50 protein-coding genes and 2 tRNA genes (1 of these 52 only partly in view) are annotated in these 56,025 nt (G+C 72.6%); 20 read left to right on the forward strand and 32 right to left on the reverse strand.

The features are described from left to right. Positions 1–138 precede the first annotated feature (138 nt). A complete protein-coding gene (locus tag ACIQZN_RS05615; protein WP_403988661.1) occupies positions 139–1,026 on the reverse strand; it encodes a hypothetical protein in 888 nt (295 codons plus the stop codon). A gap of 477 nt (positions 1,027–1,503) precedes the next feature. Between ACIQZN_RS05615 and ACIQZN_RS05620 the strand changes: the two genes are divergently transcribed. Beyond that, complete coding sequence (locus ACIQZN_RS05620; RefSeq protein WP_403988663.1) at positions 1,504–2,424, forward strand: phosphotransferase; 921 nt, start codon at positions 1,504–1,506, stop codon at positions 2,422–2,424. Between the two features lie 53 nt (positions 2,425–2,477). Here ACIQZN_RS05620 and ACIQZN_RS05625 read toward each other — a convergent pair whose 3' ends face one another. Then, on the reverse strand, positions 2,478–2,828 hold the full coding sequence (locus ACIQZN_RS05625; protein WP_403988665.1) for a hypothetical protein: 351 nt from the start codon (positions 2,826–2,828) through the stop codon (positions 2,478–2,480). A 27-nt stretch (positions 2,829–2,855) separates the two neighbouring features. On the opposite strand from ACIQZN_RS05625, the gene ACIQZN_RS05630 reads away from it, so the two are divergent. After that, on the forward strand, positions 2,856–3,050 hold the full coding sequence (locus ACIQZN_RS05630; RefSeq protein ID WP_403988667.1) for a hypothetical protein: 195 nt from the start codon (positions 2,856–2,858) through the stop codon (positions 3,048–3,050). On the opposite strand, the gene ACIQZN_RS05635 is transcribed toward ACIQZN_RS05630, so the two are convergent. Further along, complete coding sequence (locus ACIQZN_RS05635; protein WP_403988669.1) at positions 3,040–4,314, reverse strand: amidohydrolase; 1,275 nt, start codon at positions 4,312–4,314, stop codon at positions 3,040–3,042. The genes ACIQZN_RS05630 and ACIQZN_RS05635 overlap by 11 nt on opposite strands. Positions 4,315–4,489: 175 nt before the next feature. Here ACIQZN_RS05635 and ACIQZN_RS05640 point away from each other — a divergent pair, with 175 nt between their 5' ends. Beyond that, the gene (locus ACIQZN_RS05640) at positions 4,490–4,660 is read left to right on the forward strand and encodes a thiazolylpeptide-type bacteriocin (protein ID WP_018105658.1); all 171 of its coding nucleotides are present in this window, start codon (positions 4,490–4,492) and stop codon (positions 4,658–4,660) included. Positions 4,661–4,720: 60 nt separating this feature from the next. Here the strand turns inward: ACIQZN_RS05640 and ACIQZN_RS05645 are convergent, their stop codons facing one another. The 10 genes from ACIQZN_RS05645 to ACIQZN_RS05690 form a co-directional block, all read right to left on the reverse strand. After that, a complete protein-coding gene (locus tag ACIQZN_RS05645) occupies positions 4,721–6,691 on the reverse strand; it encodes a TOMM precursor leader peptide-binding protein (protein ID WP_403988672.1) in 1,971 nt (656 codons plus the stop codon). After that, the gene (locus tag ACIQZN_RS05650; protein WP_403988674.1) at positions 6,688–7,443 is read right to left on the reverse strand and encodes an ABC transporter permease; all 756 of its coding nucleotides are present in this window, start codon (positions 7,441–7,443) and stop codon (positions 6,688–6,690) included. The genes ACIQZN_RS05645 and ACIQZN_RS05650 overlap by 4 nt, the downstream gene beginning before the upstream one ends. Next, positions 7,440–8,435: an ABC transporter ATP-binding protein gene (locus ACIQZN_RS05655; protein WP_403988676.1), complete on the reverse strand. Its 996-nt coding sequence runs from the start codon at positions 8,433–8,435 to the stop codon at positions 7,440–7,442. Before ACIQZN_RS05655 ends, ACIQZN_RS05650 begins: the two co-directional genes overlap by 4 nt. An 83-nt stretch (positions 8,436–8,518) precedes the next feature. After that, complete coding sequence (locus ACIQZN_RS05660; protein WP_403988678.1) at positions 8,519–9,637, reverse strand: peptidase M50; 1,119 nt, start codon at positions 9,635–9,637, stop codon at positions 8,519–8,521. Then, positions 9,634–10,809, reverse strand: coding sequence for a lantibiotic dehydratase C-terminal domain-containing protein (locus ACIQZN_RS05665; RefSeq protein ID WP_403988680.1), 1,176 nt, complete (start codon positions 10,807–10,809; stop codon positions 9,634–9,636). Before ACIQZN_RS05665 ends, ACIQZN_RS05660 begins: the two co-directional genes overlap by 4 nt. Then, complete coding sequence (locus ACIQZN_RS05670) at positions 10,797–13,592, reverse strand: lantibiotic dehydratase (protein ID WP_403988682.1); 2,796 nt, start codon at positions 13,590–13,592, stop codon at positions 10,797–10,799. The genes ACIQZN_RS05665 and ACIQZN_RS05670 overlap by 13 nt, the downstream gene beginning before the upstream one ends. A gap of 13 nt (positions 13,593–13,605) precedes the next feature. After that, complete coding sequence (locus tag ACIQZN_RS05675; RefSeq protein WP_403988684.1) at positions 13,606–15,219, reverse strand: nitroreductase family protein; 1,614 nt, start codon at positions 15,217–15,219, stop codon at positions 13,606–13,608. Between the two features lie 53 nt (positions 15,220–15,272). Further along, a complete protein-coding gene (locus ACIQZN_RS05680; RefSeq protein WP_403988686.1) occupies positions 15,273–17,189 on the reverse strand; it encodes a TOMM precursor leader peptide-binding protein in 1,917 nt (638 codons plus the stop codon). After that, positions 17,179–19,422, reverse strand: coding sequence for a TOMM precursor leader peptide-binding protein (locus ACIQZN_RS05685; RefSeq protein ID WP_403988688.1), 2,244 nt, complete (start codon positions 19,420–19,422; stop codon positions 17,179–17,181). The genes ACIQZN_RS05680 and ACIQZN_RS05685 overlap by 11 nt, the downstream gene beginning before the upstream one ends. A 172-nt stretch (positions 19,423–19,594) precedes the next feature. Continuing rightward, positions 19,595–21,535 carry a BTAD domain-containing putative transcriptional regulator gene (locus tag ACIQZN_RS05690; protein WP_403988690.1) on the reverse strand — a complete coding sequence of 647 codons (1,941 nt, stop codon included), beginning with the start codon at positions 21,533–21,535 and terminating at the stop codon, positions 19,595–19,597. Positions 21,536–21,995: 460 nt separating this feature from the next. Between ACIQZN_RS05690 and ACIQZN_RS05695 the strand changes: the two genes are divergently transcribed. Continuing rightward, positions 21,996–23,003, forward strand: a complete 1,008-nt coding sequence (locus ACIQZN_RS05695; protein ID WP_403988692.1) for a LuxR C-terminal-related transcriptional regulator — start codon at positions 21,996–21,998, stop codon at positions 23,001–23,003. Between the two features lie 91 nt (positions 23,004–23,094). Here ACIQZN_RS05695 and ACIQZN_RS05700 read toward each other — a convergent pair whose 3' ends face one another. The 5 genes from ACIQZN_RS05700 to ACIQZN_RS05720 form a co-directional block, all read right to left on the reverse strand. After that, on the reverse strand, positions 23,095–23,283 hold the full coding sequence (locus ACIQZN_RS05700) for a hypothetical protein (protein WP_403988694.1): 189 nt from the start codon (positions 23,281–23,283) through the stop codon (positions 23,095–23,097). 76 nt (positions 23,284–23,359) lie between these two features. Further along, a complete protein-coding gene (locus tag ACIQZN_RS05705; protein WP_403988696.1) occupies positions 23,360–23,914 on the reverse strand; it encodes a hypothetical protein in 555 nt (184 codons plus the stop codon). Between the two features lie 107 nt (positions 23,915–24,021). Then, complete coding sequence (locus ACIQZN_RS05710) at positions 24,022–24,291, reverse strand: hypothetical protein (protein ID WP_403988698.1); 270 nt, start codon at positions 24,289–24,291, stop codon at positions 24,022–24,024. A gap of 262 nt (positions 24,292–24,553) precedes the next feature. Further along, on the reverse strand, positions 24,554–24,751 hold the full coding sequence (locus ACIQZN_RS05715) for a DUF397 domain-containing protein (RefSeq protein ID WP_403988700.1): 198 nt from the start codon (positions 24,749–24,751) through the stop codon (positions 24,554–24,556). Beyond that, a complete protein-coding gene (locus ACIQZN_RS05720) occupies positions 24,751–25,596 on the reverse strand; it encodes a helix-turn-helix domain-containing protein (RefSeq protein ID WP_403988702.1) in 846 nt (281 codons plus the stop codon). Before ACIQZN_RS05720 ends, ACIQZN_RS05715 begins: the two co-directional genes overlap by 1 nt. A gap of 153 nt (positions 25,597–25,749) precedes the next feature. Between ACIQZN_RS05720 and ACIQZN_RS05725 the strand changes: the two genes are divergently transcribed. Continuing rightward, entirely contained in the window at positions 25,750–26,457 is a 708-nt protein-coding gene (locus ACIQZN_RS05725; RefSeq protein WP_403988704.1) for an ATP-binding protein, read from the forward strand. Positions 26,458–26,497: 40 nt separating this feature from the next. Here the strand turns inward: ACIQZN_RS05725 and ACIQZN_RS05730 are convergent, their stop codons facing one another. From ACIQZN_RS05730 to ACIQZN_RS05740, 3 genes are all read right to left on the reverse strand, one after another. Further along, entirely contained in the window at positions 26,498–29,638 is a 3,141-nt protein-coding gene (locus ACIQZN_RS05730) for a DUF3427 domain-containing protein (RefSeq protein WP_403988706.1), read from the reverse strand. Between the two features lie 64 nt (positions 29,639–29,702). Next, positions 29,703–30,200, reverse strand: a complete 498-nt coding sequence (locus ACIQZN_RS05735) for a GNAT family N-acetyltransferase (protein ID WP_403988708.1) — start codon at positions 30,198–30,200, stop codon at positions 29,703–29,705. Positions 30,201–30,300: 100 nt separating this feature from the next. Then, positions 30,301–31,305: a hypothetical protein gene (locus ACIQZN_RS05740; protein WP_403988710.1), complete on the reverse strand. Its 1,005-nt coding sequence runs from the start codon at positions 31,303–31,305 to the stop codon at positions 30,301–30,303. A gap of 165 nt (positions 31,306–31,470) precedes the next feature. Here ACIQZN_RS05740 and ACIQZN_RS05745 point away from each other — a divergent pair, with 165 nt between their 5' ends. The 5 genes from ACIQZN_RS05745 (at position 31,471) to ACIQZN_RS05765 (ending at position 35,390) form a co-directional block, all read left to right on the forward strand. Further along, positions 31,471–31,629 (forward strand): DUF3311 domain-containing protein, encoded by a 159-nt coding sequence (locus ACIQZN_RS05745; protein WP_018105675.1) that lies wholly within the window; start codon positions 31,471–31,473, stop codon positions 31,627–31,629. Further along, positions 31,626–33,128, forward strand: coding sequence for a sodium:solute symporter (locus ACIQZN_RS05750; RefSeq protein WP_403988712.1), 1,503 nt, complete (start codon positions 31,626–31,628; stop codon positions 33,126–33,128). The genes ACIQZN_RS05745 and ACIQZN_RS05750 overlap by 4 nt, the downstream gene beginning before the upstream one ends. Before the next feature lie 66 nt (positions 33,129–33,194). Further along, positions 33,195–33,530: a DUF6412 domain-containing protein gene (locus ACIQZN_RS05755; protein WP_403988714.1), complete on the forward strand. Its 336-nt coding sequence runs from the start codon at positions 33,195–33,197 to the stop codon at positions 33,528–33,530. Between the two features lie 95 nt (positions 33,531–33,625). Then, positions 33,626–34,396, forward strand: coding sequence for a YidC/Oxa1 family membrane protein insertase (locus ACIQZN_RS05760; RefSeq protein ID WP_403988716.1), 771 nt, complete (start codon positions 33,626–33,628; stop codon positions 34,394–34,396). A 133-nt stretch (positions 34,397–34,529) separates the two neighbouring features. Further along, on the forward strand, positions 34,530–35,390 hold the full coding sequence (locus tag ACIQZN_RS05765; RefSeq protein WP_403988718.1) for a fumarylacetoacetate hydrolase family protein: 861 nt from the start codon (positions 34,530–34,532) through the stop codon (positions 35,388–35,390). A 63-nt stretch (positions 35,391–35,453) separates the two neighbouring features. On the opposite strand, the gene ACIQZN_RS05770 is transcribed toward ACIQZN_RS05765, so the two are convergent. Both ACIQZN_RS05770 and ACIQZN_RS05775 read right to left on the reverse strand, forming a co-directional pair. Further along, positions 35,454–35,933: a heme-degrading domain-containing protein gene (locus ACIQZN_RS05770; RefSeq protein ID WP_403988720.1), complete on the reverse strand. Its 480-nt coding sequence runs from the start codon at positions 35,931–35,933 to the stop codon at positions 35,454–35,456. After that, on the reverse strand, positions 35,930–37,042 hold the full coding sequence (locus ACIQZN_RS05775) for a Gfo/Idh/MocA family oxidoreductase (RefSeq protein WP_403988722.1): 1,113 nt from the start codon (positions 37,040–37,042) through the stop codon (positions 35,930–35,932). The genes ACIQZN_RS05770 and ACIQZN_RS05775 overlap by 4 nt, the downstream gene beginning before the upstream one ends. Before the next feature lie 56 nt (positions 37,043–37,098). On the opposite strand from ACIQZN_RS05775, the gene ACIQZN_RS05780 reads away from it, so the two are divergent. The 5 genes from ACIQZN_RS05780 to ACIQZN_RS05800 all read left to right on the forward strand — a co-directional run bounded on the left by ACIQZN_RS05780 (position 37,099) and on the right by ACIQZN_RS05800 (position 41,991). Then, entirely contained in the window at positions 37,099–38,211 is a 1,113-nt protein-coding gene (locus tag ACIQZN_RS05780) for an ROK family protein (RefSeq protein WP_403988724.1), read from the forward strand. A gap of 457 nt (positions 38,212–38,668) precedes the next feature. Continuing rightward, on the forward strand, positions 38,669–39,724 hold the full coding sequence (locus ACIQZN_RS05785; protein WP_403988726.1) for a hypothetical protein: 1,056 nt from the start codon (positions 38,669–38,671) through the stop codon (positions 39,722–39,724). Positions 39,725–39,847: 123 nt separating this feature from the next. After that, entirely contained in the window at positions 39,848–40,636 is a 789-nt protein-coding gene (locus tag ACIQZN_RS05790) for an HAD-IIA family hydrolase (RefSeq protein WP_018518008.1), read from the forward strand. A gap of 106 nt (positions 40,637–40,742) precedes the next feature. Further along, positions 40,743–41,297, forward strand: a complete 555-nt coding sequence (locus ACIQZN_RS05795) for a hypothetical protein (RefSeq protein ID WP_403988728.1) — start codon at positions 40,743–40,745, stop codon at positions 41,295–41,297. Position 41,298: 1 nt separating this feature from the next. Next, positions 41,299–41,991, forward strand: coding sequence for a class F sortase (locus tag ACIQZN_RS05800; protein WP_403988729.1), 693 nt, complete (start codon positions 41,299–41,301; stop codon positions 41,989–41,991). 296 nt (positions 41,992–42,287) lie between these two features. Here ACIQZN_RS05800 and ACIQZN_RS05805 read toward each other — a convergent pair. Next, a tRNA-Lys gene (locus ACIQZN_RS05805) sits at positions 42,288–42,361 on the reverse strand. A 196-nt stretch (positions 42,362–42,557) separates the two neighbouring features. Between ACIQZN_RS05805 and ACIQZN_RS05810 the strand changes: the two genes are divergently transcribed. From ACIQZN_RS05810 to ACIQZN_RS05820, 3 genes are all read left to right on the forward strand, one after another. Next, a complete protein-coding gene (locus ACIQZN_RS05810) occupies positions 42,558–43,868 on the forward strand; it encodes a peptidoglycan-binding protein (RefSeq protein ID WP_403988730.1) in 1,311 nt (436 codons plus the stop codon). A 25-nt stretch (positions 43,869–43,893) separates the two neighbouring features. Beyond that, entirely contained in the window at positions 43,894–45,654 is a 1,761-nt protein-coding gene (locus tag ACIQZN_RS05815) for an SPFH domain-containing protein (RefSeq protein WP_403988731.1), read from the forward strand. A gap of 165 nt (positions 45,655–45,819) precedes the next feature. Beyond that, positions 45,820–46,410: a lytic polysaccharide monooxygenase gene (locus ACIQZN_RS05820; protein ID WP_403988732.1), complete on the forward strand. Its 591-nt coding sequence runs from the start codon at positions 45,820–45,822 to the stop codon at positions 46,408–46,410. Positions 46,411–46,480: 70 nt separating this feature from the next. On the opposite strand, the gene ACIQZN_RS05825 is transcribed toward ACIQZN_RS05820, so the two are convergent. The 7 genes from ACIQZN_RS05825 to ehuB form a co-directional block, all read right to left on the reverse strand. Continuing rightward, positions 46,481–48,016, reverse strand: coding sequence for an MFS transporter (locus ACIQZN_RS05825; RefSeq protein WP_403988734.1), 1,536 nt, complete (start codon positions 48,014–48,016; stop codon positions 46,481–46,483). A 144-nt stretch (positions 48,017–48,160) separates the two neighbouring features. After that, positions 48,161–48,234 (reverse strand) — tRNA-Lys (locus tag ACIQZN_RS05830). 53 nt (positions 48,235–48,287) lie between these two features. After that, positions 48,288–49,046, reverse strand: a complete 759-nt coding sequence (locus ACIQZN_RS05835; RefSeq protein ID WP_403988736.1) for an IclR family transcriptional regulator — start codon at positions 49,044–49,046, stop codon at positions 48,288–48,290. Between the two features lie 183 nt (positions 49,047–49,229). Then, positions 49,230–50,081: an ectoine/hydroxyectoine ABC transporter ATP-binding protein EhuA gene (gene ehuA, locus ACIQZN_RS05840; protein ID WP_403988738.1), complete on the reverse strand. Its 852-nt coding sequence runs from the start codon at positions 50,079–50,081 to the stop codon at positions 49,230–49,232. Next, positions 50,071–50,715, reverse strand: a complete 645-nt coding sequence (gene ehuD, locus ACIQZN_RS05845) for an ectoine/hydroxyectoine ABC transporter permease subunit EhuD (protein WP_073863626.1) — start codon at positions 50,713–50,715, stop codon at positions 50,071–50,073. The genes ehuA and ehuD overlap by 11 nt, the downstream gene beginning before the upstream one ends. Then, positions 50,712–51,446 (reverse strand): ectoine/hydroxyectoine ABC transporter permease subunit EhuC, encoded by a 735-nt coding sequence (ehuC, locus tag ACIQZN_RS05850; protein ID WP_018105694.1) that lies wholly within the window; start codon positions 51,444–51,446, stop codon positions 50,712–50,714. The genes ehuD and ehuC overlap by 4 nt, the downstream gene beginning before the upstream one ends. A gap of 19 nt (positions 51,447–51,465) precedes the next feature. Beyond that, positions 51,466–52,368, reverse strand: coding sequence for an ectoine/hydroxyectoine ABC transporter substrate-binding protein EhuB (gene ehuB, locus ACIQZN_RS05855; RefSeq protein ID WP_018105695.1), 903 nt, complete (start codon positions 52,366–52,368; stop codon positions 51,466–51,468). 353 nt (positions 52,369–52,721) lie between these two features. On the opposite strand from ehuB, the gene ACIQZN_RS05860 reads away from it, so the two are divergent. Both ACIQZN_RS05860 and ACIQZN_RS05865 read left to right on the forward strand, forming a co-directional pair. Beyond that, complete coding sequence (locus ACIQZN_RS05860) at positions 52,722–53,501, forward strand: decarboxylase (RefSeq protein ID WP_403988741.1); 780 nt, start codon at positions 52,722–52,724, stop codon at positions 53,499–53,501. 93 nt (positions 53,502–53,594) lie between these two features. Further along, complete coding sequence (locus ACIQZN_RS05865) at positions 53,595–54,707, forward strand: LLM class flavin-dependent oxidoreductase (protein WP_403988743.1); 1,113 nt, start codon at positions 53,595–53,597, stop codon at positions 54,705–54,707. A gap of 3 nt (positions 54,708–54,710) precedes the next feature. Here ACIQZN_RS05865 and ACIQZN_RS05870 read toward each other — a convergent pair whose 3' ends face one another. After that, positions 54,711–56,025, reverse strand: partial view of a putative bifunctional diguanylate cyclase/phosphodiesterase gene (locus ACIQZN_RS05870; protein WP_403988745.1) — the 3' portion only. Its footprint extends 533 nt past the window's final position; 1,315 of the gene's 1,848 nt are visible here — the last part of the coding sequence; the start codon falls outside the window, past its right edge; its stop codon occupies positions 54,711–54,713.

The raw sequence follows: 56,025 nt of genomic DNA on the forward strand, positions 1-56,025 counted from the left end.
GTAGGCTCGCGCCCCGCCGGGCGGGGCCCGGCGCCCCCCCCGGCGCCCTTGCCGGTGGGCCCCCACGGCCGCTTTCCGGCGGGGGCCCCCCCCCCCCCCCCGGGGGGGGGGGCCCCCTTCCGTAGGGCGGCACGTCGCTCAGGACTGCTGGCCGCCCGCCTGCTTGACGACCTTGTCCGTCACATCGACCGTGTCTCCGGTGGGCGGCGCGTCGACGTCGACGTCAGTTCCGAAGTCGCTGAAGTCCATCACGACCTTCGCCTTGCCCCGGTTCGCCGAACCGGACTCCTTCGCGCCCCCGGTCGGCTGCGCGGAGATCTCGATCTGCTGGCGGCGCATCAGCCCCTTGCCATCGACCCACAGGTCCACCGGCACCGTCTCGCCGAGCTGTTCACGCAGCTTTCGGGCCTGCGCGGCGTCGCCCTTGGCGAGCTTGTCGATGTCCAGGTCGACCTTGTAGTGGGTCGTCTCGACACCGCCCACGCTCTCCGTACCGACCTTCTTGATGTCCTTCTCGGACAGCGACTTGGAGTAGGCAAAGGAGTCGGTCGGATCGCTCACCTGGCTGCTTCCGGTGGCCCCGGAGGTCCGCAGCTTCTCCATGTCGATCTTCATCCAGCTCTTGCCGCCGGGCAGGCCGCCCTCACCCTTCGGCGGCTTTTGGTAGATCATCTTGTCCACGACTCGCTGCTCCAGCCGCTGACCCGACTGCTCCATGGTCAGCTTGCTCTCCCCATCCTCGAAGTCCATGACGCCGGAGCCGGTGACCGTCTGACTCTGTCCCTTGGCGCTTACCGAGGTCGTGATCTTCACGCGCGCGGAACCGGCCTCGGTGGTCTTCTTGTTGGTCGCCTGTACTACCTGCGAGGGCGACGCGTCGGCCGTCTTGCCCGCCCCGGAGGGCTTCGTGTCCTTCGCCGCGTCGCCCTTGTCGTCCGACCCACACCCGGCCAGCGCGGCAACGGCCAGCAGACCCGCCACTCCGTACGCAGCCGCCCTGGTCCCCCTGGTCTTCACATTCGTCATCACAGCACCCTCCCCAAACCGAAACCGTTACGTCAGGTATGCGCCCGGTGCCCGGAAGGTGATCCCGCATGCGAAGCGGCTGCCGTTCTACGCCAGCCGCAGTAGTTCGCGTCCAGGCGGGCTCTCTGATGCGCGCTCGGCGAACGGGTCGGCTATCCAGAGGCGTTGGCGTACCCTTGCCGCGTATGCCTGACGTGTGATTGTTGAGATGGATATGCCGGACTGTGCGAAAGTGGTCAGAAACCGCGCCTTCACTCGATAGACCTGCAGGTCAGCGAGCTGCTCCCCGTACGCGCGGGGATGGTCCCAGGAGGAGGCTGGTGATGATCTGGTCTCCGCCCTGCTCTCCGCACGCGCGGGGATGGTCCCTCGATGGTCGCCCACGAGATCCGGCTGAGGCACTGCTCCCCGTACCCGCGGGGACACCATCAACCACGCATCGCCCGCCCCAGCCTCCGCCCGGCTACGCTCCCCCGCATGACCGACCCTCACGCCCGTGCCGACTTAACCCCCGGCCTCATCCGCGCCCTGCTCCGCGACCAGCACCCCGATCTGGCCGATCTGCCGCTCAGCCTTGCCGCGCGGGGGTGGGACAACCAGTTGTGGCGGTTGGGGGATGGGCTTGCTGTGCGGTTGCCGTGGGCGACTTCGTCTGCTGATGAGTTGTTGTTGAAGGAGCATGCCTGGGTGCCTGGTCTGGCTCCGGGGCTGCCGTTGCCCGTGCCCGTGCCGCAGCGGCTTGGTGTGCCGTCCGAGCGGTTCCCGCGGCCCTGGTTGGTTACCACGTGGGTGGCCGGGGAGCCCGCTGATCGGGTTCCGGCTACGCGGGGCGAGGAAGCGGCCGATGTGTTGGCCCGGTTTCTGAGTGCTCTGCACCGGCCCGCCCCGGACGGGGCGCCTGTCGGGAGGGGGAGGGGTGGGCCCCTGGGGCCCTACGGGCAGTACTTCGAGCGGTCGCTTCTTGATGCTGTCGGGCGGGGGTTGGTCGCCGATCCGGACGGCGTTCGCCGGGTCTGGGCCGATGCCGTCGCCGCCCCCGACTGGGACGGGCCCGCGTTGTGGCTTCACGGGGATCTGCATCCCGCCAACGTGCTGACCGGCAACGCCACGTTCTGCGGGGTCATCGACTTTGGTGACCTCTTCGCCGGTGACCCGGCCTGCGACCTCGCCGCCGCCTGGATTCTGCTTCCGGACAACGGCGTTGACCGGTTTTACGCCGCGTACGATCCCGCCCCGGACGCGGCAACTCTTCGCCGGGCCCGTGGCTGTGCGGTCCTGCGTGCGCTGAGTGGGCTGCTCATCGCGGACGACGGTGACCGGGGGCTCCCCAACGGGAAGTCGACGTGGGGGCCGCCCGCTCGGAGGTCACTGGAGCGGCTCGTCGCTTCGCTGGGATGAGTGGGGCGAGTGGCTTGTGCTGCGGAGCCCGTAAGAAGTGAGTGAGTGGGGCTCTACAGCCAGCGTTGGGCCGCCTCCACGCTGTCGCCGCCCGTGGTGTTGAACGCGAGCGCGGCCTGGGGCGCATGGCGGCGGATGAGGTTGACGATGTGTTCGAAGAGTGGGAGCAGTGGCGCGGCCTTGCGGATTCCGCCGCCGATGACCACGACGTCCCAGGGGCGTTCGGTCAGGGCTGCGACGAGGGCGGGTTCGGCCGCGTCGTTGAACTCGACCAGCGTCATGGCCGCGTCGATGCCGTGGTCGGCGAAGCGCGCGAGCTCCGCTTCGAGCGCCGCGCGCAGGGCGTCTCCGTCGACACCGGGGATGGCTTGGGGGTCGTAACCGACGACCAGTGCGGAAGGCATACGGTCAGACTACGGAGGGCGGGGAGCATGACTGAAGGTGCGTGGGACGACGACCGTGCGTATGACGACGCCGTCCGGCTGGCGCGGCGCGCGACGCGGGTTGGTTGGACGGCGGTCAGTGGCACGGTGGCGGCGCTCGGTTGCGTCGCCGTCGTGGCGGCTGGGGTGTGCTTGGTGGTGGTCTTCGTGTGGGCGTACCTCGTCGTGTCGGTCAACCGCTAGCCCCTGCCAGCCGGTCCAGCGCCGCCGCCGTGAGCGCCGTGATCGCGGCGGGCAGTGCCGTGCGGATCGCGGGGGCGAAGTGGGGGGAGTGGTTCGGGGGGATGTTCGTCCCGTTGGTGGCCGCCCACTGGCGGGGGCTCGTCGTGCCCAGCATCCAGTAGACCAGCGGGATTCCGGTCTCGCCGTGGAGTTCGCGGCCCGCGTCCCCGTAGAGGGCGAAGTCCTCGGCGGCCAGTGACGGGGGCCAGCCCGTGACGCGTGCCGGGCCGTACAGGGCGGTGTGGGCGGCGCGGACCGCGTCCGTCGCGGCCGGGTCGCCGTGCAGGGCCGGGGAGCGGGAGAGCACGGTGAGGTCCGGGTCTCGGGGGCAGGCGGACGCGGCGCACTCCGCCCGGACGATGCGGTCCACCGCCGCCAGGGCCCGGTCCAGGGTGTCGTCGGTGAGGGCGCGCAGGCCGATGCCCAGTTCGGCGGTGTCCGGGACCACATTGACGGCCGTCCCGGCGTGCACCGTGCCCACGGTGAGGGCGAGTTGTTCGGCGGGGGCCGCCTCGCGGGCGACGACCGTCTGGAGGCGGCCGATCACCGCCGCGGCCGTGACCACCGGGTCCACGGTGAGGTGCGGGGTCGCCGCGTGGCCGCCCCGGCCGTGGACGACGACGGTGAGGGCGGCGCTCGCGGCGGCGACCGGGGCGTAAGGGCCGCCGTGCGCGATCAGGCCGGCGGGGAGCGGGGCGGCGTGCTGGGCGAGGACCGCGTCGGGCCTGCCGAACCGCTCGTACAGGCCGTCCGCCAGCATCGCGCGCGCCCCGGTCAGGGTCTCCTCGGCGGGCTGGCCCACGACCACGAGGGTGCCGCGCCAGTGGTCGGTGGTGCGGGCCAGCAGGTCCGCCGCGCCGGTGGCCGCCGCCAGGTGGAGGTCGTGGCCGCAGGCGTGCATCGCGGGGCCGGTGCTCGCGTACGGGAGGCCGGTGAGCTCCCTGAGCGGCAGGGCGTCGAGCTCGGTGCGCAGGTATACGCGGGGGCCCTCGCCGTTGCGCAGGACGCCGACGACTCCGTGGCCGCCGATGCCCCGGGTGACGTCGAGTCCTGCGGCGGTGAGCCGCTCCGCGAACAGGGCTGCGGTGCGGGCCTCTTCGCCGGACGTCTCCGGGTGGCGGTGGACGTCCAGGTAGAGGGTGAGGGCGGGGCGGATCGCTTCCTGGGTGAGGGCCTGGGACAGGGCGGGGTGGGTGGCTGGCCGGGGGGCGGTCAGGTGGGTCAACGGAGGCTCCTGACGTGCTCGTCGGGGCCGCTGGCATCGCGTGCCAGCGATGTGTGTGCGGAAGGCATGCCGAGCGGTGAGCGGCGGGCGGTGGAATGGTCGGCGTACACCCCCACCGGGGCGTACGCCAGTGGGTGGCCCCCGGACACGGTGGCCCCGGACCGGAGGAGACACCATGGAGAAGAACCTCAGCACCCTCGCCGACGAGATCCTTGAGCTGGAGGCCGAGACCTTCGAGATCTCGGACTACTCGGACGCCAGCGAGGTCGTGCTCGCCGGTTCCACCAGCTGCAGCTCGACCTCGACGTGCAGCTCCACCACCAGCACCACCTCCTGCACCGCCTGATCGGGCGATGTGCGCGCCCGGTATCCGTCTCCTTCCGGACGGGTACCGGGCGCTTCGCCGTTACGGGAACGGGTGCGGGACCATGCGCATCCCGGCCTCGGTCAGGTCCGTCGTGCGGTGGCCGCCCCGGCGGAGCGCGGTGCGCAGGCGGGGCATGAACGGGGCGCGGCGGCGGTTCCAGCCGAAGTCGATCGGCAGGAGCCCGGGGGCGAGGGTGGCGACGGTGCGCAGGCCCATGCGTTCCTGCTCCGGGGTGGTCTGGTCGACGGCGATCACATCGTGCCCGGCGTCGGCGAGTTCACCGATCACGGCGCGGAGGTCGTCGCGCAGGTCGCCGGTGCGGGGGCGGCCGGTGGTCTCCCAGTCCCGGTAGACCTCCCCGAAGGGTCGTACGGCCAGGGGGTTGAGGTAGCTGTCGGCATGGGCGGTCATCCGGGGCAGGCCGTAGAGCTGGGCGTGGTCCTTGAGGTGGCGTACCCGGTCGAAGTCGTCGGCCATCGCCTCCAGTTCGTCGCGGCGCTCCCCGGTCTGGCGGGAGAGGTGCGGGATGTACGTGAGCACTTCGGACAGGGCGCCCTCGACGGCGGCCCGCGGGTCCAGCGAGGCGGCCGCCGCGAAGGAGAGGGCGCCGAGGCCGCCGTCGCGGCGTACGGCGAGCGCGGTCACGACGGGGACGGCCAGGTCCACGCGGTTGTCGAAGGCGTGGACGTCGTAGCCCTGGAGCGCGGCGCGTTCGGCCATGGCGGGCGCGGCCCGTCCGCCGACGGTGGCCAGGTCGATCTCGGTGAGCCGGGCGTTGCCGTACCAGGCGTTGAGGAAGGCGTCCCGTTCGATGAGTTCGAGCAGGCCGCCGAGGACGGCCTCCTCCAGGCCGCCGCCGATGGCGCAGCCGTTGGAGCACTCGAAGACGAAGTTGTCGGCGGCCAGTCCCGCGCTGTAGTAGACGAGCCGGGACGGGACGAGGACGGGCCTGTCGTCGCGCAGCGACCAGCCCCACTCCCACGGGATGGCGCGGTCCGGGTCGAAGGGGTCGACGAGCGGGTCGTCGCGGTAGGTGAGGGGATCGTAGAGGCCGCAGACGGCGGGGTCGACGGCGTCGGCCCGCAGCTCCGTCCAGGAGCCGGTGACGGGGGTGGTCCGGCCGCGCCGGTGGGTTCCGGCGTAGCGCTCCAGGCCCTCCAGGAAGGCGAGGACGCGGCTGGTGGAGAAGGTGTTCTCCTGGCCGCTCCAGGTGACGTCGTTGAGCCCCGCGTAGCCGCGTACGAAGACGCTGCCGGCGACGGGCGCGGTCGTCGGCGAGGTGACGTCGGACCAGGTGCCGCCGCCCAGCATCCCGCAGACGGGGTTGGCCAGGGCCTCTTCCGGCAGGGGGTACGAGGACGCGGGGCGCAGCCGGTAGCCGTCCGGGTCGGGCTTGGGGCGGGCGACGAGGGCCAGCGGGCGGGGCCCGGCGGGGGCGGGCGGCGGGGCGCAGTCGGGGCAGCGGGGATCGGCGAGCAGCGGGTACGTCCGCACCTGGAGGGTCGCCAGGTCGAGGCGGGTGACCTGGGGCAGGAGCCGGTCGGCCGGGCCGGTGGCGGGGGCTTCGGCGCCGGGGCCGTCCAGCAGCGCGCGGCACAGCGCGGCCACGGCGTCGTGGGTGTGGTCGGTGAGCAGCGGCCAGGCGCCCGTGGGGCGGGGGCCGTCGGGGCCGCCGGTCTCCAGGGCGTCGCGCTCGCTGCGGCTGCGCAGGCGCTGCCAGCGCATCGCGAGGCAGCGCCCGCAGGCGGGGGCGGTGCCGTCGCCGCCCCAGGGGCCGATGAGGACGGCGGAGGCGGTGAGATGGACGCGGGCGCCGGGGCGTTCGGCCGCCCAGGGGTCCGGGGCGCCCCGGTCGCCGAGCGCGTCGGTGGCGTCGGTGGCGCCGACCGGGACGACGGGGACGTCCCGCCCGGTCCGGTCGGCCAGAGCGGTGCGGAGCACGGCCCGGGCCGCCTCCATGGGGGCGACGGCGGGGGCGGGCGCGGGGGCGGTGCGCGTCGGGGCGCTCATGAGGACCTCGTCCAGCGGAAGGTCTTGACGGCGACGGCGCCGAAGATCAGGGCGAAGACGACGAGTCCGGCGCAGCCGACCCAGACGTCGGAGAGGCCCCCGCGTCCGGCGATCGCGTGGGACACGGCGTCGTTGAGGTAGCGCAGCGGCAGGACCACGGAGACGTGCTGGAGCCAGGACGGCATCGAGTCCAGCGGGAAGAAGGAGCCGGAGAGGAACGCCATCGGCAGCATCAGGAAGTTGGCGACGGCCGCGACGGACTCCGGGGTGTCGGCGAACGAGCCGATGATGACGCCGAGCAGCAGGAAGGTGGTGACACCGAGGAGGAGCACCGGGATCAGCAGGGGCCATCCGGAAGCGGGCCGCAGGCCGAACACCGGCAGCATGGCGACGCCGACGAACAGCAGCGACTGCACGGCCCCGACGACCAGGGCGAGGACGTAACGGGAGCCGATGACGGCGGAGAGCGGGGCCGGGGACATCCGGATCAGGCGCAGGATGTCGTCGTTCCGCCACTGCATCAGGGTGAACGCGATACCGAAGACGGCCGCGTTGGCGACGCCCCAGGACAGGACCCCGGCGGCGGTGTAGGAGAGGTAGGACAGGCCGCTCTCCTCGACGTCCTGGCCCCGGAAGATCAGGCCGAAGACGACGAGGAAGAGGAGCGGGAAGGCGAAGGTGAAGAAGAGGGTGCTCTTGTCGCGGATCTGGGCGCGGTAGCCCGCTGCGGCCAGTGCGGCGTAGGCGCTCATGGCTGGTGCTCCGTGGTGTCGGCGTTCCGGCGGGGGGTGTGCGCGGACCGGGTGAGCCGGGCCGTGAGATCGAGGTAGACGTCCTCCAGGCCGGCGGTGCGGGTCTGGACGCCGTCGAGACCGGTCAGCTTGTCGACGGCGCTGAGGACTCGGCCCGCCTCGCGGGTCTCCAGGACGAGGGAGCCGCCCTGGACGGTGACCCGGTCGACGCCGGGGATGGCCGCCGCCTCCTCCTCGCCGAGGCGGCCGAGCGGCAGCATCAGCCTGGTGGCCGCCTTGAACCCGCCGACGAGGTTGTGCGGGGTGTCGGTGACCGCGACCCTGCCGTCCACGAGGATCGCGATGCGGTCGCAGAGCGCTTCCGCCTCGTCCAAGTGGTGGGTGGTGTAGACGATGGTGCGGCCCTGGGCCTTGAGGCCGCGCAGCACCTCCCACAGGTCGCGGCGGGCCTGCGGGTCCAGGGCGGCGGTGGGCTCGTCGAGGAAGATCAGCTCGGGGCCGTGGACGAGGGCGGAGGCGATGGCGAGGCGCTGGCGCTGCCCGCCGGAGAGGCTCTCCACCTGGATGTCGCGCTGCTCGGTGAGCCCGACGGCCTCCAGCGTGGCGTCCACGGCGGCGCGCGGGGCGCCGTAGAGGGCGGCGACGGTGCGCAGGTGCTCGTGCGCCCGCTGCCGGACGAAGAAGGCGGAGGACTGGGTCTGGATGCCGACCCGGGGCAGCAGCGCGGTGTTGCGGGGCCAGGGGGACTCGCCGAACACGGCGGCCGTGCCGCTGTCGGCCCGGCGCAGCCCCTCCATGATCTCCACCAGGGTCGACTTGCCTGCGCCGTTGGGTCCGAGCAGGCCGAAGAACTCGCCGCGCCCGATCTCCAGCGACACGTCGTCGAGGGCCTGGCGTTCTCCGTACCGCTTGGAGATGTGCCGGACGTGGACGGCGGGGGCCGGGGTGGCGTCCTCGCCGGGGGTGGTTGGCATCGCCTGTACCTCATTCATGTGGTGCGTGGTTCCTTCCGGTCGAGGACGGTCGGGGAAGGCCGGGGAAGGTCGAGGACGGTCGCGCTCCGCGGTCACCTCGGTCACCCCGTCAGGAGCTGGTACGCCGCGGCGCAGGTGCCCGCGGCGGCGAGGAGGACGAGCGCGACGAATCCGGCGGCGTATGCCGTGTAGAGGCGTCGGGCCCGGCGGGGGTACGCGGCGGCGGCGTCCGGGTCGCTGCGGCGCAGGGCCAGGTAGGCACGGGTCTCCGGGGCGAGGCGGGCGGTGCCGAGGAGGTGGCCGAGCATGCGGTAGCCGTCGAGCGGGGGCAGCGGGACGAGGTTGCTGAGCCCCTGGACGGCGCCGAGCAGCAGGAGCCCGGCGAGCAGCGCCCTGGTGGGGTCGCCGGGGGGCAGCAGGGACCACCAGAGGGCGAAGGGCAGCAGCAGCACCATGTTGAGCTGGGCGCCCGCCCCGGCGATGACGAGCCGGGCGCGCAGGGCGGGGAGGAAGAGGTAGTTGTCGACGGTGCAGTAGAGCATCGCCACCGGGAACCGCCAGCGCAGTCCGATCTCGGTGACCGTGCCGCCGTAGTGCTGGGCGGCGATGCCGTGGGCCAGTTCGTGCAGGGTGATGCTGAACCACAGGAACAGGGCGGCACCCGTCAGGGCCGCCGGCTCCCGGATCAGCTCGCCGGTGCCGTCCAGGAGTTCGCCGGTGTGCAGGACGAGGGCCACGACGGTGACGAGGACGGCCGCCAGCAAAGGGAGTTGGACCGCCGGGTGGAGCAGCGGACGCAGGACGCGGTGGAGCCGGGCGGTGGTCCGGTCGGCGTCGGCGACCAAGCGCCGGGTGCCGTGCCACCGGCCGCCGGTCCGGGCCGGGGGAGGGGCGGCGGGCGGCGGGTCGGGGGCGCCCGCCAGCAGGCTCCGGGTGCCGAGGAGGCCGAGGAGCCTGTTCCAGTGCTCCTCGGCGAGCCGGCGGCCGAAGCGTTCGGCGTAGGCGGGGGCGAGGTCGTCCAGGGTGCGGGTCCCGTCTAGGCGGGAGATGAGGAAGTGCTCCTTGGGCCCGACCTCGAACGCGGCACCGCTCACGGGGTGCTTGAGCAGGTGCACCGTGCGGGGGCCGCGCAGCAGGGGCGGGCTGATGAGGACGCCGGGCCCGAGCGCGGGGCGGTACGCGCGCGCGGCGGCGCGGGCGCGGTCGGTGGCCGGGTTCATGAGCCCGCCGCCTTGTCCGTACGGGCGTCGTCAGGCACCGTACCGGCGTCGCCCGCCACCGCACCGGTGGTGCCCGCGCGCAGGACCTGGCCGAGGACGAAGGAGAGGTACGCCTCGTCGCGGATCGTCACATGCAGCCGGTTGTTGGTCATGTGCATGTACGGGGAGAGCAGCCGGGGCAGGACCGCCGGGACATGGGTGAGCCGTTCCAGGGGGGCCGCGTCGGCCGGCTCGGTGCGTTCCTGGCCGGTGTCCTCGCGGGCGGGTCCGTCCCAGACCGGGAAGAGGAGTTCGCCCCGGGTGGCGAGGTCGGTGATCCGGTCCCGCAGCTCCAGGCAGTGGGCCGCCCAGCCGCGCAGGAAGGACGGCAGCCGGCCGAGCTCCCCGGCCGCGATGGCGGCGCGGATCGCGGCGAAGCGGCTGCCCAGGGCCGGCGCCATCTGCGCGTAGTTGCGCTCGTACTCCTTGGATCCGATGAAGCCGGTGCCGGGGAAGGCGCGGTGCCAGAACGCGTAGTAGCCGTCCAGGTAGTCGGCGAGCCGGTCCTCCTCCGGCAGGAAGCAGCTCGCCATCACCATCATCAGCTGGGCGGAGGTGCCGAGCAGCACGGTCCGCAGGTGGAGGTTCATGGTGCGGAAGGCGTCGATGACCAGGTCGCTGGAGTGCCGGAAGTGCCACTCGGCCAGCTCGACCCCGGCCGGGCCGCCGTACTTGGCGTACTCGGGGGCGTACGGCTCCAGGCTGAAGGAGTTGTTCGGCCGCAGGTTCATCCGGCCGTCCTCGCCCATGTACCGGGCGCGGTCCTCGCCGGGGAACTCGATGTCGAACAGCTCGTTGTAGAAGTCCTTGAGGAACCCGGAGTCGACCTCGTAGAGGGCGGGCCGGGTACGGAGGAAGCCGGTGAGGGCCTCCTCGGCGCGGCGCAGCACCTCGGGGGCGGCCTCGGGGCTCGCGGGGCGCAGCCGGAGCCGGACGTGCGGTCCCTCCAGCCAGTACGTGATGAAGAAGTGGCCGGCCAGCAGCCCTTCGGCGGTCAGCTCGGCGACCAGCGGGCGGACGCAGTCGACCAGCATCGGCCGGGGGCTGGCCGCGTAGAAGACGTGCAGCGCGATCCAGTCCCCCCGTTCCGTGCCGGTGGGGCGGGCGGTGCTGGTCGAGATCAGTTCCGGCATGTGGGGCCGTCCTCGGTACGCGGGCGGGAGGTGAAGGTCTCCACGGCCAGTTCGGCGACGTGGTGGCCCTGTTCGGAGATCACGTGCGGGGCGTCCTCGGACGGGAGCATCTCCCGCAGGACGACGGCGTCGCCCGGCCCGCGCTCCAGCAGGGCGTCGAACGCGGTCAGGGACAGCGGGCTGTCGAAGTCCACGTACAGGGGTTTGGCGCCCAGGCCGCGGCGCCCCTCGCGCAGGACCGTCGCGAAGACCTGGGCGGGCAGCCCGTGGGCGCGCCGCCAGCGCCGCCAGCCGAGGAACCACCCCGCCTCGTCGGCGCCGGGTGTCCGGGCGGGCAGCGCCCGGGCGTCGGCCGTCCAGCTGCGGCGGCTGACGACGACCCCGTCGTGGACCACGCGCGGCCTGCGGGTGACCCCGTCGTGGGCGGGGGCCTCGGGGACGCCGCCCCAGACGTCGGTGGGGGTCATGGTGCTCGGGGCGAGCAGGAGCAGGGTGCGGGGGATCTCCGGCAGGGCGACGGGGACGAGGTAGCCGAGGTAGACGGGGACGACCTCGCAGCCCAGCCGCCGGGACCGCAGGACGAGCCGGTCGGTGGCCTCGTCGTGCTGGAGGTACAGGTCCTCCAGGTGGATCCGGGCGTCCTCGGGCACGGTGGAGGTCTCGCCCGGGCAGACGATCTGGTGGCTCGTCAGCCGCCCGTGCAGGTTGAGGTTGGTGGTGATCGGCCCCCCGGTCAGCTCGGCGAGGACGGCGCCTTCCGGGGCGCGGGTGAGGAGTTCGGCGCGCAGCCGCTCCGAGAGGCCGGGGCGCACGTCGGGGGCGGTCGCGCCGTCGGGGTCGTAGACGTGCGTGAACCGGCTGAAGGGGAAGGCGAGTCCGCCGTACGAGCGGTTGAGGACGATCAGCGGCCGCCCGTCCGGGCCGGGCCCGGCGACCTGGATGTGGTGGCTCTGCGGGCTGAAGTCCTGGGTGATCGACGCGAGTTCACCGGCCACATCGGTGAGGAGGGCGGCGGGGAGCCGGATCTCGTCCGCCGTGCCGTGCTTCTCCCACTGCTCGCGCATCCCGGCGACGAAGCGCCGGCGGGCCGAGTCCAGGGTGCGCAGGGCGCTCTGGCCGAGCCAGTTCTCCTCCGGGACGTACTCCTCATCGGCGTCGAAGGCGGAACGCTTGGAGGTGAACGAGATGTACTGGTCGAAGAGGTCCTCGTGGAAGTCGTGCACCAGGCCCAGCAGGTCGTCGCAGCGCCCGCCGCTTCCGTGCCGGGCCAGGAAGAAGCCGCGCAGGGTGATGCGCTGGGGCAGGGTGATGTCGTACATCGGGAGGATGCCCTCGACCCGCCGCAGCGCCCGGCCCGTGGCGCCGGCCAGCGGCCCGGGACCGCCGCGCAGGTCCTCGCCTGCGCTGACGTCCTCGTACACCAGGGTCTGCGGCAGCGCGGCGTCCTCGGCTCCCAGCTCCCGCTGTACGTCGAGGAGTTGGCCGCGCAGGGTACGGAGCAGGGTGCGCCGTTCGGTGAGCGGGGCGGCCGGGTACGCGGCCAGGCAGGCGGCCGGTCCGTCGAGCGAGGCGGCGACCGTGTCCGCCCAGGGGACCCCGAGACCGCGCAGGGCCTGCTGGAAGGAGCGCAGCGGGTCGGGGCTGTGCACATCGGTGCGCAGGCCCGGCACCTGCACCATGCCGAGCTGGAGCAGGGCGGCCGCGTAGCGTTCGGCCTCGTCGGGACCGGCGCCGCGCTCGGTGCGCAGCATGTCCACGAGGTCCCGGTGGCGCGGCCCCTCGTGGGTGGAGAAGAAGGTGAGCAGCCGGTCCAGGGTGCCGCTGCCCCGGAGGTAGAACAGCCGGTCGCGTACGGCGTCGAAGGTGACGGCCGCGCTGTCGTCACCCGTGGTCACCCACTGGCGGACGTAGCGGATGCGGTCCTCGTCGCGCCCCCAGCCCGGGGCGGGGACGACGGGGAGGTCCTGGCGGCGCACGGGGTCGGCGAGGATCAGGTCGGCCAGCCGGCCGAGCACGACGACGTTGAGCCGGACATGGCTGGTCCACTCCTCGCCGACGCGCAGGGCGGGCGCGGCGGGCGGGGCCGAATCCGGAGCGGTGTCCGGGGCGCCCGGCTCGAAGGTGCCCGTGGCCACGGCCGTCAGCGTGCTGAACGGGCTCGTCTTGCACGCGGTGCGGTAGAGGTAGGTGAGCGCCGAACGCTCGATCTTGCGCATCCGCTTGCCCGGCTCGGCGCTCGTGTCCTCCAGGTATCCGCCGAGCCGGCTGTCCAGCGTGGGCGAGGCCAGCAGCAGCCCCAGCCGGAGCCGGTCCCCGGTCAGCGCCTCGCGCAGCGCCCGGCGCGCGTCCCGCATCTCCCCGGTCAGCAACTCCGGCCCCCGGCCGAGGAGATCGGCGTACCGGGTGCGGCGGGCCAGCCAGTCGGCGAGCCGCGCGCCCGCCGGCTCGGCCAGCCCGGTCACCAGGCGCTCGGCGGCGCGGGGATCGGCGGGCAGGCGGTTGTTGAAGACCGCGCGGCGGACGTTGAGGAGCAGGCGGCGGGCGTCGCCGCCGACCGCGTCGGCGGCGCCGAGCAGCCCGTGCAGCAGCTCGCTGAGCGCGGCGCCGTCGGCGGTGAGCCGTTCCTCCAGTTCCAGAACCTCGTCCGCCCAGTCACCGGTGTTGGGGCAGCGCAGGCCCCGGACGGTCTCCAGGGGCAGGCCGGCCGCGCGGAGCAGGAAGCGGTGCCCGGGTTCCCACACATCGGGCGGACGGGGGGTGGTGTCGGACGTCAGGAGTGTCATGGCAGGGTTCCCGTCAGGCGATCTCGTGCCGGAAGTCGGCGGGCCGGGGCCGCTCGTTGCCGAGCGGCATGATCAGCAGGGGTGCCTCGTCGCCGTCGCCCAGGCCGAGCTTCTCGACGAACGAGATGTTGTCGAAGCCGAGGGCGACGCCCGCGCCGAGCCCGAGCGCGGCGGCCGCCACGTAGAACGTCTGGGCCACGGCGCCCGCGGTCCCGGCCGCCAGGCGGTATCCGCGGTCCCCCACCGCGTCCAGCACCGCGGTGGTGCGGACGGTCGGCACGAGGACGGCCCCCGCCTGCTCCAGGTTGTAGTTGGCGAGGAAGTAGGTGCCCTGGAGGAAGGACCCCTGCGGCCCCGCGTCGACGAGCCGCAGCTCCCCCGCCTCGGGGTCGTAGACATAGGCGCCCGGCTCGACGGACTCGACGTGGTTGACGAAGGCGTACATCCGGGTCTGGCGCACCGCGCCGTCCGGGTCCGCGTCACTGGGCAGCGACGTCCCGGCGCAGGCCGCGAGGACGGCGGAGAGCTGGGCGGGCGTGACGGGGCGCGCCGCGTCGAAGCGGCCGAAGCTGCTGCGCCGGGTGCGCAGGGCGCGCCGCACCGGCACGGCGGGGAAGGCCGGGGCGGGCAGGGCGGTCCGGGTGCCGCCCGGCGGGGCGGGCAGCGCCGCCGCGGTGTCCAGCGCGCCGGGGGCGGGGCGGTCCGTCGCGTCCTTGGTGGTCGCGGCGTGCATGGCGAGGAGGGTGGGGAACGTCCGGACGGTGCGGGACCGTTCGGCGTCCCGGTGCCGTACGGCCGGGTCGGGTCCGGGCGGGGCCGCCGAAGGGGCCGGGGCCGAGGTGTCCCAGTGCAGCGGGACGACGGCGAAGACGCCCTCCTCCTCGCCCTCGGTGCCGAGCAGGCCGTTCAGCCGGGGCTCGTCGAACCACAGGACGGGCGAGGTGACGAGGCCCCGGGCCCCGGCCCAGATCCGCCAGGTCTGCACGAGGGTGCCCAGGTCGGTGGAGACCACGTGGTACGAGAAGCTGTTGTACTTGAACGCGTTCTGCCAGTACTTCACCCCGAGGATCAGGTACTGGTCCGTCTCCCGGGCCTCCTCGGGCGCGTCGGGCCCCAGCGCCTCGCGGACGCGGGCGGAGACGTCGCCGGTCAGCACCCGCTGCACGGCGTGCCGCTGGACGTCGTAGTAGTGGATGCCGGGGGTCAGCGGCCCGGAGGGGCCGGACGCCCAGTAGATGCTGACCGGGTAGAGACCGCCGCCTCCGGCGGTGCCCCGGGACCAGTTGGCGTGGGTGTGCAGCGGCAGCCCGGACAGGTCGCTGTTGGCCTGGACGCCGAGGCGGCGGCCGGTCAGCCCGTACGAGTCCTTGAGCATCGCGGACAGCAGCGGCAGGGTGAAGCCGGCCGGATCGCCCGCCGCTGACCCGCCGTCCGGGGCGGGCAGCAGACCGCGTGCGGCGGGGGCGTCCGGGAGGCCGTCGCCGTCCGGGAGGGCGTACGGCTCCACGCCCGGGTAGAACTTCCCCCGGCGCGGGGCGTCGGGCCAGTCCGGGGCGAAGTCGGTGGGCTCCATCGGGACGCGACCGCGGTGCAGGACGGCGTCGGCGTACTCATGGGCGTACCCCATGGGGTGGCCCCCTCTCGCATGGGCTCGGATGGGCGGGTGCGGCTGGCGTACGGTCATGGGAACGGGTGCGGCGCGGGGTTGAGGCCGGCCGGGCCGAGTGCGACGCGCGTCCGGGGCATGTGCCGGGCGCGCTGGCGGGACCAGCCGAAGTCGATGGGGAGCAGCCCCGGCACCAGGACCTTCACGGTGTGCAGTCCGAGCGCGCGCTGCTCGGGCAGGGTCTGGTCGACGACGACCACGTCGTGGCCGGCGGCGGTGACGGCACCGACCGCGCGCAGGACGTCCGCGCGGAGGTCGGGGGCGGCCGGGCCGCCCCCGGTGTCCGGCCAGGCCAGGTCGGCGACGGAGAGCGGGGGGCGGGACTCGGGCTGCCGCAGCAGGAAGTCGGCGTGCCGGCCCATCTCGGGGATCCCGTACGACAGCGGGTGGTCGTGGAGCGTGGTGAACCGGTCGAAGTCGGCGGCCATGGCGCGCAGCCGTTCCTCGTCGCGCACGGTCCGGCCGACGAGGTTGACCGCGTCGGTGGCGATCTCGCGGAGCGCGGAGTCCAGGGCGGACTCCGGGTCGAGTCCGGCGCCCGCGCCGAAGCACATCCGGCCGGTGGAGCCGTCGAAGCGTTCGGCGCAGCCGGTGACCACGGGGACGGGGAAGCCGATCCGGGTGTCGAAGAAGCGGGCCCGGTAGCCGTACATGGCCAGCCGGTCCACCATGTGCCGGGTGGCGGGCCTGGTGCTGGTCGCCGGGTTGATCTCGCGCAGCGGCACCTGCCCGTACCAGGCGAGCAGGAAGGCGTCCCGCTCGATGACCTCCATCAGCCCGAAGTACACGGCCTCCTCCGTACTGCCCCCGGACGCGCAGCCGTTGGAGCTCTCCTGCACGAACCGGCCCTCCAGGCCCGGGGCGTGGTAGTAGGCGAGGACCTCGGGCACCGGACGGGGGCGGTCGTCGCGCAGCGACCAGCCCCACACCCAGGGGATCTTCCGGTCCGTCGCGAAGGGGCGCACCCAGGGGTTCCGGGCGTAGAACTCCTCGGCGTACAGGCCGGTTTCGCGCGGGTCGACGGCGTCGGGGCCCAGCTCGTCCAGGGAGGCGGTGAGCCGGGTGGTCCTGGCGCGGGCCCGCATCCCGGCGTAGCGCTCCAGCGCCTCCAGGACCCCGATGCTCCGGCTGTGCGCGTACGTGTCCGCGTGGCCGCCCCAGAACGTCTCCCGGAGGTAGTCCCCGGACCGGGTCGAGAAGCAGCCGACGGTGGCGGAGGTGGTGGTCGACGCGACATCGCAGGTCACCGAGGAACCGAGCGCGCCCCAGTGCGGGTTGACGAAGGCGTCCTCCGGCAGCCGGTAGTCCTCCACCCGCCGCACCCGGAAGACACCCGGCCGGTACGGCGGAGCGGGCCGCAGGGTGAGCGCCGCCGCCTCGGCGGTGTCGGCGCGGGGCGCGGAGCAGTCGGGGCACTCCGGATCGGGGACCAGGGGATGACTGCGTACGGTCATGGCGTCCAGGTCCAGCAGATGGACCCGGGGGTACGGGCCCGGCCCGGGCTCCGCAGCGGCGAGCCCCGCCATCAGGGCGGCGACGGCGGTGACGGCGAAGGGCGTGCCGTACGGCCAGTCGCCGACCGCCCGGGTGCCGTTGCCCAGTTCGAGGCCCTCGCGCAGGGACACCGAGCGCACGCCCTGCCAGCGGCGGGCGAGACAGGTGCCGCAGCCGGCGCGCCCGTCCCGGGCGGGCCACGGGCCGATCAGCACCTGCCGGCCGTAGAGGTGGACGGGCACGGCGGCGCTGTCGGCCGGGGCGTCCCCGCCCGGGGCGCCGGTCGGCGCGTACGCGTCCCGGACGCCGAGCGGCTCGACCGACACGGCCGGGGCGGCACCGGCCTCACCGAGCGCGTCCCGCAGCGCCGCGGCGAACCGGTCGACGGCTTCGGGGCGTTCGGTGGGCAGGGGGCGTACGGCGGTCTCAGCCGGCATCGGCGGCCGCCCGGGTGAGCAGAACACGCACGGTGTGGATGCCCGCGGTGGGCAGGTCGGCGGCGTGCGTGGGCACGACCAGGGCGTCCCGCCCGGCGGCGGCGAGGCGTTCGAGGATGCGGGTCCAGCCGGGGGCGTCCGGGGCGTCCGGGGCGGCGGGCTGTTCGGAGGTGATGGGGACGAGCGCCGCGTCCAGGTCGCGCAGCAGCGGGTCACCGGTGTCCGGGGCGCCGGCCATCTGGGCCTCGCCGAGCAGGTCCCGCAGGGCGTCCACGGCCGCCGTCGCGAGGTCCGGGGCCGCGCCGACGGCCCAGAGGGCGGGGCGGGGGGTGCCGGTCGTCCGGGCGAGGACGACGGAAGCCCCGGAGAATGCCCGCTCGCCGAGGTCCAGCAGCTCGACGGTGAGGCCGAGATGGGCCGCCGTTCGCAGCAGGAACACCGGTTCGGGGTCCTCGCCGAGCACCCGGGGCGGGAGGACGGAGACCGCGCCGGCTCCCCGGACGGCCCGGCGCAGAGCGTCGTGGGCGAGCGCCGAGAGCAGCCCGGCCCCGGCGGCCTCGGGCAGGTCCGCACCGGCTCCGGCACCGGCCCGGGTGGGTTCGAAGCGGCGGTCCGCGTTGTCCGCGCCGAAGGGGCGCACCGCCCCGGCGGGCACCCGGACCACCTCCTTGGTGAGCAGCGAGACGGCCGCCGTCCAGCGGGTGGCCGCCCCGGTGCCGCCGGTGCCGGACGCGACGGTGAGGCTGTCCGGGGCCACGGCGGGCAGTTCCGCCGTGGCGGCGTCGGGCGCCGGGGCGGGCACCACGTGCTCGGCGTAGAGCGTGGCGGCGGCGTTCAGCGCCCGCAGCCGGGCCCCGGCGGTGTGGTGGACGTCGAAGGCGGTGACCGTCCTGCCGCCCCCGGCACCGAGGCCGCCCAGGACGACCGAGCCCACCTTCAGCGGGGTCTGGGTCACCTTCTCGTCGGCGTAGGCGGTGAACACCCCGGCGTGCGGCTGGACGAGGGCGGAGCGGCGTTCGAGCGCGGCGAGCGGGCCCTGGGCGGCGTCGTCGTCGGCGGCGGTGTCCGCTGTGGGGAGGAACGCCGGGCGGGCCGGCGCGGACGCCAGGTCGACCGGCTCGGGCAGGGCGGTGGGCGCCGCGCAGAACGGGCACGCGGGATGCGGCAGCAACTGCTCCGACGCCACGTCGAAGGAGGCCATGTCCTGGAGGAGGAGCCGGTCGCGGGTCTCGGCCCGCAGCGCGCCGGTGACCAGGCGGAACACCTCGTAGCCGAGCAGGTTGCCGAGCATCGCCGCGAGCGGCCCCACGGGCTGGGCCCCGGGGGTGCCGGTGCCGAGGGCGAGCCCGCGCCAGAGACCGGCGGCGGCCGCGTCGGCCGCACCGCCGGCCGCGCCCAGCCGGAGGGCCGCGCAGGCCCAGCAGGCCGCCGACTCCGGGGTCATGACCGGCCCGACGACGGCCCGTCCCTGGAACGTCCAGGCCGGGAGCAGTGTCCGCCCCTCGGGCACCCCTTCCCTGAGCAGCGCCAGTACGGTGCCTGGCACCTGGGGGCCGGCCGCGGCGACGACGACGTCGTACCCGTCGTAGGCCGCCCAGCCGGTACCGGCGGCCCGGCGCCCCTCCGGGAGTGCGGACAGCTCGACGGGGCAGTCCTCCTCCGCCAGCCGGGCCGCCTCCCGCCGGACCTCCGCGACCTCCTCGGCGGTGGTGCCGCCGGAGCCGTCGAGGAAGGCGGCGTCGACGCCGATGGCGGCGCAGCCGTTGCGGATGAGCGAGAGCACGCACCAGCGGGCCACGGGGCCGTCGCCGAGCACGGCGACCCGGGTGGAGCGGTAGCGGGCGAACCGGGCGTCGGCATCGTCCGCGTAGTGGTCGATGTAGGCGATCTGCTGGGCGAAGCGTCCGGCGGGGGCCGGGGCCGTCCGCGGGGCCGCCGACTCGTCCGGTGCCGGTACGGGCCGGGCGAAGCCCCGCGCGTAGAGGGCCTTCACGAGTTCGCCGACCATGGCCTTCTGCCGGTCGCCGAAGCCCTGGCAGATCTCCTCGACCGATCTGCTGCCGTCCAGATGGGGCACCAGAAGGGTGGCGAACCGGTAGCCGGATCCGGCGGTGAGCCGGAACCCTCCGTCGGCGTTGTGGAAGATCACGCCGTCGGGCGTCTCGGTGAACAGGACGTCACGGCGGACTCGCGGCCGGGTCCCGGCGGTCTCTGTGTACGGCGTTGCTGCCATGCGTGCGTCACACCTCTTCTTCTGGGGGCTGGGACGGCGGGCCCGGGGTCGGGCCGCGCTGTCCGGCTGGGGGCGGGTGGGGATGTACGGGGCGGTGGTACCGGGTGTCAGGGGAGGGGCGGCCGGTCCGGGCGGACGCGGTGGGCGGTGACTGCGGCGCGGTGACGGGGCGTCACCGCAGGGCGGTGGGCCGGGTACTGCCCGCCTGGGGTGTCTCCCCGCGCCGTGGCGGGCGCGGGAGTTCCCGGGCGCGCCCGGGAGCGGGGGCGGCGACGGAGGAGGCGGTCGCGCGCCGGGCGTGCGCGCGCAGCAGGTCGTGCATCCGGAAGGCGCCGGGGTACTCCTCCTCCAGGAGGCCCGCGTCGAGAAGGCGTTCCAGCACGTCTTCCGCCGTCTCCCACGGCACGTCGAGAACGGTGGCGGCCAGGTCCGCGGTGAGCGGGCCGCGCGCCGCGGCCCCGAGCCGGAGATGTGCCTCGGCCAGCACCGGAGGGAGCCGCCCCACCGCCTCGTCCAGGGTCAGCGGTACGGACATCCGGGGGTCGTCGGCCAGGCTGAGGCGGGCCGGCAGGCCGTGGCGGAGCCAGCGCGCGCAGTCGGCCGGCTTGAGGAGGGGGCGGGTGAGCAGCCGGGCGGCGGCGATCCGCAGGGCGAGCGGATGGTGCCCGCACACCTCGGTCAGCAGCCGCGCCCCCGCCGGCTCGGCGGCGACGCGTTCCCGGCCCAGGACGGCCGTGAGCAGGGCGTACGACTCCTCGGGGCCGAGTGCGCCGAGCCGGTGCACGGTGCCGCCGTGCGTGGCGACGAGGGCGGCGAGCCCCATCCGGCTGGTGACGATCGCGGCACCGCCCGCGTTGGCGGTGAGCAGGGGGCGCACCTGGTCGGGGTGGACGGCGTCGTCGAGGATCAGGAGCGTACGGCCCCGCCCGGTGCCGGACCCCGCGGGCAGCGCGTCGCGGAGCTCGGCGGCGGCCTCCTCGGTCGGGCGCGGGGTGCCGTCGGGCGAGGTCAGCGGCACCAGGACGCAGCCGCCCGGGAAATGCCCGCTCACCAGGTGCGCCACGTGCAGGGCGAGCGCGGTCTTGCCGATGCCGGGCGCCCCGGAGAGCACGGCGACCGGGGAGGCGCCCGTGAGCAGCGGGACGAGTTCCTCCACCTGGGTCCGGCGCCCGGTGAAGCCGGGCACCGCGGGGAGGGGGGCCACGGCGGGGAGGGGGGCCTCTGCGGGAAGGGGGGCCACTGCGGGGAGGGGGGCCACCGCCGTACCGCCACCGTCGCCGCCCCGGCCCTCCGGCGGAAGCACCCGCGACGGGAGAACGGCCGGTGGCGATACGGGGCTCACGAGCGAGACGGGGGCCCGCCCGTTGTCCGGGGCGCCCAGGTCGTCGCCGCGCAGGATCGCCAGTTCCAGACGCTGGAGCCCGGGCCGTGGGTCGACGCCGAGTTCCTCGCGCAGGTACGCCTTGATCCTCCGGTACTCCGACAGCGCCTCCGTCTGCCGCCCGGTCCGGTACAGAGCCAGCATCAGCTGCTCGGAGAACCGCTCGTGCGCCGGATATACGCGCGTAACTTCCCAGAGATCAACCAGGATCTCGCGGCAACGGCCGTGCCCCAGCTCGATGTCGCAGACCCGTTCCAGGACCCGCAGGCGTTCCTCCGCCAGCCGGGGCACCTCGTCCCGGTGCAGCAGCCCGGAGGGCACGTTGGCGAGCAGCGGCCCCTGCCAGAGGGCGAGGGCGGCCCGCAGGGTGTACAGCTCGGAGTCCTCACCGGCCGCCGCCGCCCGGCCGACGAGCTGCCGGAAGTGGAGCAGGTCGAGGGTCTCGGCGTCGGCGTGGATGCGGTAGCCGCCGGCGACCGCCACGACGGCCTGGTCCTCGATGCCGTACTTGGCGAAGATCCGGCGCAGCCGCAGGACGCAGCTCTGGAGCGCGGCCTTGGCCGTGGTGGGCTGCTCCTCGCCCCAGACGGCCTCTTGCAGGTGGTCGGTGGAGACGACCCGCCCCGGCCGGATGAGCAGGGCGGCCAGCAGCGCGGTCGGCTTGGAGGGCGGGAGGACCACGAGGTCCCGCCCATCGGTGATGCTCAGGGGCCCGAGCAGTTGGAACAGCACCGTCGTCCGCCTTCCCCGTACACTCTCGGCGGCCCGTCGCCGGGCCGCTGCCTCGTCGTACCCGTACCGGACCGGGAACTACTGCCAGCCGAAGTCGTTCGGCCGGTTTCCCGGGGGCTCGGGCAGGGCGAGGGACGGGAAGGCCGGACAGGAGAACCGGTGGAGACACGTCATGCGGAAGCCTTTCGAACCAGTGGTGGGGAGCGTTCGACAGCCGTGAGTTTTGTACGCGGGTGACGCGACGGTGAAGGCGAGACCGCTGGACCGATGAGGCCATGGCCCCTTCCGTCCAACATGTGGATACCCGGGCCGCCGCCGGCCCCCGGGAGACGGTCCGCCACCGTTCACACGCTCGTGGCGTGGCCTTTTAGCACCGCGCAACCGGGGTGCTGCAGAGTGGATTTCACTGCCTCTAGGTAACAAATACGGCAAGAGACAGTGCTCCTAGTGTGGAGGGACGATGCTCGACCCTTTGGGCCTGGACGCCACGGCGGAGATCGTCTACCGGGCACTGCTCGCCGATCCGTACGCGTCCCTCGCGGAGCACAGCTCTCAGCTGCCCCTGACGCGCCACCAATTCGACTCCGCAGTAGAGGAATTACTGGACCTGTCCCTGGTGCGGCCGGCCGCCGGCACCGGTGGGCGGCGCCTGCACGTGGTCGACCCCCGGCTGGGCCTGGAGATGCTGCTGACCCGCCGCCGCGCACTGCTCGCCGCCGAACGGCAGCGGCTGGCGGACGGGGAGGCGGCCGTGGCCGAACTCCTCTGCGGCCTCCCCGCCCCCCATCCAGGCGCCGGCGATCCGCCGGTGGTGCACCTGGACGGCGTGGACCACGTACGGGACTACCTGGTGCGGCTCCACGAGGAGGTGAAGGAGGAGATCCTGACCTTCGCGACGGGCGGGGCGCAGACGGAGGAGAACATGCACGCCTCCCGCCCCCTCAACCAGGAGCTCCTGGAGCGCGGGGTGCGGATGCGCACGGTCTATCTCGACAGCATCCACAACCACCCGCCCACGGTGGCCCACGTGACCTGGCTGGCCTCGCTCGGCGCCGGGATCCGCACGGCCCCCTCGCTCAGCACCCGCATGATCATCACCGACCACCGCCTGGCCCTGGTCGCCCTGGACGACCAGGACTCCTCGCTCGGCGCCCTCGTGGTGTCGGGCCCGGGCCTCATCGCGGCGCTGGAGGCCCTGTTCGAGAACGTCTGGGACGACGCCGAACCCCTCGGTCCGTGCGAGAGACCCGCCGACCACTCACTGACCCGCCAACAACACGAGACCCTGCGCCTGCTGGCCCGCGGCTACACGGACGAGGCCATAGCCAAGCGCCTCGGGGTCTCCCCCCGCACCGCCCGCCGCATCGCCACCGGCCTCCTGGGCCACCTGGACGCCCGCAGCCGCTTCCAGGCCGGCGTCCACGCGGCCCAACTCGGCTACCTGCCGGCGGACGGCCCCCGACCCTGAGGCGCCGGGGCGGGCCCGGGCCCTGAGGGACAGCGAGCCTGCCGCGCCACCGACCGCTTCCGCGCCGCCGACCGCTTCCGCGCCGCCGCGCTCAGCCCCCGTACGGCCCCATGTTCTGGCTCCGCGCGTGCCCGTCCGCCAGCCCCTGCGCCTGCCCCTGCTCCGCCGCCCCACGCTCCCAGGCCCCGCGCTCGCCGGACCCCCCGCGCTTGCGGAGCGCGACGAGGATGGCGCCGAGCACCACGACAAGACCGACGACGACACCGATGACCAGAACCATGATTTCCCCCACTGCACCGGAGGGACCACGGACTGCGGCCCCTCCCTACTTGTACCCATCGTCGCTCGTCGGACGCTCAAGAGGAAGCGGGCCCGTCGAGCGACGCGGCGAAGGAGGCCAGGGCGGCGAAATCGTCGTCCCGCAGCCCGATCCGCGGATTTACGTGGTGGAGGAGCGCCGGCCCCGGGTGGTGGACGCTCACGTGGGCGTGGTCGGCGTCGCTCTGCTCGTCGTCCACCCAGGCGAACGGGCGGCCGCCCGCGTACGCGATCAACGCCTCGCACTTCCAGTGCACACCGTCGGGCCGCTCCCGGAACAGCCCGTCCCCGAACTCCACGAACGGCAGCTCGGGCAGCCCGAGAACGGGCCCGATCCACGTGTTCGCGTCGTCCATCCAGGTGGTGGCCCAGCACAACTCGTACCCGAGCGCCAACAGGGCCTCGCCGTGGCCCGGGTTGAGCCACACCCGCAACGGCGTCGCGGAGGACCGGAGCCCGCCGTGCCCCGTGGCGGCGAGACCGTCCCGGGGGACGCGGATAGTGGTGTAGCCAACGGGCCGCCGTTCGGGCTGCGCGGCGTATGGGTTCAGCGGTCCGTCGACGTCGAGGAAGAGAAGGGGTCGGGCCGCCATGGGGGCTCCCAGGGATGCGCGCGGATGGTGCGTGGCGTGAGTGGTGGTCGAAGTCCACGGAGTAGTCATGGAGCGCGAGGCGCCGGCCCGGGCCCTCGGGCTGCAGGCTAAGCATCGGGGATGTCCCCCTTCGCCGCGGCTGCCGTCCTGCGGGGAATGATGACGATCCGTTCGTCCGGGGCGACGACGAGCCCCGGTGGAAGGTGTGGCAGGTAGGAGTCGGTGAGGTCCCGGCCGACGACGGCGATGTCGCCGTTTGCCAGCTCCCAGATGTCCGGACACCCCTGCTCGCCACCCGTGGTGCCCAGTTCGGCGGGGGATTTGCCCAGACGGCGCAGCAGCGGCGAAGAAGGATCGGCTTCCCAGCCCCGAGTCATCAAACCCCTCCCATCAGTCCTCCTGAAGGTAACCCAGGTCACAGCGGGTGCGTTGCCGGAGAACGGCTTCCGGCCACTCGCGCGCGATGACCCGCGGCGCGGCGCGTCCGCTTCACGGCCTGCGGCAATCGATCGAGGCGCGTCCCGGCCGGGGCCGCCCGACTCCTGGCGCGTAGGTGATCCGGGAGGCGTTACTGCCCGGTCCGATCCGGAGCGGGATGCGCCGAAGCGATGCGGCCCCGGAGGCGGTCCGCGCGACGGCTCAGCCCAGTTGGCGTACCCGGACCGACCTGACGAAGTGGACCCAAGCCTTCGAGTCCACGCGGAACCGCCCCTTGAGGGGCTGCTTGCTGTCGCGTACGGCGGCACCGCCACCGATGAACGCGGCCTCGACGCACTCCGTGCCGCTGCCACCGCTGTACGACGACTTGAACCATTGGTAGCCGTCTTCGTGTTCCATCACAGCTCCCTGCACACCTCGTTCAACAGCGCGACGGACGACTGGAGGTCCAGTGCTTGGGCGCGCAGATACTCGAACGCCAGCCTATAGCGTTCGAGTTCCTGAGGCTTTTCCATGAACAGGCCGCCGCCGAGGATGTCCACGTAGACCACATCGAGCTCCGGCGTCGCCCCGCCCAGGAGGACGAAACTGCCTACAGCCGCCGCGTGCGCCCCTGCGGAGAACGGCAGAATCTGGACCGTGACGTGGGGCTGAGCCGAGAGTGTGATCAGATGCTGCAACTGCTCGCGCATGACGGAGCGTCCCCCGACCATGCGCCGGATCACGGCCTCGTCAATCACCGCCCAGAGGTGTGGGGGCTCGTCGCGCGACAGCAACTCCTGACGCTTCATCCGGATGTCGACCATGTGATTGATCTCTTGGTCGCTGCACCTCATCTCGGATGCGCGGTGGACGGCTTCGGCGTACGAGCGGGTCTGCAGCAGTCCGGGGACGTACATGCAGGCGTAGTGCCCTTCACTCACCACCTCGTCTTCGAGGGTGAGCATCAGGTTCATGGACTCCGGGATCGGGTCCGCCAGTGAACGCCACCAGCCTTGGATGCGCGCGCCCTTGGCCAGTTCGATGAGTGACTGCCGCTCCTGGTCAGAGGCGCCGTACTCGCGACACAGCGCGTCTACGGCAGGCCATTTGACCACGCCTTCCTTTGTCTCGTACCGACTCAGTGTGGCTTTGGAGATGCCTACCCGGGCGCCCGCCTCCTCCAAGGTGAGCCCCTTGGCGTCGCGTAGACGGCGCAGGTCGGCTCCGAGCTGCCGCCTACGGGTTGTTGGTCCAACTGACATGTTCCATGCCCTTCGAGTCGATCTCTGAGGGTGCACGCTGCCGAGTCCTGCAGGCAAGGAGGCGTACGCCGGGGGCGCGCGCTGACACCTCGTGCCCCTGAGAGAACGAAGTGAGAGTTCCATTTTGAGAGTTCCAATGCAACTCTATGGTCCATGGCGCTCACGGATGGTGATCGCCGTTCTGTGGAGGGATGGTCTGGCATGGGCGGATGTCGTTTTGGCGTCGAGCGACGAAAGTGGGAATTGCCGTTCCTGGCGGAGCCGAGCGAGCTGGCCAGCATGCGGAAGGCGATCCGGCGACGCCTTGAGCTCTGGGGGCTCTCGTCGGTGGCTCCCGCGGCTCAGCTCTGCGTGACCGAACTGGCCAGCAACGTCATCAAGCACGTAGGCACTGGAACGCCTAGTTGTCTTGAGGTGAGTATGAGCGGCAGCTACGTGCGCATCGAGGTGAGCGATCCGGACGGGCGGCGTCTCCCCACGCTCGTCAGGTCGGACGATCTGAGCGAGCAGGGACGGGGCGTGGCGCTGGTGGATGGAGTGGCCGCCCGCTGGGGCGTCATCCTACGCGGCGACTCCAAAGTCACGTGGTGCGAGATCGCCACAGATTTGCAGTCCCCCGACAGCCACATCGGAAGTGGGCAGGTAGCGAAGGCCGAGGCGCTTCTGGGGCTCTGTGGCCTTGGGGAGCGCGCGAAAGCTACGCGGCCCAGGGCGACGACCGCAAGGGAGGCCGCGGAAACAGCCACGGGCTTGATCGCCGACCTGCTCTTGTGGCTCGCGGCGCACGGCTTCGATGCGGACGAAGCGCTTGATCGCGCGCAGCTTCTCTTCGAAGCGGAGTCGGACCCCGGGTTCGTGTGAGTCGTGGACTACCCGGAACGGTCCGCCCGCCGAATGCCCGTCATCCGGACGCGATTGCGGAGTATGTCACCACGTCGGCAGGCATCTCGTGGCGCAGCTTCCAAGTGATGCCCATGGGGTTGCTTCCCTCGTGGGTGTCGTAGTCGGCTGGCCCGAGCAGCATCCAGGGATGAGGGCCTCCGATGTCCGTCTTCTTGTAACGCCGGGCGAAAAGGAGGATGTGGGTGCCCTTCTTCTGGTGGGTTTGGTAGCGAACGCCCGTCGCGGACGTCTCTGAAGTCTGATTCTGGGACTCCCAGTGGAACTCGGACTCGTTCAGCGCGTAATCCTTGTACCGGGTCTCCGGAGAGAAGTCCTTCTCATCCTTCTCCAGGGTGACGAAGAGGGCGTCCGTCTGCTTGCCCTCGCACCACCTCGCTCCTTCGCGAAAGTGCCCTGGCAGGAACCCGCCCAGTTTCGATTCGTCCAGGGCCGTGAGGATCTCCTCGCGGCTGTACGAGGCGTGGACGGTCAGTGGCAGATCGGCGTGCGCCCCGCTGAGCGGGATGGGGAGGTGGTCGGCCAGCTCCAGAACATGGGTGAGTATCTGGCGGACCTCATCTCGGAATGCCTGCTGACCGCGGAGGGTGTCCAGGCCCTCCCCGTAGCCTGCGAACCCGCCCCCAAGCGGCCACAGGGAGAAGAAGAGCATGCGGGCGTACGCCTGGTCCTGTGGGTCCAATCGGTCGTACGCGGGGGCGTCGTCGCTGAGGAGCCTGGTGTACGCCGAGACGCGGGCCGGGTCGTCGACGTGGAGGAACGCCGGCACCCGCTTCAGGAGCGCCGCCTCGCCCTCGGGGGCAGTCGGATCCAGAAGCTTGGCGCGGCGAAGGAGGCCCGTCCAGGAGTTTCCGTTACCGCGGTACAGCTCCTTGATCTCTCGACCGCTCTCCCGGAGGTAGGCCGAGAGCCGCAGCTCCGCATACTCCGAGACTTCGCGCGCGAGCTGTGTGACGTTGACCTTGAGTTGGTTGCGGACGTTGTCGAGGATCAGCTCCTTGGCCTTCTTCTCAAGGATGATGTGGCAACCCGAAGGCAGCTGCGGGAAGTCGTGCTCGATGCTCGTCAGCAGACGGTTGCGTGTCAGGTTGGTCAGGGCCCGGAGGGGCACTTCGAATCGAAATTCCTTGCGGTGTTGACCGATGAAATCGAGGACGGTCAGCACGGCCTTGTTCTCGGTCCTGCGAAGACCGCGCCCCAACTGCTGAAGGAAGACGGTTGCGCTTGAGGTCGGCCTGAGAAGGAGCAGAGTGTCGACATCGGGGATGTCGAGCCCTTCATTGAGCAGGTCGACCGAGAAGATCACCTGGAGCGCCCCGGCGCGGAGCTCGTCGAGTGCAGCCCTGCGTTCGGCCCGCGGCGTCTCACCGGAGAGCGCGACCGCCTTGAGCCCGGCGCGTCGAAAGAAGTCGGCCATGAACTCGGCGTGAGCCACTGTGACGCAGAAACCGAGAGCCCGCATCGTTCCAGGGTTGGTGACCTTGTCCTTCACGGCCTTGACGACAAGCCTGGCGCGAGCCTCGTTGCCCGTGAACAGGTTGCCGAGAGCGTTCGTGTCGTAGGCCCCGCGCTTCCAAGTGACGGCACTGAGGTCGGTGTTGTCGGTGACACCGAAGTAGTGGAACGGGCTCAGCAGTTCGTTTTCGAGGGCTTCCCAGAGCCGCATCTCAGCTGCGATCCGACCATCGAAATACTCATCCTGGATGCTCTTTCCGTCCATCCGCTCGGGGGTGGCGGTGAGGCCGAGGAGTTCCACGGGATCGAAGTGCTTCACGATCCGCCGATAAGTGTCCGACGTGCCGTGATGGAACTCGTCGATCACGATGACGTCGAAGTGGTCCGGGGCAAGGCGGTCCAGCGTATGTCCCTTGAGCGATTGGGCGCTTGCGAAGACGTGCGTCCAGTCGTCGGGCACCTCCCCGCTGTAGCAGAGCTCGCCGAAGTTCGCATCCACCAGAACGTTCTGGTAGACGCGCAGGGACTGCTCCAGGATCTCCTTGCGATGGGCCACGAAGAGCAGGCGAAGGTCCCGGCCGTGCTTCTGCCGCAGATGCTTGTAGTCCAGGGCGGCCATCACCGTCTTGCCGGTACCGGTGGCTGCGACCAGGAGGTTGCGGTGCCGCTCGTGGACTGTGCGCTCGACTTCGAGGCGTTCCAGCATGTCGCGCTGGTGGGGGTAGGGACGGACCTCCAGCCCGGAAAGCGTGATGACGTGGTTGCCCCGGAGGTCGGAGGGGGCACTGGCCTGGGCAAGGGCCTCGTCCAAACGCTGACCGTCGGCGTCGGGGTCGTACGTTTCGAAGGAGCGCTCGCTCCAGTAGGCGTCGAAGGTCGCCTCGAACTTGCGAAGAACAGAGGGGGTTGCCACTGAGGACAGCCGGACGTTCCATTCCAGGCCGTCGAGGAGCGCCGCCTTAGACAGGTTGGAGCTGCCGACGTACGCCGTGTCGAAGCCCGTTTCACGGCGGAAGAGCCAAGCCTTGGCGTGCAGGCGAGTCGAGCGGAGCTCGTAGTTCACTTTCACTTCGGCGCCGAACTCGCGGACGAGGCGGTCGAGGGCGCGTCGTTCCGTTGCTCCGATGTACGTCGTGGTGAGCACCCTGATGGGGACACCCCGATCTCGGGCGGAGGCGAGTGCGTCTTCGAGTACGCGGAGGCCGTGCCACTTCACGAACGCGCAGAGGAGATCCACACGGTCCGTCGTGGCTAGCTCCGCACGCAACTCGAATCCGAGGCTCGGGTCCTCGGGGGCGTTGGTGATGAGGGCGGTGTCGGAGAGAGGCGTGGCCGGACGTACGGCATAGACGCCTGGAGCCTTCTGCTCGGCGACTGCGAGCAGTTGTCGCGGTCCGTCGAGGACTACGTCAACCCACGCGGCGGCGCCCTTGATGGTCTTGATCGATTCGAGGATGTGATTCGCGGCTACGACCTGTTCCGCCGGATCGAGCCCCTGCAGCACCCGACGCACGGTATTGGCGATGTGGCGCGAAAGGACGTGAGGTGCGGAGCCCGCTCCGACCACATCGTCGATCGCCCGCCAGCCCGCGGCGTCGAGCTGCCTTATCCGCTCTTCGAGCCGCCGGGTGATCAGCGTCTCATAGAGCCCGGCAACCGGCGCCGCGGCTGAAGCGCTGCTGACCATGGGCCACCCCTCCTCGCGATACCTGTGTGCGCAGTTGTATCAAGGGGGGCGGACAGTGAAAGCACTAGCCAGGAGTCGCCGCCCCCAGCACCCGCACGAACCCCACCCCCCGCTCCCCGTTCAACACCACCGCCTCCCCCGTCTCCACGAACCCCGTCCGGCTCAGCACCCCCCGCGACGCCGCGTTCCGCACCGCCGCTCTCGCCCTGAGCGTCGTCAGGTCGTACCGCGTGCGGCACAGGTCGAAGAGTTGGTGCACCGTGGTGGTCGCCAGGCCCCTGCCCGTGGCCTGCTCCGCGAGGCGGAAGCCGAGTTCGGCCGTGCCGGCGGTGGCGTCCATCAGGTTGAAGCGGCCCAGGATCTCGCCCGACTCCACCAGCACGTGGAAGTGGCAGATCCCCGCGGTCTGTTCGGCGAGCAGGGCCTCGTGGCGGGGCGCGTAGTCGGCGAAGAACGCGTCGCCTCGGTCCGGGACCGACGCCGCGAAGAACGCGCGGTTGGCCTCCTCGAACGCGAGGACGGCCGGGGCGTGGTCGGGGCGCAGGCGCTGGAGTTCGGGCATGGGCGAAGGGTACGGAGCCGGGGCGCGCCCCGGCATCCACTAATCGGGCCGCCGCCCCGGGCCGCCGCGACCCGAAGGCCCCGGGCCGCCCCGAGACCCCCTACACCCGCCCCCCATGGCACCCCCGGTACGACTCCCCCGACCCGCACCAGCACTCCGCGCTCTTCGCCGGCGGCCACGGCACCGCGCGGCCCCGCGCGGCCAGGGTCGTCGCGTACTGGGGGAGGAGGTCCGGGTCCGCCGGGGACGCGGATTCGGAGGCGGCGAAGGCTTCGTAGGAGGGGACCGTGCCCCGGACGATGCCCAGGTTCGGGGTGCCCGCCGCCTGGAGGTCGCGCAGGGCCGTCTCCAGGCGGGCCAGGTGGTCCGGATGGGAGGCGTATTCGCTGCCCAGGCTCGGGTACGCCGTGAGGAGTTCGCGGAATTCGGCGGCCGGCCAGTGCAGCACCGCCACCGGGAACGGGCGGGACAACGCCGTCCGGTACGTGCCCAGTTCGGCGCGCAGGCGGGTGATCTCGGCGCGCAGCTCACCCGGGTCCGACGAGCCGAGCGACCACAGCCGCTTCGGGTCGTGGAGCTCGTCCAGCGGGACCGCCGCCGTGTGCAGGGTGTCCGCCAGCTCGTCCCAGGCGTCGTGCCCGACGCCCATCAGGCGGCGCACCCGGTGCCGGCCGGTCAGCAGCGACTGGGTCTGGTACGGGACCTCCTCGCCCGGGGCGATGAGCAGCCGCAGGGCCGTGGAGAAGAGGTCGTGGGCCGCTTCCAGCTCGTCGTGGGCCTCCAGCGTCTCCGCCGCGATCTCCCACGGGGCAGCCTCCTGCGGGGCCGCCACGCGGACGCCGTCGATCAGCGCGCGGGCCTCCGCCTCGTGGCCGTACTCCCACAGGTTCGCGGCGCTGAGCGCCTTCACCAGCTGCGGGTGCTCGGTGCGGGGGTCGCCGAGCAGGTCGTCGTAGAGCGTCGTGGCGCGGGCGCGGTCGCCGCCGAGTTCCAGGTGGGCCGCGGCCTGGAGGAGCAGCGGCTCGTGGTCCTCGGGGTACTGCGCCGCGGTGCGGAGCAGACGCTCGGCTTCGGAGATGTGGTCGGCAGGAGTCTCGGGGCGCATGCACCACACCGTACTGCTGTGCGGGCACGCGACGGGGGCCACTCCGCGGGCCCGGGGCGTGAGCCCGGTCGCGTGCCGGAGGTGTTGACGACCACCGGCCACGGACCCGCCGCCGACCCTCTAACGTGTCTCCACGTGCTCAGACGACGTCCGCAGTTGTTGTGGTTGCTGGTCCCCTACGTGCTCTACCTCGGGGCGCTGCCGTTCGTGAACCGGGTCCGGCCCGTCGTTCTCGGGCTGCCGTTCCTCTTCTTCTGGCTGCTCGGGGCGACCCTCCTGACCCCCGTCGCCGTATGGCTGACCCGGCGGGGTGACCGCCGGTGAACGCCGCCGTCGCGACTTCCGTCTTCGGGGTCTTCATGGTCGCCACCGTCGCCCTGGGGCTGCTCGCCGTACGCGGCAGACGCGGCGGCGGGGGCGGGCTCGCCGAGTGGTCGGTGGGCGGGCGCAGCCTCGGCACCGTCTTCATCTGGGTGCTGATGGCCGGCGAGGGCTACACCAGCTTCAGCTACCTCGGCGCCGCCGGCTGGGGATACAACTACGGGGCGCCCGTCCTCTACGTCGTCGCGTACATGTCCTGCGGTTACGCCGTCGGCTACGTCGTCGGGCCCATGCTGTGGGCGTACGCGCGGAAGCACGGTCTCGTCGGGATCACCGACATGGTGGCGCACCGCTTCGGGCGGCCCTGGCTCGGCGCGCTCGTCGCCGTCCTGGCGACCGTGTTCCTGCTGCCGTACATCCAGCTCCAGATCACCGGCATGGGCGTCGTCGTCTCCACGATCTCGTACGGCACCATCAGCCTGAACTGGGCGTACTTCATCGCCTTCGCCGTCACCACCGGCTTCGTCGTGGTCAGCGGGCTGCGCGGCAGCGCCTGGGTGTCCGTGCTGAAGGACCTGCTGGTCATCGTCACGCTCGGCTTCCTGGCGATCTACGTGCCCGTGCACTACTTCGACGGCTACGGGCCCTTCCTCGACCGGCTCGTCGCCGAGAAGAGCGAGTGGCTGACCTTCCCCGGCCACGGGGACAGCGGGCTCGGACAGGCGTGGTTCATCACCACGTCGTTCCTGAACTCGCTCACCGTCGTGATCTTCCCGACCACCGTCGCCGGCTACCTCGGCGCCAAGAACGCCGACGTGCTCCGCCGCAACGCGATGTGGCTGCCCGCCTACAACGTCCTCCTCTTCGTGCCGATGCTGCTCGGCATGGCGGCGCTGTTCGTCGTGCCGGGGCTGGTCGGCGCCGAGTCCAACCTCGCGCTCTTCAAGCTCGTCACGGACTCGCTGCCCGCCTGGTCCGTCGGCGTCATCGGGGTCGCCGCCGCGCTCTCCTCGATCGTGCCCATGGCCGTGTTCATGCTGGTCATCGGCACGATGTGGGGCCGCAGTGTGCTCTCGCTCGTGCCCCGCTGGGAGCGCCGGCAGAAGGGCGCCGCGCAGCTGGTCGTCGTGGTCGCGGGCGCCCTGGCGCTGCTCCTCACGTACACCGCCCCCAACACCCTCGTACGCCTCTCGCTCATCTCGTACGAGGGAATGGCGCAGCTGCTCCCCATGGTGCTGCTGGGGCTGATGTGGCGGCGGCTGACGCTGCTCGGGGCGCTGTCCGGGCTCGTCGTCGGGGTCGGCGTGGTGTGCGGGTTCGTCTTCACGGAGCACGACCCGGTGTGGGGCGTGAACGCGGGCATCGTCGCCCTCGCCGCCAACCTGGCCGTCGCGCTCGCGGTGACGTACGCCGGTCCGCGCGAGCGTGACGAACGGCCGGACGACGAGGTGCTGGCCCGGGACGAGGTCGAGGCGGACCGGATGGCTGTCAACGTACGTTGACCCGCTCGGCCGGTCGTGTATAACGGATGGACCGACAGCAGCGGATACGGAAGGGAGGCACCGCCCATGGACACCGACGCCATGAGCCGCGTACGCGACGGTCTCTCCCGTGTCCTGCGCCCCGCGGGGCTGCTCCTCTTCCTGCTCACCGAGGTGCTCCTCGCCGAGGGCGGCAGCCTCTCCGCCGCCGTCGCGCTCGCCGCCACGGCGGCCGCCGGCACCGCGCTCGTCGCCTGCTCGGTCATCAGCGCCCGCTGCGCCGCCCCGGTGCCCCGCACCCGGGTGCGCACCGCCATGCGCGAGAGGGAGAAGCGCACCGCGTTCCTTCCGCAACGGGACCCGGACGCCCAGGGGCGCCGCCGTCCCCGAGCACCGGGCCGCGCCCTCCTGACGGCCGCGTAAGGACACCGCCCTTTTTTGAAGGCCCTTCGCGGACCCGTCACGCCGAAGCACGTTCTCCTCGCTTCCCGCATGACGAGACCCCGGAGGGCTCACCCATGTCCGCCATCATGTCCGCTTTCGCCAGCCTGGTCGGCGCCTTCGCCGACCTGCTCCACCCGCTCTTCCAGAGCGCGTCCACCGCCGCCGCGATCGTCCTGTTCACCGCGCTCGTCCGGCTCGCCGTGCACCCGCTCTCGCGGGCCGCCGCACGCGGGCAGAAGGCGCAGCGCCGGCTCCAGCCGCAGATCGCCGAGCTGCGCAAGAAGCACGGCAAGGACCGCGAGAAGATGCAGAAGGCGCTCATGGAGCTGCACCGCGAGGAGAAGGTCTCGCCGCTCTCCGGCTGCCTGCCGAGCCTGCTTCAGATGCCGGCGTTCTTCCTGCTCTACCACCTCTTCTCCAGCCAGAAGATCGGCGACAAGGCCAACTCGCTCCTCGGCCACCAGCTCTTCGACGCCCCGCTCGGCGAGCGCTGGCACGACGCCCTGTCGCACGGCGGGCTCTTCGGCGCGCAGGGCCTCGTCTACGTGGGCCTCTTCGCGATCGTGGCCGCCGTCGCCACCTTCAACTACGGGCGTACGAAGCGTCAGATGGCCGCCAACCCGGTCACCCCGCCCGCCGGCCCGGACGGGCAGCCGATGCCCGGCATGGGGGCGATGAACCAGCTCATGCCGCTGATGTCCTTCTTCACCCTCTTCACCGTCGCCTTCGTGCCGCTGGCCGCCGCGCTGTACGTGGTCACCAGCACGACCTGGACCGCGATCGAGCGGGCCTTCCTGTACCGCGACATGACCGTGCCGGGCGCCGCGGTCGCCACGGCCGCGTAACGGCGGTGCCGGGCGGCCCGGTCCAGGTGGTGAACAGGGTCTTGCGGAGTGATCGGATGTCTTGGAGGATCGGACAAGCCTGCGATGGCCGCCACCCATCCGACGGGCCTGATCCGACCGAGGAGAACGACTCTTGAAGCTGCTTCGTGTGGGTACGGCGGGCGCGGAACGACCGGCGCTGCTGGACGAGGACGGAACCCTGCGTGACCTGTCGGGCGTCGTCCCCGACATCGACAGCGCCCTGCTCGCCGACGAGGACGCGCTCGCCCGGGTGCGGGCCGCGGCGGCCGCGCCCGGCGGGCTGCCGGCGCTCGACGCCGAGGGGCTGCGGGTGGGCCCGCCGCTCTCCCGCATCGGCAAGATCGTGTGCATCGGGCTGAACTACCACGACCACGCCACGGAGACCGGGGCGCGGATCCCGGACGAGCCGATCCTGTTCTTCAAGGCCCCCGACACCGTCGTCGGGCCCGAGGACACCGTGCTCGTGCCGCGCGGCAGCGTGAAGACCGACTGGGAGGTCGAGCTCGCCGTCGTCATCGGACGCACCGCGCGCTACCTGGACACGGCGGAGGAAGGGCTCGCCCACGTCGCCGGGTACGCGGTCGCGCACGACGTCTCCGAGCGCGAGTTCCAGATCGAGCGCGGCGGCACCTGGGACAAGGGCAAGAACTGCGAGACGTTCAACCCGCTCGGCCCCTGGCTGGTCACCGCCGACGAGGTCGCCGACCCGCAGGCCCTGCCGCTGAAGCTCTGGGTCAACGGCGAGCTGAAGCAGGACGGCACCACCGCCGACCAGATCTTCCCGGTCGGCGAGGTCGTCCGCTATCTGAGCCACTTCATGACGCTCCACCCGGGCGACGTCATCAACACCGGCACCCCGGCCGGCGTCGCCATGGGGCAGCCCGAGCCCAAGCCGTATCTGCGGGCCGGTGACGTCGTGGAGCTGGAGATCGACGGGCTCGGCCGGCAGCGGCAGGAGCTGAAGGACGCGTAGAAGGCTGCAATACATCGGAGGGGTGGGGGCCGTCGCGTACGGACCCCACCCCTCCGCCTCGCGTCAGCCGTCGATCCGCGACACGAACTGCTCCAGCGCCTCCACCACCAGTGCGTGGTCCTCCGCCTGCGGCAGCCCCGAGACCGTCACCGAGCCGATGACGCCCGCGCCCTCGACCGCGATCGGGAACGAGCCGCCGTGCGCCGCGTACACGTCCGGGTCGAGCCGGGACGCCTCGTCGAATGTCGTCCCCTTCGCCCGGAACCGCGTCCCCACCAGGTACGAGCTCTCGCCGTACCGCTCGACGACCCGGCGCTTGCGGTCGATCCACGCGTCGTTGTCCGCGCTCGAACCGGGCAGCGCCGCGTGGAACAGCTGCTGCGCCCCGCGCCGGATGTCGATCGCCACCGGGGCGTGCCGCTCCCGGGCCAGGGTGACCAGCAGCCCGCCGAGCGTGTAGGCGTCGTCGTAGCCGAAGTGCGGCAGCGTCAGCCGGCGCTCCTGGGCGATCAGCTCGGAGATGGTCGGAGCGGTGGGGTTCATACGGGCTGCTCCTCGGTCGCGTGGGCGGAGGCGCCGATGGGCCGCAGGGTGACGGTGACCCCTTCGCGGGCCGAGCGGCGGGCCGCCTCCAGGACGTCCAGGGTCTCGGCGGCCTGAAGCGCGGTCACCGGATTGTCGCCCGTCCCGCGCAGCGCGTCGTTGACCGCCGCGTAGTACGCCGGGTAGTCGCCCGGGAGCGTACGGACCGGGGTGCCGCCGCCCGTGAGCGGGGACTCGCCCGCGCCGAGCCGGCCCCACAGCTCCTCGCCCTCCTCGCCCCACGGCTCGCCCGGCGCCGGGCGGGCGCCCTCGCGCAGGGCGGCCTCCTGGGGGTCGAGGCCGTGCTTCACGAAGCCCGCGCTCGACCCGAGCACCCGGAAGCGCGGGCCGAGCTGGGCCGTCGTGGCGCTCACGTACAGGTGCGAACGGACGCCCGAGGTGTGCGTGACCGCCACGAACGTGTCGTCGTCGGCCGCCGCGCCGGGGCGCCGCAGGTCGGACTCCGCGTACACCTGGGCCGCCGGGCCGAACAGGGTCAGCGCCTGGTCGACCACGTGGCTGCCCAGGTCGTACAGCAGCCCGCCGATCTCACGCGGGTCGCCGGACTCGCGCCAGCCGCCCTTCAGCTGCGGGCGCCACCGCTCGTACCGCGACTCGAAGCGCTGGACCTCGCCCAGGGCGCCGTCCGCGAGGAGCGCGCGCAGGGTGAGGAAGTCGTTGTCCCAGCGGCGGTTCTGGAAGACCGAGAGCAGCAGCCCGCGCTCCTCGGCGAGCGCCGCGAGCTCGCGGGCCTCGGCCGCCGTGCCCGCGACCGGCTTGTCCACGACCACCGGAAGCCCGGCCTCCAGGGCCGCCCGCGCCAGCGGTACGTGGGTCTTGTTCGGCGACGCGATGACGATCAGGTCCAGCTCGTCCGCCCGCTGCCACAGCTCGTCGGGGGAGTCGGCGAACCGTACGCCGGGGTAGGCGGCGCGGGCTTCGGCGCGGCGCTCCTCGTCGCGGGTGACGACCGTGTCGAGGACCAGTCCTTCGGTGGCCGTGATCAGCGGGGCGTGGAAGACGGACCCCGCCAGGCCGAAGCCGACGAGTCCGACGCGCAAGGTGGTCATGGGTCCCACTTTGGCAACGCTGTTGCCAAAGTGCAAGCGCGCGCCACAATGGGTCCGTGAACAGGAGCACCACCGGCGCGAACCTTCCCGCCCTGCGCAGCCACAACGCGGCCCTCGTCCTCGACCTGCTGCGGGTGGCCGGCGAGGGCGGCATCAGCCGGCTCGAACTCGCCGAGCGCACCGGGCTCACCCCGCAGGCCGTCAGCAAGATCACCGCCCGGCTGCGCGCCGAGGGCCTGGCCGCCGAGGCGGGCCGCCGCGCCTCCACGGGCGGCAAGCCCCGGACTGTGCTGCGGCTGGTCCCCGAGGCTGGGCACGCGGTGGGGCTGCACCTGGACCGCGACGGGCTGACGGTGGTGCTGGTCGACCTCGCGGGCGTCGTCGCCGAAAGCCTGACGGCTCCGCTGGACTTCGGGGCCCCGGCGGACGAGGTGCTGGCGGCTGCCGCCGGGGCGGTCGCCGCCGTGCGGGGGGACGGGGCGCTGCCGGTGCTCGGGGTGGGCGTCGCGGCCCCGGGGCCGCTGGACCACCGGGGCGGGGTGCTGCACCGGGTCACGGGGTTCCCGCAGTGGGACGGCTTCCCGCTGAGCGAGGCGCTCGCCGCCCGGACCGGGCTGCCGGTCGTCCTCGACAAGGACACCAACGCCGCCGCCCTCGGCCTCGCCCTCGGCGCCGACGGCCCCGCCGACTTCGCCTACCTCCACCTCGGCACGGGCCTGGGCGCGGGCCTCGTCCTCGGCGGCGCGGTGCACCGGGGGGAGCGGACGGGGGCGGGCGAGTTCGGCCACCAGACCGTGCAGCTGGACGGCCTCCGCTGCGGCTGCGGCGGACGTGGCTGCCTGGAGGCGCTCTGCCTGGCCGCCGCCCGCCGGGGCGACGCGGCCGAGGCGGCCAGGGTGCTCGGGACCGGCGCCGCGAACCTCGTCGGGCTCCTCGACATCGACCGCGTGGTCCTGGGCGGCCGCACGGTCGCCGCCGACCCCGACACGTACGTACGCGGCGTGCGCGCGGTCCTCGACGAACGTGCCCGCCGCGACGGGGTGCGCGGCACCCCGGTCCCGGTCACCGCCCACGAGGGCGACCGCCCGGTCGCGGAGGGCGCGGCACAGCTGGTGCTGGCCCCGCTGTTCGGCCGCGTGGCCCCGGCGGAGGCGCCTGCGGCGGGCTGACCGGGGGCGCACGCCCCGCCGTCACCCACGGACCCGGCAGCGCCTGAGCCACGTGCGCCGGGGACTCGTCCTCCGCCGTCCGGGCGCACCCGTGCCCCCTTCGGGCGGGCCCCCCGGCACGCCTGCGGCGGGCTCACGCGCGCGCGTGGCAGTCTCGGCCACCCCTAGGGCGTGTCCGCAAAGTCCCGTCTGGCCCGCGACGCCTGGCACGCACTCTCGCCGCACCGGCCGAAATCCCAAGTACGTCCAGTACGAGGGATATCGGCCGGCACACCGAGAAGTGGGGTCTCCCCTGTTCGAGCGAAGCCGAGAACTTGGGGAAGCACCAGACGCCGCAGGCCACGCCCTTCGGGCGTACGACGGGACTTTGCGGACACGCCCTAGGGCCCGGAGACGCGCCGCGCGTGGCGTTCCGGCCCGACCGGTCGTTGCCGTAGGAAGTGGAGGCTGCCCTGCCATGCCACCCGAACCCGCCGAGCCCACCGAGACCACCGAATCTCCCGGGACCGGGCGCACCCGGCACGGGCTGGCGCTCGGGCTGGCCGCCGCGAGTGTGATGCCCGTGGTCCTCGGCGGGGCGACCGCGTCCGCCGCCCCGCAGCGCAGTGCGGTCGCCGGGACGGCCAGCGGGCCGATCCGGGCGGGTGTGCCCGGATCGGCCGCCGCCGACCAGCAGCCGGCCTGCGGCAACCCCGCGTCGGACGACTTCCCCATCGACACCCGGATCCACGGCGGACCCGACACCTACGCGTCCGGCGGCGGCTACGGCACCTGGTTCCTGGACCTGACGAACACGACCACCGAGTCCTGCCGGGCCATTCACCCGGTGCTCGTCCTCACCGACGAGGACCGCGCGCTGACCTCGGACCAGATCCAGCTCCAGTTCTCGGAGCGCGCCCACCCCGGCGTCGAGCACCGCGTGACTTGGGAGACGACCGACCGGGACGAGCACATCGGGGTCTTCGGCGGCGAGGGCGACGACGCCTTCCCCGGATTCACGGTGCCCGCCGGACGTACCGTCACCGTCCAGGTCCGGCTGGCCTTCACCTCCGACACGAGCCCGGGCCGGATCACCGCGAACGCCGCGATCGTCCAGCGCCGGAGCGGCGGGAGCGGTACGGGCGGCGACGGGGAGTGGGTCGGCGAGTCCGAGGACTACCCGTTCTCCGTGGTCGAGCCCGACGAGGACGGCACCGGGACCGGTGAGACGGACGGCGACCGGGAGAGCGCGGACGGGACGGGCCGGGAGCACGTGGGCGGCACCGGCGAGGACGAGGACGAGGGGAGCGGCACGGTGAAGGGCAAGGGCGACGAGGGGTACGCGGACCCCGGCAGGACCGGCACCACCCGGCGCCCCGTCCCGCCCGGCACCGACCCGGCGGGGGTCCCGCAGCTCGCCGCCACCGGCATCTCCGTCCCCGTACCCCTGCCCGCCCTCACCGTCTCCGGATTCCTGATCGGCGGCGGCGCGATGGTGCTCGCCACCCGCCGCACCCGTCGCGCGGACCACTGATCATCCGGACGCTCAGCCAGTACCTCCAGATCGAACAGTCGGCCTAAACTCTGGGGCGTCGGCGCTGCACAACGCGGTGCCGCCGGCGTCCCCGCACCTGGCGTACGGCAACTGGAGTCCCACATGGCAGAGCGCAAGCCGATCTCGTCCTGGCTGACCGACATGGACGGGGTCCTCATCCACGAGGGCACCCCGATCCCCGGCGCCGACGCCTTCATCAAGCGGCTGCGTGACTCGGGACTGCCCTTCCTGGTCCTGACCAACAACTCGATCTACACCGCCCGCGACCTGCACGCCCGGCTGAACCGCATGGGCCTGGACGTGCCCGTGGAGAACATCTGGACCTCCGCCCTCGCCACCGCCCAGTTCCTGGACGACCAGCGCCCCGGCGGCACGGCGTACGTCATCGGCGAGGCCGGGCTCACCACCGCGCTGCACGACATCGGGTACGTCCTCACCGACCACGACCCCGACTACGTGGTGCTCGGTGAGACGCGTACGTACTCCTTCGAGGCGCTCACCAAGGCGATCCGGCTGATCAACGCGGGGGCCAGGTTCATCTGCACCAACCCGGACGAGACCGGCCCGTCCGCCGAGGGCCCGCTGCCCGCCACCGGCTCCGTCGCCGCCCTGATCACCAAGGCGACCGGCAAGGCCCCGTACTTCGCGGGCAAGCCGAACCCGCTGATGATGCGGACCGGGCTCAACGCGATCGGCGCGCACTCCGAGTCCAGCGCCATGATCGGCGACCGGATGGACACCGATGTGCTGGCCGGTCTGGAGGCGGGCATGCAGACCTTCCTGGTGCTCACCGGGCTGACCACGGTCGCCGACATCGACAAGTACCCGTTCCGGCCGTCCACCGTCGTGGACTCCATCGCGGACCTGGTCGACCTCGTCGACCTGGGCTGACACCGCCCGGCGCGGGGGAGCGGGGCCCACTCCACCGGCCCAGCGCCCCCGCGCTGCGGATGCGGAACGCGCCCGCAGGCGTGAACCTTCCATCAGGAGGTTCACGATGCGTTCCATACCCCTCACGTTCTGTGCCGCCGCGCTGGCCGCGGCGACCCTGGTGCCGATCCCCTCGGCACTGGCCGAATCCGGCTCCGGCCACGAGGACTCCCGGTCCCGTGCCGCCCTGTCGGTCTCGCCCTCGTCCGCCGCCCCGGGCAGCGAGGTCGAGCTGGAGCTGACCGGCTGCAAGGCCAAGGACGCCAAGGCGAACTCCGACGCCTTCGTCTCCGAGGCGCGGTTCTCGTCCGGCGGCGACCGCACGCTCTACGCCGAGGCCCGCGTCCGCGCGGACGCCGAACCCGGCGACTACGACGTCCAGGCGATCTGCGACAAGCACACCCGGGTGACCGCGACCCTCACCGTCGTGCACCGCGAGCGGCCCGTGCCCATCGCCCCGGTCCACGCGGGCGGCGGAGGCACCGCCGTGCTCGCGAGCGAGACCGCCGATCAGGACGGACCCGGCACCGCCCACGAGGTGATCGGCCTCGGACTGGCCGCCGTCGCGGCCGTCGCCGTCGCCTTCCGCAGCGTGCGCCGTCGCCGCCCGGCGGCCGACTGACATGTCCGCACCGGAGGAGGCAGCGGGGCGCGGCAGGCTGCTCACCGGAGTGACCTGGGCCGTCATCCTGCTGGGCCTGTGGCTCTGGGGCCGCGGGATCACGGACGGCTCGGGCATCGGCTCGGCCCCGACCACCGGCGACGTCGCCGCGGTCGGGCGCCCGCTCGGCGTGCCGCTGCCCCCGGCGCACGCGCCGATCGCGGGCGTCGCCCCGAAGAGCGTCGAGATCCCGTCCATCGGCGTCGAGGCCCCCGTCGTCTCCCGGGGCCTGGACGCGGAGGGCGCCATCGAGCCGCCGTCCTTCGAGGCGCCCCAGACGGTCGGCTGGTACGGCGACGGCACCCGGCCCGGCGCCGAGGGGCCGGCCCTGTTCGTCGGCCATGTCGACACCGAGACCAAGCCCGCCGTCTTCTACGGGCTCAGCGCGGCCCGCCCCGGCGCCAAGGTCGACGTGACCCGCACGGACGGCACGGTCGCCGAGTTCACCATTGACGACGTGCAGGTCCTCACCCGTGCCCGGTTCGACGCCCAGAAGGCGTACGGGCCCCGCAAGGACGGACGGGCGGAGCTGCGGCTGATCACCTGCGGCGGCACGTACGACCAGAAGTCCCACTCGTACACCGCGAATGTGGTCGTCTCGGCCTACCTGACCGCCGAGAAGGGCGCCGGGAAGAGCGCGGCGAAGGCGGCCTGATCCGTACGAGAGGCCCGGTACCCGGCCCGGCCGCCGCCCGTTCCCCGGGTGGCGGCCGGGCCGGTCCTCGACCGCGGTGCGCGGGCCGCGGGAGTGGCCCGGCGCGGACACGGGAGGTCGGTGGCGTCCGGGTCCGCCGCACCCCCCACTGTAGGGGGACGCTCCCCGTCCGCCCAGCCGCTTTCTGACGTTACGTCGATAACCGGTCACCCTCCGCACGCGGTGAAGCGGTTGCGGACGGCATGGAAGAACGACCAAGGCCCCCTCGCGCGAAGCGAGGGGGCCTTGGCTGTGCGTGCGCCGCCAGGGACTCGAACCCCGGACCCGCTGATTAAGAGTCAGCTGCTCTAACCAACTGAGCTAGCGGCGCCTGCTGACCTGGAAAACTCTACCCGATCCCCAGCCGTGCTCCTGACCATCCCCTCGTCTTCCCGGCCTGTCGGATGGTCGTTTTTTCCCTTCTATCCGTCAAACTGCGGTATGTCGTGACGTATGTCATGGCCTTTGCCACGCTGACGCCCGAGCAGATGCGCCCGAGGAACTTGACGACTGCGGAGGGGAATCGCATGACTGTGCCGGCCTTCGAGGAGTACGTACCCGCCATCGACTGCCCCTGTCCCGGCTGTGCCGGCCAGCGGCGGACCGCCGCCGGGGGACTTCCCGTGCGGTACGGGGGACACCCGGCCGCGCACGGCGCGCGGCGCGCGATGGTGCTGGTCACCGCCGCCGGGGTGGTGCTCGGCGGCGGGGCCGCGGAGTCCGCCGGAGCGCCCGCCGACCCCGCCCCGGTGCCCGGAACGGGGGTGCCGACCGGCATCGGCCCGCTGCCGGACAGCCCCCAGGGGCTGCCGGGCCCGCTGCGCGGGTCCGGTTCGCCGGGACCGTCGGCGTCCCAGGCTTCGGCGCCGGAGCCGCGGGCGACGACCCGGACCGAGATCATCAACCGCGCGAAGAAGTGGCTGGACGCGCAGGTCCCGTACAGCATGTCGAAGTACTGGACGGACGGGTACCGGCAGGACTGCTCCGGCTATGTGTCGATGGCCTGGGACCTGCCGGGCAACGAGTGGACCGGCAGCCTCGCCGCGTACGGCACCCGCATCGCCCGCGAGGACCTCCAGCCCGGCGACATCCTGCTCTTCCACAACCTCGCCGACCCCGGGAACGGCTCCCACGTCACGATCTTCGGCGGCTGGACCACCTCCGCGCACACCCACTACACGGCGTACGAGCAGACCAAGCCGCACACCCGCAGGCAGACGACGCCCCTGGCGTACTGGACCAACTCCGCGAGCTATGTCGCCTACCGCTACAAGGGCCTGAGTACGGGGAAGTCCGGCAGCGAGGCGGAGAAGGACCCGTTCCCCGGCGCGGCGAAGTTCGGGCCCCGCGCGAAGAACGCGCACGTGACCCGGCTCGGCGCGATGCTCGTCGCCCGGGGCGGCAAGCGCTTCTACAAGATCGGGCCCGACCCGGTCTGGACCGGCGCCGACCGCCGGGCCACCCGGGCGTTCCAGCAGGCCCAGGGGTGGAAGGGCGCCGAGGCCGACGGCATCCCCGGCCCCGACACCTGGAAGCTGCTGGTGACCGGAACCGGCCGCGACATCCCCGCCGCGAGCGGCCAGGGCGGCGCCCAGGCCGCCCCGGCCTTCCCCGGACGGGGCTATTTCCGGCCGGGTCGGTCCAACAGCCATGTCGACCGGCTCGGAAAACAGTTGGTGAAGAAGGGGTACGGCGCGCACTACCGGCTGGGCCCCAGCCCCCGCTGGACCGAGGCGGACCGGCGCAATGTCGAGACCTTCCAGAAGGCCCAGGGCTGGCGGGGGACGGAGGCCGACGGCTATCCGGGCCCGGAGACCTGGCGGCGACTCTTCGCGTGACACGACGGACATGACGGAGGCGGAAATGCGATCCACGGTGTCGGACAGCTCCGGAAACCCGGAGTACGGCCAGGAGACGGAGTACGGGACGGTCCCGGTACGGGAATGGGTCGGCCCGGGCGGAGCGGGCAGCGTCACGGACGCGTGGGCGGCGTCGGCCGCGGCGGACGGGCCGCCGGTCGCCGAGGGGCTGCCGGTGCGGGACGCGACCCGGGCCGCGCCCCGCGCGCCCGAGCCACCTCCCCTCTTCCGGCCGGTATCGGTGTCGGTGCCCTCGGACGAGGAGGTGGTGGTCCGGGTCGAGGAGCCGGTGGAGCCGGCCGCTCCGGAGGGCGGTGACGACACCGACTCCGTCGTCGACCTGGTGCTCGACCTCCCGTCGGGGGAGGAGGACCGCGGGGCCTCGCTCGGGGCCACCTCGGCCTCGGTGTCGGTGCCGGCGGAGGCTCGTGCCGAGGAGCCCGCGGACGCGGCGCCGGAGGACGCGCGCCCTGCGGAGGCGGCCGCGCCGGAACCGGTGAAGGAGGCCGCGCCCGAGGAGGCCGCGCCCCGGGACGCCGCACCCGAGGACGCCGTGCCCCTCGCGGAGGCTCCCCTCCCCGAGCCCGTCATCGAGCCCGCCCTCGCCCTCACCGGGGCCCGCGTGCCCGGGCCGCCCGACCCGGTCCGGGACAGCGGCCGGCACCAGGCGGTCATCGCCAACGAGCGCACCGCCTCCATCCCCGTGCACCTCCTCTTCCGCGAGGACCGGCGCGCCGGGGCCGCCGCCGTGCCGCCCGGCATCGTGCGGCCGGGCGGGGGCGAGCCCGGGGCCGGGGTGCGGCGGCCGCCCGTGCCGAGGACGCCGCAGGTGCGGCCCTCGACCCGGCCCGCCCCGGACGCCGACCCCCGGCTGCGCGAGCGGCCCGGGCCCGCGCTGCCCGGCTGGGCCGCGCTGCTCACCGGATTCGGCGGGATCGCGGCGGCCGGCGCGGTGCTGTGGTGGACCGGCGTGGTCCCGGCCTCGGTGCTCGCCCGGGTCGGGCTCGGCCCACGGCCGTACGAAGGGCTGCCCACCGGCGCCTGGGCGGCGCTCGTCTTCCTGTCGGCCGTCGTGCTCTTCGCGCTCGGGGGCCTCGGCCGGGGGCGGGTCGGGCACGCCTGGGTGCTCACGCTCTTCGGGCAGTACCGGGGCAGCGTGCGGCGCACCGGTCTGGTGTGGGTCAGCCCGTTGCTGCTGCGCCGCCGGATCGACGTACGGCTGCGGCACTGGCGCAGCGAGCCGCTGCCCGCCGTGGACGCGAACGGCACGGCGCTGCGGGTCGTCGTCCAGGTCGTGTGGCGGGTCAAGGACACCGTGCGGGCAGCGCTCGGGATCGAGGACCACGAGACGTATCTGCGCGAGCAGGTCGAGGCCGCGATGGCCCGGGTCCTGTCCCAGCTGCCCGCCGACGCCTTCCACGAGGACGCGCACACCCTGCGCAACGCGGAGGCCGTCGGCGACGCGCTGACCCGGATGCTGAAGGCGGACTGCGAGCCGGTCGGCGTCGAGGTGTACTCGGCCCAGCCGACCGGGATCGAGTACGCGCCGGAGGTGGCGGCGGCCATGCAGCGGCGCCGGATCGCGGCGATCGACGCGCAGCACCGGGACAGCGTGCTGACTTCGGTCGTGGACGCGGTGCACGACACCGTCAGCCGGCTCACCGAACGAGGGCTCGTGGAGTTGGACGACTACGAACGGAAGGCGCTGGTCAAGGACTTGACGGTGGCCTTCTACACCGGGCGGACCGGGGGCGACGGCTCCTGAGGAGGCGCGGGGGAGGTTCCGGGGTGGCCGGAATCCGGCGTTCATTGGTCTGGACATGGTCAAGGCACGGCAATAATCTGAGCCTTGGTCTAGACCGCAGATCGCGCGTGCGCAGCAGTGCTCATGGAGTCCCCACTCCCCCCACGATCCGAGGAGCGACACCACATGCGTATGAAGGCAAGTGCGGCCCTGGTCGGTCTCGCCGTAGCGGGCGTCTCGATGTTCGCGACGAGCAGCGCCAGCAGCCACGGCTACACGGACAGCCCGATCAGCCGTCAGAAGCTGTGCGCCAACGGCACGGTGACCGGCTGCGGCAACATCCAGTGGGAGCCGCAGAGCGTCGAGGGCCCGAAGGGCTTCCCGTCGGCCGGTCCGGCCGACGGAAAGATCTGCTCCGGCGGCCACGGCGAGTTCGCCCAGCTGGACGACCCGCGCGGCGGCAACTGGCCCGCCACCAAGGTGACGGCCGGTCAGGGCTTCAGCTTCCGGTGGCAGTTCACCGCCCGGCACGCCACGACGGACTTCCGGTACTACATCACCAAGGACGGCTGGGACCCCACCAAGCCGCTCACCCGGGCCGACCTGGAGCCGCAGCCCTTCATGACGGTGCCGTACAACAACCAGCAGCCCCCGGCGACGCTGACCCAGCAGGGCACCATCCCCACCCAGAAGTCCGGGAAGCACATCATCCTGAGCGTCTGGAACATCGCGGACACGGCCAACGCGTTCTACGCGTGCTCGGACGTGCAGTTCTGACCTGAGGTCGTGACGCGGCGAACCCCGGGGAGTCCGAGGACTCTCCGGGGTTTCGCTGTGCCGGTACGGGTCAGACCCGGGCCGGGACCGGAGCCGCGGCCGGAGCTTCGGCGGCCGGCGCCGTCCGGGTCGCCCTGAGCAGCAGCGTCGCCGCGAGCACCGCACCGGTCAGCAGGACCAGGGACCCGGTCACCGAGGCGTACCGCATGCTGTGCACGAAGGCGTCCCGGCCGATCGCGATCAGCGAGTGGTCACCGGTGCTCAGCGCGCCCGGCAGGGTCTTGCGGGCGGCCTCGGGGGCGGAGGCGGGCATGTCCGCCCGGTAGACCGCGGTGGCGACGGCGCCCAGCAGGGCCATGCCCAGCGCCCCGCCGAACTCGCCCCCGGTCTCCAGGAGCGAGGCGGCCGAGCCGGCCTTCTCCGGCGGGCTGGCGGCCATCGCCATGTCCGAGACGAGCGCCATCACCGCGACGATGCCGCTGCTCATCACGGCCGAACCGATCAGCAGCAGGACCAGCGAGTCGGTCCCGGCCAGCGTGAAGACCCCGAAGCCCGCCGCGCCGACGGTGAACCCGCCGCAGACCACGTAGGCCCGCTGGACCCGCTGGGCGAGCGCGGTCGCCGCCGGTGCCGCCGCGCCCACCGCCAGGGACGGGGCGAGGCTCCACAGCGCGGCCTCCATCGTGCTCATGCCGAGCACCGACTGAAGGTACTGGGTGGTGAAGAAGGCCGAGCCCATCATGGCGAAGGAGGCCAGCGCGTTGAGTCCGATCCCGGTGCCGAAGCCCCGGCCCCGGAACAGCTCCCGGCTGATCATCGCGTCGGAGCGGGTGCGCTGCCGGTGGACGAACACCCAGCCGACGGCCAGCCCGGCGGCGATCACCGCGGCCCACGTGATGTCGAGCCCGTGGGCGGCGCTCTCCTTGATGCCGTAGACCACCGGCAGCACCGCGCCCATGGACAGCGGGACGCTCGCGAAGTCGAAGCGGCCCGGGTTCGGGTCCTTGAACTCCGGGACCAGCAGCGGCACGAGCACCAGCAGCAGCACCATCGCGGGCACGTTGATCAGGAAGACCGAACCCCACCAGAAGTGCTGGAGCATCACCCCGCTGAGCACCGAGCCGAGCGCCACCCCGCCGGCCATGGCGCCCGACCAGATGCCGATCGCCTTCGCCCGCTGCTGCTCGTTCCGGAACATGTTGCGCACGAGCCCGATCGTCGAGGGCATCAGCGTCGCCCCGCCGATCCCGAGGACCGCCCGGGCCGCGATCAGCATCTCCGGGCTGTTCGCGTAGGCCGCGCAGACCGAGGCGGCGCCGAAGGCGAGCGCCCCGATCATCAGCAGCTTGCGGCGGCCGATGCGGTCGCCCAGGGAGCCCATCGTGATGAGGAGGCCGGCCAGGGCGAAGGCGTACACATCGAAGATCCACAGCTGCTGCGTCGCGCTGGGGGCGAGGTCCCGGTCGATGGACGGGATCGCGAAGAAGAGGACGGAGACGTCCATCGAGACGAGGAGGAGGGGGAGGAGCAGGACCAGGAAGGCGGTCCACTCCCGACGGCCGGCGAGTGCGCCGGGGGCGGCGGTGGTGCTCGTGGGGTTCGTCATGCCAAGGAATATACGGCTGTTTAAAACAGTTGTCTAGTACGACTGTGTAAAACGTTCGTACATGACGGCGGGCAGCACAAAAGGGCAGCACAAAACGCACGAGGCGGTCTCCGTGGATACGGAAACCGCCTCGTGCGTTGTCTGTGCGCCGCCAGGGACTCGAACCCCGGACCCGCTGATTAAGAGTCAGCTGCTCTAACCAACTGAGCTAGCGGCGCCTGCTGACGTGAAAATAATACCTGGCCCGGAGGGGTGCTGATGACCAGCCGCTCTACAGGGCCAGCGACAGCAGCATCGGGGCCGCGCGCCGGTTCAGCGTGTCCGCCGCCGCGCGCAGCCGGTGCGCGTCCTTCACCGGCATCGACAGCGCCAGGCAGCCCGCCGACGACCCTGCGGTCAGCGGCACCGCCGCGCACACCGTGCCGACCGCGTACTCCTGGAGGTCGAGCACCGGGACCGTGGCCGGCTGGCTGTCCAGCTTGGAGAAGAGGACCTTCTCGCTGGTGATCGTCCGCGAGGTCAGCCGGGGCGTCTTGTGCCGGGCGATGTGGTCGCGCCGGCCGTTCTGGTCGAGCTGGGTCAGCAGGCACTTGCCGATCGCCGAGGCGTGCGCCGCCGACCTGAAGTCCACCCACTCGTTGACCGCCGGGGTGAGCGGGCTGTCGGCGTACTGCGTGACGCGGATCTCGCCGTCGACGTACCGGCTGATGTAGACCGCCGCGCCGACCGAGTCGCGGAGCTGGGCCAGGGTCTGCTGGAGCTTGGTCTCCAGGGCCTGGCGGCGGGCCGCACCCGAGCCGAGGAGCAGCAGCGAGGCGCCGATGACGTACGCCCCGTCGGTGATCTGCTCGACGTAACCCTCGCGGCGCAGCGTCAGCAGCAGGGAGGTGAGGTGGCCGACGGGCAGCCCCGTCTCCCGGGAGAGCTGGGCCCCGGTGACCCCGCTGCCGTGCTTGGAGACCGTTTCGAGAACGCGAAGGGCGTACTGCACCGAGTGGAACGGCGCGGTCGGTTCGGGCTTCAACACCACGGCTTCCCCCTGCCAGTCGGGACCGCAGGCCGGTTCGCGGGCCCCGGCCTCGCCCCCACGATAGCCGCCGACGGCCTGTTCAGGGCGGTGTGCGGCGGACTCGTGGGTGCGCCCCGGAGCTGTCAGCAGGGGCGCACCCGTACGGCATATGCCCGCGTCATGCGCGAGCGACGGATGCCGAGGTCACAGCACCGCGTTGAGGAATTCGCGCGTGCGTTCGTGCGAGGGATCGGAGAATATTTTCTCCGGCGAACCGGACTCCACGACCCGTCCGGCGTCGAACATCAGCACCTTCTCCGAGACGTCCCGGGCGAAACTCATCTCGTGGGTCACACAGAGCATCGTGATGTCGGTGTTCCTGGCGATGTCCGTCAGCAGCTCCAGCACCCCCGCCACCAACTCCGGGTCGAGCGCGGAGGTCACCTCGTCCAGGAGCAGGATCTCCGGCTCCATCGCCAGCGCCCGGGCGATCGCGACCCGTTGCTGCTGCCCGCCGGACAGCTGCGAGGGGTGCGCGTCGACCTTGCCGGAGAGCCCGACCAGGTCCAGCAGCTCCCGGGCCCGGGCCTCCGCCTTGTCCCGGTCCATGCCGAGGACGTTGACGGGCGCCTCGGTGATGTTCTGGAGCACCTTCATGTTGGGGAAGAGGTTGAACTGCTGGAAGACCATGCCGATCCTCCGGCGGGCGGCCCGCAGGTGCTTCTCGGACGCGGGCTTCAGCGAGCCGTCCGGCGCCCGGAGGTGCGTCAGCGGTTCGCCGTTGATCCAGATCACGCCGTCGCTGACCCGCTCCAGCGTCATCAGGAGGCGCAGGATCGTCGTCTTGCCCGAGCCGCTGGGGCCGATCAGGGTGACGTGCTCGCCGCGCTCGACCGTGAAGTCCAGTTCGTCGAGGACCGTGTGGTCCCCGTAGCGCTTGACGACCTTGTCGAAGCGGACGAGCGGGTGGCCGCCGTCCTTGGAGGCATCGATGGGCGCGACGGCCTCGGAGGCCGTGGCCGCGTTCTTCTGCAGGGGGAGGGGTTCAGTGGCCAAGGCGCTTCTCCAGCTTCCTCATCAGGAGTGACGTGGGGTAGCTCGCGACCAGGAAGATCAGGCCGGCGAGCGTGAACACCTCGGTGAACGCGAAGTGCTGGGTTCCGTAGTCGCGTGCCTCGAAGACCATCTCGTGCACGGTGATCACGGCGAGGAAGGGCGTTTCCTTGAACATCGAGATCGCGTAGTTGCCCAGCGCGGGCACCACGTTGCGCACAGCCTGCGGCAGGATCACGGTCTGCCAGGTCCGCCGGGGCGTCATCGACAGCGCCCGGCACGCCTCCCACTGCCCCTTCGGCACGGCGTCGATCCCGGCGCGGTAGACCTCGGAGGTGTACGTGGCGTAGTGGACGCCCAGCACCACGATGCCGATCGTCAGCGGCTCCACGGACGTGAACAGGGCAGCGGCGCCCACCAGTTGAACGATCAGCGGGGTGGAGCGGATGAACTCCATCACCGTCTTCACCGGCACGGTCACCAGTCGGCTCGGAGCCCGTCCGGCGACCGCGATGGCCAGCCCGAGCACCGCGGCGACCAGCGTGCCGAACACCGTGGCCAGCAGGGTCACCCAGAACCCGTTGAGGACCTGGGGGAACGCGTCGCCGACGGCGCCCCAGTCGAAGTCGTTGTTCACCCTGCACCTCCGGCCTGGGCGGCGGACACGGCGCTACGGCTCTTCAGCAGGCTCTTCCCGCCCGTGGCCAGACCGAGCCGCCGCTTGGCGGACCGCTCCAGCAGGTTCATGAGCAGGGTCAGCGCGTAGGCCAGGACGAAGTAGCAGACCAGCAGCGTCGCGTACGCGGTGAGGGTCTCGCCCGTACGGCTGCGAAGCTTCTCGATGGCGGTCATCAGGTCCGCCGCCGAGATCAGCCACAGCAGCGGGGTCGCCTTCAGCAGCTGGATCAGCAGGTTGGTGAACGACGGGATCATCTGCACCCACGCCTGCGGCAGGATCACCTTGCGCATCCGGTGCAGCGGCGACATGTTCAGCGCGAGCGCCGCCTCGTACTGGCCGCGCGGTACGGAGTTGACCGCGCCGCGCACCACTTCTGCGCCGTACGCCCCGTAGTTGAGGCCGAACGCCAGCACCCCGCAGACCAGCGGCGTCAGTTCGTACCCGGTGAGCTGCGGCATCGCGTAGTACAGCCAGAACAGCTGCACGTACAGCGAGGTGCCGCGGAAGAACTCCACGACCACGCGGGAGACCCCGCGCGACAGCATGAGGCGGCTGAGCGACATCAGGCCGAGGACGAAGGACAGGAGCAGCGCCACCAGGGCGCCGAACACCGTGGCCTCCAGGGTCACCCACAGGCCGGACCGCAGCTGCGGCAGATCGTCGGCGAAGGCCGAGAAGAAATCATTCATGCGGTGGGTACCGTCCCTGTCAGCCCTTGCACAGATCGGCCGTCTTCAGCGTGGCCGGCGGCAGCTCGGTCGCCCCGAAGCCGTAGTCGCGCAGGAGCTCCACATAGCGGGACTTGTCGGCGACGATCTTCTTCAGCTCGCGGTTGAACGCGTCGCGCAGCTCCTCGTTGCCCTTGCGGAAGACCGCGCCGCCGGGGCTGTACTGCTTCGCGCCGTCCACCTCGGGCAGGAACGCCTCGGTGACCTCGGTGCCCTCGTTGGTCTTGGCGAGCCAGCGCAGCGAGATCCCGGTGAGCAGGAACGCGTCGACCCGGCCGCCCTTGACCGCGTCCGCGCCGTCCTGCGGCTTCTGGAGCGTCTTGATCTTTCCCTCGGGGATGCCGGCGCCCTTGGCGTACGAACCCTCGACCGCGCCCGCCATCACCCCGATGGTGATCCCGGCCTCCTTCGCGGAGGCGAGGTCGGTGACTTTCTTCGGGTTGCCCTTCTTCACCATCATCGCGGTCGGCGAGATGAACTCCGGCTCCGAGAAGAGGGCGTTGGCGCAGCGGTCCGGGGTGATCGCCATACCGGCGCTGACCACGTCGTACTTGCCGGCCTGGAGGCCGGGGATCAGGCCGTCCCACTCGGACAGGGTGGGCTTCAGCTCGTCCACGCCGAGGGCCTTGAAGATCTCGCGGTGCAACGTGGGCGCCTCGCCCTTGAGTTCCTTGCCCTCCATGTAGCCGTACGGCGCCTCATCCGCGTAAGCGACCCGTACGAAACCCTGCTTGCGGAGCTTTTCCAGCGCGCCTTCGCCGTCGGCGGAGCCCTCACCGGTCTTGCTGCACGCGGCGAGGAGCCCGGGGACGACGAGCAGACCGCCCACCGCTGCCGATCGGTTGAGAAATCCCCGGCGGGACAGGTTCGGGAAGTCAGCCATGGTTCGCAATCTCCTGAAGCAGTCGAACGGTCCGGACAGGCTTGGCGCCTGCCCGATCCGGGGTTTCTATTCAGGAAGAAGGCGCATGTAATCGAACGGTGGCCGGAGGGTGACCTTCCCGTGTCCGCAGGCAGGCGGGATGGCGGAGATTGCGCGGGATGTCCCGTACCCCGGCTCCGTACCGCGACGGGTGCCCGGCCGCCCGCCGTTCATGCGCGTCTCCGCCGCCCGGGGCGAGATCCGGGGCGGATGGCGGAATACTGGAACAGGAGCGGGGAAACCGGTCAGTGCCGCCGCGAACCCGCGCGGCACAGACGCAGGCGCAGAGCAACAGGCGCAGAGAAAGGGTGGACATGACGACCGTCGGATTCCTCTACCCGGGCCACTTCGCCGAGGACGACTACCCGCGGATGGAGATCCTCCTCGACAGCACCATCAGACTCGTCGTCCACCACACCGAGAGCCCGGACGCCGCCTACCGCGAGGAGCCCCTGAGCGCCCTCGGCACCCCCGGCCGGCTCGCCGCCGGCATCGAGGAGCTGCAGCGCTCCGGGGTCCAGTCCATCGTCTGGGCCTGCGACGGCGGCAGCTTCCTGTACGGGTGGCAGGGCGCCCACGACCAGGTCGCGGCCCTCGCCCGGGCGGCGGGCGTGCCCGCGTCCAGCACCTCGATCGGCTTCGTGCACGCGGTGCGGAAGCTGGGCGCCGAGCGCGTCGCGGTCGCCGCGACCTACCCGGAAGCGGTCGCCGAGCGGTTCGCCGCGTTCCTCCGGGAGACCGGCATGGAGGTGACCGGCACGCACGCGGCGGGCGTCACCGAGGCCGCCGAGGCCGCCGCCTGGAGCGCGGAACAGGTGCTGGACCTGGCCAGGGCCGCCGACCGCCCCGAGGCCGAGGCCGTCCTGATCCCCGACACGGCCCTGCACACGGTCGCGCACCTCCCCGAGCTGGAGGAGGCGCTCGGCAAGCCCGTCCTCACCGCGAACCAGGTGGCGGCCCGCGAGGCCCTGCGCCTGGCCGACCGCCCCGCCTGGGCCCCGAGGCTCGGCGCGCTCTTCGCCCACCGCGAGCAGCCGCCGGCCCCGGTGAGCTGGGGGAGCGGACGGGCTTACGCGCACGGCGACAAGAGCTGAGGCCGGCAGCCCAGGGAATAAACGGAGTCTCCCTCCTGTTCTGGCTCTCCGGACGTACGAGGCACTGAAACGCACCACCGGAGAGGCCAGAACGTGGACGAGATCCGAGGCGAGCAGATCCAGGGCGACGAGATCCGGGGCCCGGCCCGGGGCACCGCCCCCGTGCCGCTGTCCGTGCTGGACCTGGTCACCGTCGGCCAGGGCCGCACGGCGAGCCAGGCCCTGCGCACCGGTGTGGAGATCGCCCGGCTCGCCGAGAGCCGGGGCTTCCACCGCTACTGGGTCGCCGAGCACCACTCGATGCCCGGCGTCGCCTCCTCGTCCCCGGCCGTGATCCTGGCCCACACCGCCGCCCGCACCGAGCGCATCCGGCTCGGCTCGGGCGGCGTCATGCTGCCCAACCACGCCCCGCTGGTCATCGCCGAGCAGTTCGGCACCCTGGAGGCGATGGCCCCGGGCCGCGTCGACCTCGGCCTGGGCCGAGCCCCCGGCACGGACGGGGCCACGGCGGCCGCCCTGCGCCGGACGGACCGGCTGAACGAGGGCGCGGACGATTTCCCGCAGCAGCTCATGGAGCTGACCCGGTTCCTGGACGACGACTTCCCCGACGGGCACCCCTACGCCCGCATCCACGCGGTCCCCGGACCCGTCCAGGCCACCGCCGAGGGCGGCGTCCAGTCCCCGGGGCGCCCGCCCATCTGGCTGCTCGGCTCCTCCGGCTTCAGCGCCCGGCTCGCCGGGGTGCTCGGGCTGCCGTTCGCCTTCGCGCACCACTTCTCGGCCCAGAACACCGTGCCGGCGCTTGAGCTGTACCGCGACTCCTTCAAGCCGTCCACGGTGCTCGACGCGCCGTACGCCCTGATCGGCGTCGCCGCGCTGGCCGCCGACGACGAGCGCGAGGCCCGGCGCCAGGTGCTGACCGGCGCCCTCTCGATGCTCCGGCTGCGGTCCGGGAGGCCCGGTCTCGTACCGACGCCCGAGGAGGCGGAGGCGTACGCCTTCTCGCCGATGGAGCGCGAGTTCGTGGACAACTGGCTGGTCAACATCGTGCACGGCACCGCCGACGAGGTCCGCTCCGGCCTGGACGACCTGGCCAAGCGCACCGGCGCCGACGAGCTGATGATCACCGCCAACGCCCACAGCGGCGAGGCCCGGCTGCGGAGCTACGGCCTGATCGCCGACGCCTACGGCATGCCGGAGCTGTAAGGCCTACGCCCCCGGGGCGCGGGTTCCGATCAGTTCGGCGATGCGCTCCGGGGCCACCGCGCGCGAGTAGAGCCAGCCCTGTCCGGTGTCGCAGCCGATCCGGCGCAGCCGCTCCGCCTGGCCCGCCGTCTCCACGCACTCCGCCGTGACCGTCAGGCCCAGCCGGTGGGCCAGCTCCACCATGGCCTCGACGATCGTCTCGTCGGCGGGGCTGGGATGCGTGCCGTCCTCGTAACGGAAACCGCGCACGAACGCGCCGTCCAGCTTGAGCACGGACACCGGGAGGCGGCTCAGGTAGGCGAGGTTCGAGTAGCCGGTGCCGAAGTCGTCGATGGCGATGCGGACGCCCATGTCGCTGAGCGCCTGGAGGGCCCGCAGCGGGCGGCCCGCCGAGCCCATCACCGCCGACTCGGTCAGCTCCAGCTGGAGCAGCGCCGGGGCGAGCCCGGTCTCCGCGAGGATCTCCGCGACATCGGTGACCAGGTCGGAGTCCCAGACCTGGCGCACCGCGACATTGACGCTGATGAACAGCGGCGGCCGCTCCGGGTGGTCCAGCTGCCAGCGCCTGGCCTGGCGGCAGGCGGAGCGCAGCACCCAGCGGCCGAGCTGCACGATCGAGCCGTCCTCCTCGGCGATCGCGACGAACCGATTCGGCGAGAGCATGCCGAACTGCGGGTGGTTCCAGCGCACCAGCGCCTCGACCCCGCGCACCACCCCGTCCGCCAGCCCGACCAGCGGCTGGTACTCGATGGTGAACTCGCCGCGCTCCACGGCCGGGCGGAGCGTGGACGACAGCGCCTGGCGGGTCATCCGGTGGGCGTTGCGCTCCGGGTCGAACAGCGTCCAGCGGGCCTTGCCGTCCGCCTTCGCCCAGTACAGCGTGGTGTCGGCGGCCTGCATGAGCCCGGTGGCCGACGTGCCCGCGACGGGCCGCTCCACCACCCCGATCGACGCCGACACCGAGAGCCGCTGCCCGCCCAGGTCGAACGGCTGCTGGAGGGCGCCGAGCACCGTGCGCGCGAGGCCGGTCAGCTGCTCGGTGCCGGTGGACTCCTCGACCAGCACCGCGAATTCGTCGCCGCCGAGGCGGGCCACCAGCGGGGCGCCGGACGGATACGCCCCCTCCTGCTCGGCGCAGTCCGTGAGCCGGGCGGCGACGGCCGCGAGGAGCCGGTCGCCGATGCGGTGCCCCAGGGTGTCGTTGACCGCCTTGAAGCCGTCCAGGTCCAGATAGCAGAGCCCGACGCGGGAGCCGGGGCCGTCCTCGTGGGGCGGGGTGCGGAGCGCCGCCGACAGCCGTTCGAAGAACAGCGCCCGG

Source organism: Streptomyces sp. NPDC097595 (genome assembly GCF_044761525.1).
Lineage (GTDB): Bacteria > Actinomycetota > Actinomycetes > Streptomycetales > Streptomycetaceae > Streptomyces > Streptomyces drozdowiczii_A.

Bases quoted from the DNA above. Each gene is read 5' to 3' on its own strand.
- ACIQZN_RS05615 (WP_403988661.1), bottom strand. From the start codon at position 1,026: ATGACGAATGTGAAGACCAGGGGGACCAGGGCGGCTGCGTACGGAGTG.
- ACIQZN_RS05620 (WP_403988663.1), top strand. From the start codon at position 1,504: ATGACCGACCCTCACGCCCGTGCCGACTTAACCCCCGGCCTCATCCGC.
- ACIQZN_RS05625 (WP_403988665.1), bottom strand. From the start codon at position 2,828: ATGCCTTCCGCACTGGTCGTCGGTTACGACCCCCAAGCCATCCCCGGT.
- ACIQZN_RS05630 (WP_403988667.1), top strand. From the start codon at position 2,856: ATGACTGAAGGTGCGTGGGACGACGACCGTGCGTATGACGACGCCGTC.
- ACIQZN_RS05640 (WP_018105658.1), top strand. From the start codon at position 4,490: ATGGAGAAGAACCTCAGCACCCTCGCCGACGAGATCCTTGAGCTGGAG.
- ACIQZN_RS05645 (WP_403988672.1), bottom strand. From the start codon at position 6,691: ATGAGCGCCCCGACGCGCACCGCCCCCGCGCCCGCCCCCGCCGTCGCC.
- ACIQZN_RS05650 (WP_403988674.1), bottom strand. From the start codon at position 7,443: ATGAGCGCCTACGCCGCACTGGCCGCAGCGGGCTACCGCGCCCAGATC.
- ACIQZN_RS05655 (WP_403988676.1), bottom strand. From the start codon at position 8,435: ATGAATGAGGTACAGGCGATGCCAACCACCCCCGGCGAGGACGCCACC.
- ACIQZN_RS05660 (WP_403988678.1), bottom strand. From the start codon at position 9,637: ATGAACCCGGCCACCGACCGCGCCCGCGCCGCCGCGCGCGCGTACCGC.
- ACIQZN_RS05665 (WP_403988680.1), bottom strand. From the start codon at position 10,809: ATGCCGGAACTGATCTCGACCAGCACCGCCCGCCCCACCGGCACGGAA.
- ACIQZN_RS05670 (WP_403988682.1), bottom strand. From the start codon at position 13,592: ATGACACTCCTGACGTCCGACACCACCCCCCGTCCGCCCGATGTGTGG.
- ACIQZN_RS05675 (WP_403988684.1), bottom strand. From the start codon at position 15,219: ATGGGGTACGCCCATGAGTACGCCGACGCCGTCCTGCACCGCGGTCGC.
- ACIQZN_RS05680 (WP_403988686.1), bottom strand. From the start codon at position 17,189: ATGCCGGCTGAGACCGCCGTACGCCCCCTGCCCACCGAACGCCCCGAA.
- ACIQZN_RS05685 (WP_403988688.1), bottom strand. From the start codon at position 19,422: ATGGCAGCAACGCCGTACACAGAGACCGCCGGGACCCGGCCGCGAGTC.
- ACIQZN_RS05695 (WP_403988692.1), top strand. From the start codon at position 21,996: ATGCTCGACCCTTTGGGCCTGGACGCCACGGCGGAGATCGTCTACCGG.
- ACIQZN_RS05700 (WP_403988694.1), bottom strand. From the start codon at position 23,283: ATGGTTCTGGTCATCGGTGTCGTCGTCGGTCTTGTCGTGGTGCTCGGC.
- ACIQZN_RS05705 (WP_403988696.1), bottom strand. From the start codon at position 23,914: ATGGCGGCCCGACCCCTTCTCTTCCTCGACGTCGACGGACCGCTGAAC.
- ACIQZN_RS05710 (WP_403988698.1), bottom strand. From the start codon at position 24,291: ATGACTCGGGGCTGGGAAGCCGATCCTTCTTCGCCGCTGCTGCGCCGT.
- ACIQZN_RS05715 (WP_403988700.1), bottom strand. From the start codon at position 24,751: ATGGAACACGAAGACGGCTACCAATGGTTCAAGTCGTCGTACAGCGGT.
- ACIQZN_RS05720 (WP_403988702.1), bottom strand. From the start codon at position 25,596: ATGTCAGTTGGACCAACAACCCGTAGGCGGCAGCTCGGAGCCGACCTG.
- ACIQZN_RS05725 (WP_403988704.1), top strand. From the start codon at position 25,750: ATGGCGCTCACGGATGGTGATCGCCGTTCTGTGGAGGGATGGTCTGGC.
- ACIQZN_RS05730 (WP_403988706.1), bottom strand. From the start codon at position 29,638: ATGGTCAGCAGCGCTTCAGCCGCGGCGCCGGTTGCCGGGCTCTATGAG.
- ACIQZN_RS05735 (WP_403988708.1), bottom strand. From the start codon at position 30,200: ATGCCCGAACTCCAGCGCCTGCGCCCCGACCACGCCCCGGCCGTCCTC.
- ACIQZN_RS05740 (WP_403988710.1), bottom strand. From the start codon at position 31,305: ATGCGCCCCGAGACTCCTGCCGACCACATCTCCGAAGCCGAGCGTCTG.
- ACIQZN_RS05755 (WP_403988714.1), top strand. From the start codon at position 33,195: ATGGACACCGACGCCATGAGCCGCGTACGCGACGGTCTCTCCCGTGTC.
- ACIQZN_RS05760 (WP_403988716.1), top strand. From the start codon at position 33,626: ATGTCCGCCATCATGTCCGCTTTCGCCAGCCTGGTCGGCGCCTTCGCC.
- ACIQZN_RS05770 (WP_403988720.1), bottom strand. From the start codon at position 35,933: ATGAACCCCACCGCTCCGACCATCTCCGAGCTGATCGCCCAGGAGCGC.
- ACIQZN_RS05775 (WP_403988722.1), bottom strand. From the start codon at position 37,042: ATGACCACCTTGCGCGTCGGACTCGTCGGCTTCGGCCTGGCGGGGTCC.
- ACIQZN_RS05785 (WP_403988726.1), top strand. From the start codon at position 38,669: ATGCCACCCGAACCCGCCGAGCCCACCGAGACCACCGAATCTCCCGGG.
- ACIQZN_RS05790 (WP_018518008.1), top strand. From the start codon at position 39,848: ATGGCAGAGCGCAAGCCGATCTCGTCCTGGCTGACCGACATGGACGGG.
- ACIQZN_RS05795 (WP_403988728.1), top strand. From the start codon at position 40,743: ATGCGTTCCATACCCCTCACGTTCTGTGCCGCCGCGCTGGCCGCGGCG.
- ACIQZN_RS05800 (WP_403988729.1), top strand. From the start codon at position 41,299: ATGTCCGCACCGGAGGAGGCAGCGGGGCGCGGCAGGCTGCTCACCGGA.
- ACIQZN_RS05810 (WP_403988730.1), top strand. From the start codon at position 42,558: ATGACTGTGCCGGCCTTCGAGGAGTACGTACCCGCCATCGACTGCCCC.
- ACIQZN_RS05815 (WP_403988731.1), top strand. From the start codon at position 43,894: ATGCGATCCACGGTGTCGGACAGCTCCGGAAACCCGGAGTACGGCCAG.
- ACIQZN_RS05820 (WP_403988732.1), top strand. From the start codon at position 45,820: ATGCGTATGAAGGCAAGTGCGGCCCTGGTCGGTCTCGCCGTAGCGGGC.
- ACIQZN_RS05825 (WP_403988734.1), bottom strand. From the start codon at position 48,016: ATGACGAACCCCACGAGCACCACCGCCGCCCCCGGCGCACTCGCCGGC.
- ehuC (WP_018105694.1), bottom strand. From the start codon at position 51,446: ATGAATGATTTCTTCTCGGCCTTCGCCGACGATCTGCCGCAGCTGCGG.
- ehuB (WP_018105695.1), bottom strand. From the start codon at position 52,368: ATGGCTGACTTCCCGAACCTGTCCCGCCGGGGATTTCTCAACCGATCG.
- ACIQZN_RS05860 (WP_403988741.1), top strand. From the start codon at position 52,722: ATGACGACCGTCGGATTCCTCTACCCGGGCCACTTCGCCGAGGACGAC.